We start from the raw sequence: 51,997 nt of genomic DNA, 5'->3' as shown, positions 1-51,997 counted from the left end.
ACCGTGGAGTCGGTCAGGTCGCGCTGCCAGCGTGAAATCGGCAGCTTGGCAGAAAGATGTCCCAGCACTGCGTTGGCAATGCCCAGGTTGCCTTCGGAGTTTTCAAAATCGATGGGGTTAACCTTGTGGGGCATGGTGGAGGAGCCCACTTCACCTTCAATGGTCTTTTGCTTGAAGTATCCCAGGGAGATATAGCCCCAGATATCCCGATCAAGATCGATTACAATCGTATTGAAGCGGGCAACGGCATCGTAAAGCTCAGCGATGTAATCGTGGGGTTCAATCTGTGTGGTATAAGGGTTGAAGTCGAGGCCCAGATTTTCAATAAAGCTTTTTGCGTTGGCAGCCCAGTCTATGGAGGGGTAGGCAGAAATGTGAGCGTTGTAGTTGCCTACGGCGCCGTTGATCTTGCCCAGGATCTCAACGCTGCGAACCTGCTTGATTTGTCGCTGCAACCGGTACACTACGTTCGCGAACTCTTTGCCAACGGTAGTGGGGGACGCAGTCTGGCCGTGGGTGCGGGACAGCATGGGCTGGCCAGCGTGTTCCTGTGCAAGTTCTCCCAGCTTATCGGCAGTCCGCTTCATTGCGGGCAACAGGCCGCTATCCAGGCCTTCACGAAGCATCAGTGCGTGGGATAGATTGTTTATGTCTTCAGACGTGCAGGCAAAGTGAACAAATTCGGTAACCGCGTGAAGCTCAGGCACGCCGGCAATTTTTTCTTTGATGAAATATTCAACAGCTTTTACGTCATGGTTTGTGGTGCGCTCAATGTCTTTAATGCGCTCCGCATCCTGCAAGCTGAATTCGCTGATCATTTGGCCGAGAAAGGTATTGGCCTCTGCACTGAAAGCTGGAACTTCGGTGATCCCGGGGTGCTGTGCCAACTGTTGCAGCCAACGGATTTCCACTGTTACGCGGTTCCTGATCAGGCCATACTCACTGAAAATGTCACGGAAAACGCTGACTTTGTTGCCGTAGCGTCCATCCACCGGCGAAATGGCGGTCAGGGCGTTAAGTTCCATCGAAAACCTCTCAAATGATCAAAGAATCGGGCCAGAAAAAAGATAGACAATGATACACCAGCAAGGGCGGTGTATCAGTTGCAATAGCTGGGAATTAAAGTGGACGGTTGGCTTTCTCCGCGAGTTCTTTGGCGTGTTGAATCACCTTGCGGCGCGAAAGCACTAAATGCCAGCGCCTGCCGCCGGTTTGTCGCCAGAGCACCGCCGAGCGAATGCCCGCCAGCAGGAGCGCTCGCACTTTTGCGGCATTCTCGTCCTGCTGGAGTAGTGTCGGGTTACCACTCACCTGAATGCGCAAACGAAAGGTGCTGATGGTGTCTGTGTAAATGGAGGCCAGATTGCTAATCAGGTTGCTGTGAACATAGCCGAAATGGCTGGCGGTATGCCGGGCCTGTTCGATTCGACTGCCAACCACCTCCAGCATGTCGCTTTGGCGGTTGAGCTTGGATTCCAGGTGGGCCAGGTTCAGCACGTAGCGAAGCACTTCAATGTCCTGCTGCTTGCTTTGTTCGCTCAATACAGTTGAGAGCGTGATCAACCCTTCCCGAACATCCATAAGCTCGCCACCGTAAACATCCAATGTGCTAGCCGGGTCTGTGGCGAACAGCGAGCGCAGGCAGGTTTCCAGGCTGGATTCGTTGCAGCTTCCGTTGTTGGCGATTTGCTGTACCAGGTTGGCAGCCTGGAACACGCCAGCCAGCGCCAGTGTCTGGTCGTGGAGTGACCGGCTCATTACGGTGTCTCCTCGTGTGCGGCTTGGGCGAGTCGATCCGGAAGGGTTTCGCCATCACGCCAGGTTTCCGTAATCACGCCGCCACCGAGGCAAATATCGCCATCGTAAAAAACCACAGACTGTCCAGGTGTTACCGCTCGTTGGGCGTCATCAAATACAACTTTCACGCCGCCCTCAATCAGGGTTACTTTGCAATCCTGATCCGGTTGGCGGTAGCGGGTTTTCGCTTTACAGCGGAAAGTTTGCCCAGGCGCTTCTGCCGACACCCAATCAACCGGCCCGGATAACAGCCCACGGGAAAACAACAGCGGGTGATGCTTGCCCTGAACGGCGGTGAGCACATTACGGTTTAAATCCTTTTCGGCTACGTACCAGGGATCATCCCCAAAGTCGCTGAGCCCACCAATGCCCAAACCCTGGCGTTGGCCAATGGTGTGATACATCAGCCCCTGGTGCTTGCCAATTTTTTGGCCATCAGGTGTTTCGATATCGCCTGGCTGGGCGGGCAGATACTGTTTCAGGAAGTCGCTGAATTTGCGTTCGCCAATGAAGCAGATGCCAGTGGAGTCTTTCTTGTCGTGGGTCACGAAGCCTTGTTGCTCCGCAATTTTTCGGACGTCGGGCTTTTCCAGCTCGCCCACCGGGAACAGGGTGCGGGCAATCCGGTCGCCAGACACCGCGTGCAGGAAGTAGCTCTGATCCTTGTTGCCATCCAGGCCTTTTAATAGCTGGGCTCTGCCCGACCCGCCTGCTAGCGGGCGCTGGCGGGTGTAGTGCCCGGTGGCAATATAATCGGCGCCTAGTGTGACGGCATAATCGAGAAAGGCTCGAAATTTCACTTCTTTGTTGCACAGAATATCCGGGTTGGGAGTGCGCCCCGCCTGGTATTCTGAAAGGAAATGCTCGAAAACGCGATCCCAGTATTCGGCCGCGAAGCTCGCAGTGTGAAGCTTGATGCCTATGGCATCCGCAACGGCCTGGGCATCTGCCAGGTCGGTCATTGCGGTGCAGTACTCGGTGCCGTCGTCTTCATCCCAGTTTTTCATGAACAGGCCTTCAACCTGATAACCCTGATCTTTCAGCAACCAGGCCGCGACGGAAGAGTCGACACCGCCAGACATGCCAACGATAACGTGAGAGTTTTCCTGAGAGTGCGCTTCGGATAATGGATTTGTCATGACAGCTCTGTGCACCGGTGCAAAACACAGGAGGTTACCATTTTGCGATAGTTACGTCTGCGGGTCTGAGATCACGTCCAGCGGATAACACCGGCCATTTCGGTAATCTTCTATGCTTTTGACAACCAGCGGGCTTCGCAATTGATTGCCCAGCTGTCGGATCTCTGCCAGCGTCAGCCAGTGGGCTGCGATTATGCCGGTGTCGAGCTTGTGGGTTATATGCTGCCGGGCCTTTCCTATGAAGCAGAAGCGATAGTAGGTTACGCCATTTGCGGGTGCCTTGTAGGTGTATAGTCCCAGAAAGTGTTCTGGCTCTATGTCCCAGCCGGTTTCTTCCAGGGCTTCGCGCTTTGCAGCATCCAGAATGGCTTCGTTTTCTTCAATGTGCCCGGCAGGCTGATTGAATACGATTCTGCCGCTGCTGTGTTCTTCCACCATCAGAAATCGGCCATGCTCATCTTCAACCACCACTGCTACCGTGGCATGAGGTGTCCAGGTCATGATTTTTTACTTCTCCGTGGCATGTACGCCCTCTTGGGGTGCGTTGATCGCTTTCCGGGGTTGGGCGCTGCGGGCAGATGGATGGAGATTTTCCGGTATTGTCCCGGTGCAAGCCCGCCCAGCGACCAGTCGCCAATACGATAGCGGATCAGCCTAAGCGTTGGAAACCCAACGGCAGCCGTCATACGACGAACCTGTCTGTTTCTTCCTTCGCTTATAGTCAGTTCCAGCCAGCTGGTTGGCACTGTTTCTCTGCGGCGCACAGGCGGAACCCTGGGCCATAGCTCGGGCTCGTTTATTTTACGAGCTTTTGCGGGCCGGGTGGGGCCGTCTTTGAGGGACACACCAGCGGCAAGCGCTGCTATGGCGCTTGCAGACACGGTACCTTCCACCTGAACCCAGTAGGTTTTTGTCATTTTCAGGGCGGGTGAGGCAATGCGGTGTTGCAACTGCCCGTCACTGGTTAGCAGCAAAAGGCCTTCGGAATCGTAATCCAGCCGCCCGGCAGGGTAGATGTGTGGCAGGTCAATCCAGTTGGCCAGGGTTGAGCGAGAGGGCTGCTCCTGGGCCGCGGTTTCATCTGTAAACTGGCTGAGCACATGAAACGGTTTGTTAAAAAGGATGAGTTCAGCCATGAAAACGGCCCGCAATCAGTGGGAGTTGGTTTGGCAGGCAGGGTACGTACAATCAGGCAGGTTTGGAAGTGCGTAGCAGACGGTGTGCTGAACACACGGCATGCACTGACTGTTGCCTGCCGGATTGATCAATCCGGCAGGGTGGTTCAAATAGTGTGCTAATCGCCTAAGGCGTCTCAGCCATTTGCAGCGCGGGGAGGGTAGTCTCTGTGGTCCGCATCGGCGGCTCCGGTCGCTTCTTCAGAACTGTCTGAAGCACCCTCTTTGGTTTTGGCTTGCCCGCTTGCCTGCACACCGGGAACTATATTTATGGCGTGCACACCCTTATCGCTGGGCTTTTTGTCAAAGTTAACTGCCTGACCTGCTTTCAGCGTTTTGTACCCGTCCATTTGGATTGATGAAAAGTGGGCGAACAGGTCGTCGCTGCAGCCATCCTCTATGATGAAGCCGTACCCCTTGGCGTTGTTAAACCACTTTACCTTGCCCGTTGGCATGATGAACTCCCCTGTTCTTTTGCTGTCACTTGTTGTTGTTCATTTCGCTGGCCGATCTTTACGGTTTTTTTTATCGGCCCTGGTTACAAAGATTACTCATGTATTTACATTATTTAACACTACAGGCTAACTGTCGACGAAAGCCGGAGTCGAGTCAATAGCTTCTATTGCTGTAATGTGTGGTTGAACGCAGTCTGGAAGCGGTATCATGTTCGTATTGGTAACTAATTCACCCCCCGGGACGCGATCTGGCTTGAAATCCCGGGGCCTGATAACCACATTAACCAGAGGCACCGATAACCGGTAAAGAATGATGCGGACTATCGAAAATTCTCTACTAGTATTAAGTCAGGGTGAGGATGAACAACCGGGTCGTCATGACGACCTCAGTGTTGCTCCCGAAAAACCTGCCCTGAAACGCCCGTCGCAGTTCCGGGTAATGCTGATGAATGATGATTACACACCCATGGACTTTGTTGTGGAGGTGTTGATGACATTTTTCGGAATGAATGAAGAAAAGGCGACACAGGTGATGCTGCTCGTCCATACCCAGGGTAAGGCGGTATGCGGGGTTTATACCCGGGACATCGCGGAAACAAAGGCGGCACAGGTGAACCAGTATTCTTCGGAATGCGAACATCCGCTCCTTTGCGAGATTGAATGTGCAGACTGATAGACGGCGGGGTGGCCCATGCTGAGCAAAGACCTTGAAATTACGCTGAATACGGCCTTCAAAAGTGCCCGCGACAAGCGCCATGAATTCATGACCGTGGAACATTTGCTGTTGGCTCTACTTGAAAACGAGTCTGCGGTAGGTGTTCTCAAAGCCTGCGGGGCAGATCTCAAACAACTCCATGATGAGTTGGTCGAGTTTGTTGACTCTACAACGCCACTGATTTCCAGTAGTGATGAAGAGCGTGAAACCCAACCAACCCTTGGCTTCCAGCGAGTGTTGCAGCGCGCTGTGTTCCATGTTCAGTCCTCCGGGAAGAAAGAGGTGACCGGTGCCAATGTGCTGGTGGCTATTTTCAGTGAACAGGAAAGCCAGGCCGTGTATGTGCTCAAAAAACAGAGCGTTGCACGTATCGATGTCGTTAACTTTGTATCTCACGGGATTTCCCGTGTTCAGGGCTCTGAGGATCAGGAGAGCGGCGAACAGGCATCGCAAGAGGAGGGTGGTGAAGAAGGCGGACAGTCCAAACCACTGGAAGCTTACGCAACCAATCTGAATGAGCAGGCCCGTCAGGGTCGGATTGACCCATTGATTGGCCGCGAGCACGAGGTTGAGCGCGTGGTGCAGATTCTGGCGCGCCGCCGCAAGAACAACCCTTTGTTGGTAGGTGAGGCCGGTGTTGGTAAAACTGCCATTGCGGAAGGGCTGGCCAAGCGCATTGTGGACGGCCAGGTACCGAACATTATTGCCGACGGCGTGGTGTACTCCCTTGATCTGGGAGCGCTTCTTGCCGGAACAAAATATCGTGGCGACTTCGAAAAGCGCCTGAAAGCGCTGCTTGCTGATCTGAAAAAAGAGCAGCATGCCATTTTGTTCATTGATGAGATTCACACCATTGTCGGTGCGGGATCCGCATCTGGTGGGGTAATGGATGCTTCAAACCTGCTTAAGCCAATGCTGGGTTCCGGCGAACTCCGTTGCATTGGGTCAACCACTTATCAGGAATTCCGGGGTATCTTTGAGAAGGACAGCGCGCTGGCCCGTCGCTTCCAGAAAATTGATGTGAACGAGCCCAGTGTTGAGGATACCTATCAAATCCTTAAAGGGCTTAAGCCCAATTTTGAGAAGCATCATGATCTGACATATACCGATCAGGCGCTGCGCGTGGCAGCGGAACTGGCAGAAAGGTACATTACAGATCGCCAGCTTCCGGACAAGGCCATTGACGTCATTGATGAAGCCGGAGCGCGGCAGCGTTTGATGCCGGAAGACAAACGCCTGGATACGGTAGACGTTTCTGAAATCGAGGATGTGGTGTCCAAGATCGCCCGCATTCCACCCAAGAACGTGTCCAGCAGCGACAAGGATCTGCTGCGCAATCTTGAGCGTGATCTCAAGATGGTGGTGTTCGGGCAGGATCCCGCAATTGAATCGCTGTCCACGGCGATCAAGCTGGCTCGCGCTGGCCTGAAGGCACCTGAAAAACCAGAGGGCTCCTTCCTGTTTTCCGGACCTACGGGCGTGGGTAAAACAGAGGTGACCAAGCAGTTGGCGAAGGCGCTCGGGGTTGAACTGGTTCGGTTCGATATGTCTGAGTACATGGAGCGCCATACCGTCTCCCGTCTGATTGGCGCACCGCCTGGCTATGTAGGATACGATCAGGGCGGCCTGCTCACCGAGTCGGTCAATAAACAGCCGCACTGTGTGCTGCTATTGGACGAAATCGAGAAGGCGCACCCGGAAGTGTTCAATTTGCTGCTTCAGGTGATGGATCACGGCACGCTAACGGATAACAACGGTCGCAAGGCCGATTTCCGGCATGTGATTCTGGTGATGACAACCAACGCGGGTGCCGAGAGCATGGCTCGCCGCTCCATTGGCTTCAGCGAGCAGGATCATAGCTCTGATGGTATGGAAATCATCAGTAAGACCTTTACGCCTGAATTCCGAAACCGGTTGGATAGCATTATCCAGTTTGGCGATCTGCAAATGGATACCATCACGTTTGTCGTGGACAAGTTCCTTACCGAGTTGCAGGCGCAACTGGATGAGAAGCATGTGGTGTTGCATGTGGATGATGCGGTTAAGTCCTGGCTGGCAGAAAAGGGTTACGATGTAACCATGGGCGCTCGCCCGATGGCACGTCTGATTCAGGACAAAATCAAGCGTCCGCTTGCGGAGCAGATTCTGTTCGGCCAGTTATCCGAGAAGGGTGGCGATGTGTTTATTCATCTTAAGGACGATGAGTTGGTATTTGATTATGAGGATGAACCTGCAGAAGCCGTTTAAAACGGCTCGTGGGCTTGGGCGCGCAGGGAATGCCGCCCACAAAAAAACCGCTACAGTGATGCAGCGGTTTTTTTGTGGGTATGCGGTGAGCCTTAGCGGGCGCGGTACACAATCCGCCCTTTGCTCAGATCGTAAGGCGTCAACTCAACCTTAACCTTGTCGCCGGTCAGTATGCGAATGTAGTTTTTGCGCATCTTGCCGGAGATGTGAGCCGTGACAACGTGGCCGTTACTCAGCTCAACTCGAAACATGGTGTTGGGAAGGGTGTCAAGAATAACGCCTTCCATTTCAATAGCATCTGTCTTCGCCATTCAGTAGAAACCTCTTTTGGAATACTTTCCGTCATTTTAAATTGCGCAATTTTGCCTGATTTGTCGGCGTTTGGCAAAGTGAGTTAGCAGGCAAGCAGGAAAAAAGCATTTAATTGCTTTCCATTGTTTGCCATAAACCGTCTTGAAGTGCTTCGATAGGCTTGAAGCGGGTTTTGTAATTCATCTTGCGGCATTGCTTTATCCAGTAGCCCAGATATAAATGGGGCAAGCCGCGCTTGCGGGCTTCTTCAATTTGCCAGAGCACAGCAAAGGTGCCCAGGCTTCTGTGCTCCAAATCCGGGTCAAATACGGTGTAAATGGCCGAGAGCCCATCGTCGAGAGAGTCTACGGCGGCCAGCGCAACCAGCACTCCGTCTTTGCGCATTTCCAGAAACAAAGAGTCTGTAGCGCCTTCTACGAGAAATGAGGTGAACTGCTCCCGCGAGGGTGGGTACATGTCACCATCCTTGTGCCTCAGTTCCACGTAATTTGCATAAAGCTGGTAGTAGCTTTCCCTGAATGCTGCGGGTACCAATGTGCAATCAAGATCGCTGTTCTTTTTCACAACCCTGCGCTGGCTGCGGTCCGGGCGAAAACGGTCTACGTTCAATCTGACCGGTATACAGGCATTGCACGCCTCGCAATGGGGGCGGTAGTAATGGGAACCGCTGCGCCGAAAGCCCAGCGTTGTCAGTTGGCTGTACAGTTTTTTGTCGATATTCGCGCGGGGGTCAACAAACATGGTTGTTGCCTCGCGATCCGGAAGGTAGCTGCAGTCGTGGGCAGGTGTTGCGAAGAATACCAGGGTTCTGAGACTACTCATTTATGCCTCCGGCCCGTGCCATTGCCAGTGGAGTGTCCAGTCGGGCTGGCTGGGTTTTCGGTCTGCGTATGTCCCAATTATAGATAAAAACTCGCTTCTGGGTAGGGTGTGTGCCCCCATGCTGATCAGATGGTCGCTTTTTACCTGGCAGTCCATGATTCGGTAGCCCCACTCCTGTAGCTGTCGAGCAAGGTGAACCATCAGTACTTTGGAGGCGTTGGTTTCCAGGGAGAACATGGATTCACCGAAGAAGCACTGGCCAATTGCCAGCCCATACATACCACCCGCCAGTTCGCCATGTTTGTTCCACACTTCGATGGAGTGGGCCACTCCCTGGCGATGCAGTTCGGAGTAACTGGCGATGATATCGTCGGTTATCCAGGTGCCTTCGCTACGGGTGGAAGCACATAGCCGGATGATGCGACCGAAGGCCTGGTCGGTGGTTACCCGAAAGCGTCGCTGGTTGAGGGTTTTGCGCAGGCTGCGGGATATGTGGATGTTTTCCGGCATTAATACGCATCTGGGGTCCGGGGACCACCAGAGTATGGGCTGGTCGTCGCTGTACCAGGGGAATATGCCGTTGCGGTAGGCGAGGATCAGGCGTTCTGTGGATAGATCGCCGCCCAGTGCGAGGAGGCCGTCGGGGTCATCGAGGGCTTCTTCGGCTGGGGGGAACCACAGTTGGTCAGGGTCTAGCCAGGGTAGTGAGGTCATTCTCTGTTACTTGGAGGTGTCGGCAGGTAAGGGCCGGTTTTCTGAAACACGCTGTGGATACGTCCGTGTACGCTTGGCTTCGCCATCCATGGCTACGCACAGTTTCAGAAAACCGGCCCTTACCTGCCTTATCGGCGAAGGAGTTATCCTGTTTGGTGTAGCGCAATCTGGTTTAGTGCTGTTGATCCAGAAATTTTTCCGCATCAAGCGCAGCCATGCAACCGAAACCTGCGGAGGTCACAGCCTGACGGTAAACGTGGTCGGCTACGTCGCCGGCGGCGAATACGCCTGGCACGCTGGCTTGTGTGGCCATGCCTTGCAAACCGGACTGGATCTGAATGTAGCCGTTTTCCATGTTCAGCTCGCCTTCGAACAGGTCGGTATTGGGTTTGTGGCCGATGGCGATGAAAACACCGGCCAGGTCAAGATCCTGCGTGGCTCCGTCTTTCGTGCTTTTGATGCGCATGCCGGTTACGCCGGTGCCGTCGCCCAGCACTTCATCCAGGGTGTGGTCCCAGACAATTTTGATGTTGCCGTTTTCGGCCTTTTCGAAGAGTTTGTCCTGCAGGATTTTCTCTGCGCGCAGGCTGTCACGGCGGTGAACCAGGGTCACTTCGTCTGCGATGTTGGAGAGGTACAGGGCCTCTTCAACGGCGGTGTTGCCGCCCCCGATCACGGCGACTTTCTGCTTTTTGTAGAAAAAGCCATCGCAGGTGGCGCAGGCAGACACGCCCTGGCCTTTGAATTTCTCTTCGGATTCAAGGCCCAGGTACATGGCGGTTGCGCCGGTGGCGATGATTAATGAATCACAGGTGTATTCACCGCCGTCGCCTTTGAGGCGAAAAGGGCGGTTTTGCAGGTCAGCTTCGTTGATAGTGTCGTAAACGATGCTGGTTTCAAAACGCTCGGCGTGTCTGAGCATGCGCTGCATAAGTTCCGGGCCCTGTACGCCGTCGTTGTCTCCGGGCCAGTTGTCTACGTCGGTGGTGGTTGTGAGCTGGCCGCCGACTTCAATGCCGGTTATAAGTGTCGGGTTCAGGTTTGCCCTGGCTGCGTAAACGGCAGCTGTGTACCCGGCGGGGCCAGAGCCTAGGATGATTAGCCGGGAATGTTTGCTTTCGCTCATGGGTGTCTCTCATTAAAACGGTACGTGTTGGGCTTTTTCAAAGCCGGCAATGCGAGGAAGATGGAAAGGCTACCACGAATAGGTCGGCCTTCCATTTGTTTTGGCCAATTCAACTGATAAAGCGTTGCTATTACGCCAGCACGGAAACAGTGGTTAGCAGCTGTCGCACCCGCTCTGCGCTTTTTCCGGATTCGCCTTGTTCCAGCCGGTGTTCGGCAATTGCCGGGAACACGGCTTGAATGTCGTCGGGCAGGGCGTGTTGGCGGCCGTGCATGAGGGCCCAGGCCTTGGTGGCGCGCAACAACCCAAGCCCGGCTCTCGGTGATAAGCCATATAGTAAGCCGGGCATGCGGCGGCTTTGTTCAAGCAGGCGCTGAATGTAATCCAGCAAGGCCGGGCTTGCGGTTACGCGGCTTACTTCATCTTGCAGCCTGGCCAGATCGGCTTCTGTGATCAGCGTGTTCAGCCTGTCTGTCATTGCCCGCCGCTCTTCGCCTTCCAGCAGCTCCCGTTCGGCTCTGGGATCAGGGTAGCCAAGCCGTATGCGCATCAAAAACCGGTCAAGCTGGGATTCTGGCAAGGGGTAGGTGCCGCCCTGTTCTGTCGGGTTTTGCGTCGCGATTACGAAGAACGGGTAGGGTAGCGGGCGGGTTTCGCCTTCTATGGATACCTGGCGTTCTTCCATGGCTTCAAGCAGTGCGCTTTGGGTTCGTGGTGACGCCCGGTTGATTTCATCCGCCAGTACAACCTGGGCGAAGATAGGCCCCTGGTGAAAGACCAGGCTGCCTGCCTGCCTGTCGTACATGGAATAGCCCAGTACATCTGCGGGCAGCAAGTCGTTGGTAAACTGAATACGTTGGTAGCTAAGGCCCATGGCTTTGGCCAGCGCGTGGGACAGGGTGGTTTTGCCCATGCCCGGAATATCTTCAATCAGCAAATGGCCCTTGGCGAGCAACCCGCAAAGGGCCAGGCGAACCTGGTGCTCTTTGCCAAGGAGGATTTGATTGAGTTCGGTAACAACAGTGTCCACCAGCGCTTTCATACCGGGTTTAGTCCCTCACTCTTTTGAGAATATCGCCATAGGCGTCTATCCGCCGGTCTCTGAAGTACGGCCAGATGCGTCGAACCGATTCGCTTTGGTGGCGATCCACTGTAACACTGAGGATGCACTCGGCGGTGTCGTCTGCGCGGGCCAGGAATTCACCCTGGGGGCCACAAATAAAACTGTTACCCCAAAACTGGATACCTTGGCTCTGTCCCGAAGGGTCTGGCTCGGTGCCCACCCGGTTGGGTGCGACCACTGGCAGATTGTTTGCTATGGCATGGCCACGTTGAACGGTTACCCAGGCGTCGAGTTGGCGCGCCTGTTCACTCGGTTCGTCGGTCGTGTCCCAACCAATCGCGGTGGGGTATATCAGTATTTCGGCACCGGCCAGCGCCATTAAGCGAGCCGCCTCCGGGTACCACTGATCCCAGCAGACAAGAACGCCCAGCCTGCCCACCGAAGTCTCGATGGGGGAAAAGCCATGCCTGCCGTCATTAAACTGTGCATCGCCCGGGGTGAAATAGAACTTTTCATAGAAACCCGGGTCGTCTGGAATGTGCATCTTTCGGTACAGACCGGCAATGGAACCGTCGCTTTCGATCACCACGGCGGTGTTGTGATAGACGCCGTTCATGCGTCGCTCAAAAATGGAGCCAACGATAACTATGTCCAACTCTCTGGCCAGATTGGACAGTCGTTCGCTGGTGGGGCCAGGGATGGGCTCGGCCAGATCGAAGGCGCTGGTGTCTTCAGTTTGGCAAAAGTATTGGGTGGCATGCAGTTCCTGCAGGATAATCAGTTGAGCCCCGCCTGCAGACGCTTCGCGAACCAGCATTTCCGTGGTTGCCAGGTTTGCCGCCTTATCCTTGCTGCAAGCTTGCTGAATAGCGGTGACCACGAGTTGGTCCAGAGCTTTTGAGTTACCTGAGAAGTTGCTCATAACGTCACGACTCCTTCCGGAACCTGCATGGTAACGCAGTGAAGGCTGCCATGCTGCTCTACCAGCGGACGGCAGTTGATGGGGATGATTTCCCTGGTGGGGAAAATGTCCCCGAGAGTTCGAATGGCTTCTTCATCCTGTGGCACGTCATAAACCGGCAAAAGAACTGCGCCGTTGATAATCAGAAAGTTGGCGTAGGTGGCGGGAAGCCGTTCGCCCTCTTCACTGAATACCGCATCTGGCCACGGCAGTGCAGTTAGTTTGTAGGGCGAGCCATCCCGTTGGCGGAATTCCTGAAGGTCCTCTTCCATAGCTGCCAGGGCGCTGTAGTGTTCGTCTGCCACATCCGGGCAGGCCACGTAGCAGATATGGTTCGGCGCGCAGAATCGGGCCAGCGTATCTATATGGCTATCGGTATCATCCCCTCTCAAATAGCCGTGGTTAAGCCAGAGTATGCGGTCTGTGCCCAGAGTTTCAGAAAGAAACTGTTCTATATCGCCGCGATCCATGGACGCATTGCGTGTTGGCGTTAAAAGGCATTCGCTGGTAGCCAGCAAGGTGCCTTCGCCGTCGGATTCAATGGAGCCGCCTTCCAGCACAAAGTCTACCGACTGCATTGGGTTGATGCCAAAAGCCCCGTGGTTGGCGAGGTGGCGGTTGAGTGCGTCGTCTTTTTCCCACGGAAATTTCTCGCCCCAGGCGTTAAAGCGAAAATCCAGCAAGGTGGGTTTGTTATCGTTGAATACGGTAATCGGGCCATGGTCGCGGGCCCAGGTGTCGTTGGCCGGTGCGGGCACGGCAAGCACCTTGCCGGTTAGCCCCTGGTGGATAGCCCAGTTATTCAGCTCACGCTCAAGATCTTGCAACCGAATGACGTGTTCACAGCTGATAATCAGATGTTCAAACCGAAGAATCGAGCGAGCGATTTCAAGAAATACAGGCTCGACCTCGTCAATATTGCCTGCCCAGTCGGTACCTGGGTGTGGCCAGGTGAGTATAACGGCACTTTGAGGTGCCCATTCGGCTGGCAGCTGGAATCCGGATATCACTTTGCAATCACCTTAAAATTACAAAAGCCGCCATACTAACCGAAGGGCGGCGTTTCGTCAGGGTATGCCCGGGGGCCCCGGGCGAAAAAGGGCGTGGCTTACGGGTTTCAACGCTGGTGCTTCAGAACTGAATGGAGAACCCGATCGCTTTCGAAATAAACGACAAACTTACCATAATGCCACTGACTGATAGGGGGCTGGCCAACGGCAGAATCTATGGTGTTCGGCTTTCCCCAGTTGGCCCGCACCGACTCTTGTGTCATGCCGGTTCTGGGCATGCTCTGCTGGCTTCTATCGGCCTGACTGCCTACAGGCACCTGAATATCTTCGGCAAACGCGCCAGAAGCCGGGGCCAGAGTAAGAAGCATTGCTGCTGCCAGTGTTCCAGCCAAGGCGTGTTTTGTTGTCATCGGTGGATCTCCATTAATACAGGGGACTCCGGCAGGCATACCGAAGATATGGATAAAACGTAATATCCGGGAATTATAGGCAAAAGTCACAGGTTTTTGACAGTCTACCCGGTTTGTCGCTGGCGTATTTGCCATCGCATCACATGTCGGGCGATTTGCTGGCGATCGCCATCCTGTATCCGGATAAAACCGGTATGAACCCTTACTCTGCCTGTTTCGTCAGCCTGTATATCCAGTACTTGGGCAATCGCCCGGGGCTGGAAAAGTTCGGGTGACAGGGTCATGCGAACAGCAAGCTTATCGCCATTCTGCCATGCTTGCGGGCTGGCGAAAAAGGCCAGCCCGCCTTCACTCAGGGTCACGTCTTGCCAATCGTCCGGTTGCAAGGGATTTTGTTGAAAGGCCATAATGCGCGCAAGTGAGTCCAGCTTGCCGTTCAATGACTTTATCACGCCTGTAACCAGGCGGTCCTGATCTGCAAGACTGGCGAGCTGGGATTTGATGTCTTGATCCAGGCGCCTGAATTCAGCTTTAAGGGCTTCCAGGTGGTTGTCACTGAACGGGTTTTTGTCGAGTTCGCCTGAATGCGACAGCTTACGGATATCCAGGGCAATCCTGTCTTCGATGCGGAAAAACTCCCGACGTTCTGGTAGACAATCTGCTGACTCGGGTGGTGTGTTTCGGGTGTGCATCCGGGGCTCCGAAAATAAGGATTTCAGCCAAAAGTGTTAGTAGTTCCATTAGTTAAAGTTTAGCAGTTTCCGCCAGTGCTGAAAGGCTGGCGGGAGTTCCAGACCACGACCGACTTGAAGGTAGCGACAGGCACCTCTCCATGTTCAGACCCTTATCGTTTTCTATCGGCTTGCGGTATACCGCAGCCAAAAGGCGCAACCATTTTATTTCGTTTATTTCTCTCACCTCCATGATCGGGCTGATGCTGGGCGTGGCCGTGTTGATTATCGTGCTGTCTGTGATGAACGGTTTCGACCGTGAGCTAAAACAGAGAATCCTGGGCATGGTGCCCCACGCCATCATTCAAGGCAGTGGGCCGCTGGATGACTGGCAAGCGGTGGACGCGCAAGTGCAAAAACACCCCAGAGTGTTGGCTGCGGCTCCCTTTATTCAAGGGCAAGGCATGGTTACCGGTGGCGGCGATGTGCGTGGGGTGATGCTCAACGGCATCCTGCCTGAGGAAGAGCGTTCTGTTTCGATCATTGAAAATCATATGATCGAAGGCAAGCTGGATGATTTGGTTTCTGGCGAGTTTGGTATCATCGTTGGCCGCACCATGGCCTCCAGTTTGCGGCTCCAGTTGGGCGACAAGGTAACCGTAGTGCTACCTGAAGCCTCCGTAACCCCGGCCGGTGTGTTACCACGTCTCAAGCGCTTTACCGTAAAAGGTATTTTCAGCGTCGGTGCCGAGTTGGATGGCAATTACACGCTTATTCACATGGATGATGCATCCAGGCTCATGCGCACCGGTGGTAAGGCTGAGGGCGTAAGGTTGCTTGTCGATGACTTGTTTGCCGCCCCGAAGGTTGCGGAAGAAGCCGCAAGCGGGTTACCCGGGCGGTATTATATTTCTGACTGGACCCGTACCCATGGCAATTTGTTCCAGGCAATTCGCATGGAAAAAACCATGATCGGACTGTTGTTGATGTTTATTGTAGCCGTTGCTGCTTTCAACATTGTGTCCACACTGGTGATGGTGGTAACGGATAAAACGGCGGACATTGCTATCCTGCGCACCATGGGTGCAACGCCGGGGCGCATTATGAGAATTTTCATTGTTCAGGGGGCAGTGATCGGGGTGTTCGGAACCCTGGTTGGCACAACCCTTGGCGTTGTGGGGGCGCTTAATATCAGTGCGTTCATTTCGTGGCTGGAAGCTGCGCTTGGGCATAAGTTTTTAAGTGCCGATGTATATTTTATCAGCTACCTACCTTCTCAACTGCAATGGCAGGATGTAGCCGTTATCAGCGGCGCGGGCCTTGCTATGAGTTTGCTGGCCACCATTTACCCGGCGTGGAGAGCGTCACGAGTGGATCCTGCGGAGGCTCTCAGGTATGAATAAGGAAAATGGTGCCATGAAGGACGTGCCCCTGGTTATTGACTGTCGTCAGGTCACCCGAACCTATACTCAGGGCCCGGAAAAGCTGACGATCTTCTCCGATATCTCGCTGGAAGTTACCCTTGGCGAAACCGTAGCTATTGTAGGTAGCAGTGGCGCCGGTAAAACAACGTTGCTGAACCTTCTGGGCGGGCTGGATAAGCCATCCACGGGGCAGATTTCTATTTGCGGCAAGGATATCCACCGTTTGTCTGAAGCGGGCCGTGCGCGGTTTCGCAATCGGCATCTGGGTTTTGTGTATCAGTTCCACCATTTGTTGCCAGAATTTACGGCGCTGGAGAATGTCATGATGCCGTGCGCCCTTGGGGGTGTGTCGATTCCCAAAGCCCGGGAGCGGGCCCAGGTGATTTTGCAGCGAGTTGGGCTTGGTGAGCGCTTGAGCCATAAGCCTGGCGAGCTCTCAGGTGGTGAGCGCCAGCGTGTTGCCATTGCCCGGGCGCTGGTTAATGAACCTGATTGTGTGTTGATGGATGAGCCCACAGGCAACCTGGACGAACATACGGGTGAGGGTGTCAGAGCGCTTATCGAGTCTTTGCGGGATCAGCTGGGAATTGCGTTTGTAATGGTGACCCATGATATGAAAATGGCGCGAAGCCTTGGTCGGGTGTTGCGATTAGAGCAAGGCCGGCTGGTTCAGGAAGCCTGATCCCGGGAGCCCCTATGCTCCCTCCGGGCCTGGCGACGGGTTTGCCATTCGGTTCGAATTTTCCGGCGCCATAAGAACTGAATAATCAAGTAGGCCAGGCAGGCGCAGAGAGTGGCGACGATCAGCGAGCCAAGATAAAGTGGGATACCTATGTCCAGCAGGCGCTCGCTGATCCAGGGTATCGAAAGCTGAAAGTCGAAGTCTAAAACCGGCCGATTCAGTATCCAGGCACCTACCTTGTAGTTGAAGTAAAACATGGGCGGCATGGTTACCGGGTTGCTGATCCAGACCAGCACCACTGATAGCGGCAAGTTGGCGTTAAACCAGATAGCAAAGAGCGCGGCGGCAACCATCTGAAAAGGCATGGGGATACAGCAAAAAAACACGCCAATGAGGAATGCCCTGGCAACACTGTGGCGGTTGATGTGCCATAGGTTCGGTTCATTTACGATATCGCCAAGAAACCTCAGCGATTGCATCGCTTGCACCTTCTCGGGTGATGGCAGATAGCGTTTCATGAACTTCTTTGGCATTAGGAAGCTCTGTCTTAAAGTAGGCTAAAACTCCGGCGTCAAGGATGTCGCCGGCGGATAAAATCACCGGGAGGACAAGGATTGTCCGGAAGCTCTCTCAATGGCCCGAGCCGCTCTGGTTGGCTCGGCCCGTTTGCGTTCTCTATCTTGCCCTGCTCGGTGCTGGGCATTTTTGCATTTTGCTGCGGCGCCATCTTACTTTATAGGCTGCCAGTGTTGCCAGCTTCAGTGTGGTTAGCCCTGGCCGGTCTTCCAGCTTTTTTGTGGTTTTTGCCGGTACGCCGACTAGTTCCTGCCCCTTTTTGTGCTCTGGCGATTGGCTTTGCCTTCGGTATGATCTGGGTAGGCCTGTGGGCCCAGGAACGTCTGGAGCAGCGGCTTCCGGAAGAACTTGAGGGTACCGGGGTTCAGGTTTCCGGATACGTTTGCGACCTTCCGGTGACTGGCAGTTTCAGCAGCATACGCTTCAGCTTTTGTGTCACCCGCTGGCAGGTACATTCCCTTACCCCGAAGGTCAGACGTTCCCTGCCGGGCAAGCTCCGCCTGGCTTGGTATAATCAGCCCGGCGGGGCTCTCCCGGACCATCGCTTGCGGCTTGAGGTTGTGCTCAAGCGGCCTCACGGCACATTGAATTCTGAAGGGTTTCGTTACGAGGACTGGCTGTTCAGGAAGGGCTATCGCGCAACAGGCAGCGTTCGCAGCGCCACCGTGGATGCCTCTGTATTTTGTGGCGTGGTCTGCCAATACCATCGTATTCATGCCAGGCTGGCATATTGGGTAGACGAGCAGTTTTCCGGTGCTCGCCATCACCCCCTGATTGCTTCACTGCTGATTGGCAATCGTGGGCATCTCTCCTCTGAGCATTGGGACGTTCTGAAAGCAACGGGAACCATTCATCTGGTGGCTATTTCGGGCCTCCATCTGGGTTTGGTGGCTTTGGCAGCAGGAGGCGTGGCCCGCCGCCTGTTGTTAATGGTGCCGTCATATTGGCTGGGTGAGCACTCTGTTCGTTTGGTCGTGTTTTTTGTGGTGCTTGTGTGCTGCCTGATTTATGCACTGGCGGCCGGGTTTTCCATACCCACTCAAAGAGCCCTGATTATGGTGGCGGTGGGCAGTTGGGTGCTCCTTAAGGCTCGGCAGGTTCCGGTGTGGCATTCACTTGTATTGGCTCTGGGGACGGTGCTCATGCTTGATCCCTTTGCGCCGCTGGATCAGGGGTTCTGGCTGTCATTTGGTGCGGTTTCTGTGCTGATTTTTGTGTTTGCGGGCCGCCTGGGGAGAGCCGGTTGGCTGGCGAGCCTGTGTGTTGCTCAAGGTGTCGTATTTGCCGGTCTTTGGCCGATTCTTGAGGTCGTGGGTCAGGGGCAGCCGGTTGCCGGCCTGCTTGCCAATGTTGTTGCCATTCCCTGGGTTTCTTTGGTTGTGATGCCGGCGATCATTATTGGCGGACTGTTGGTGGCTTTACTGCCGGGGTTGTCCGGCTTGGTCGTCCCGTTACTTGATACGGTGCTTGGGTGCATGTGGAGTGCTCTTGAGTGGGTTGCCGGTATCACCTGGCCAGACCTGAGCGGAGAGCCCGCAGAGCTTGCTTTGCTTGCTCTGTTGGTTCTGCTGATTGCGACGGTTCCATTTCGTGGGTTTCGTCTGACAGGGAGTTCGGTTTTGCTGATCTGGGCCGTTGTTACGATTTTGCCGCGAGGTGTCACTAACCCCCGAATCAGCGTGCCCGAGATCAGGGTGTGGGATGTTGGCCAGGGACTTTCAGCCATGATTCGTGCGGGAGACGAGGTTTGGCTCTACGACACAGGGCCGGAGGTGAAAGGCGTATTTTCCTCTGCGGAGTCAGTACTGCTTCCAAATCTGCGGGCATTGGGCATTCGTCGTATCGATACGCTGGTCGTCAGCCACGCGGACAATGACCACTCCGGCGGGTTAGGTCTGCTTGTAAACGAGTTGGATATTGGCCGGATTATCACGGGTGAACCTGATGCCATTCGCGACAAGCTGCAGCCGGGCCTCAAGGTGAATATACAAAGCTGTGCCGGGGAGGGAGTGCTGGCGGATGAGTTGTCGTTATCCCTTTGGCAAGCCACCGGAGATTTTGAAGGAAACGATGCATCTTGTGTGCTAACCGTTTGGCAGCCGGGGGTTGGGGTGGAGTGGGTTTTCCCGGGTGACATAAGCGCCCGCGTTGAAACTCTCTACCTGCAGGCACTTGGCGACGCAGTGCCGAACAATATGCCCCGTGAGCGAGTGGTTGTTGCACCGCACCATGGCAGTCAAACGTCCTCCTCTGAAGCTTGGGTAGACGGGCTGGGCCCGCAGTGGGTTATCTATACTGCCGGGTATCTGCACAGATATGGTCACCCCCACAAAATGGTAACGGGCCGGTATCGCGACGCTGGCGCTAAAGCTCTGAGCACGGCCTGTTCCGGCAGCCTGACCATGAAGGTAGTGGACGATACCCTGGAAATAAACGAGGCACGCCATAGTGCACCCTTCTGGGTCAGCGGCGCGGGCCTGGCCAGGGGGCAGTGCGAAATACCGTGACATTGCGGGTGTGGCCTCGACCTGCAGCTATGCTAAAGTAGCGCCGCTTGCAAACAATCAGGGAGATCAAGCGTGTTCGAGTTGTTGAAAGCCGGTGGCATTCTCATGGTGCCAATTGTTGCCTGTTCCATTCTGGCGCTTGCGATTATTCTGGAGCGTTTTTGGACCCTTCGCGCGTCCCGCGTGTCGCCACCACAAACCTTGAATGAGCTTTGGCGCTGGATCAAGAAAAAAGAGCTTAATGCCCGCAAGCTGAAAGCTTTACAAAACTCATCGCCAATGGGGCGTGTGCTTGCCGGCGGCCTTATGAATGCCAAGCATGGCCGTGAGATTATGAAAGAGAGCATTGAGCACGAGGCCAGCCAGGCTATCCATGAGCTTGAGCGCTTCCTGAACCCCCTGGGCACGGTGGCCACAATCACACCACTGCTGGGCCTTTTAGGCACAGTGATCGGCATGATTAAAGTGTTTGCTGAAATCCAGCTTGCGGGTGTAGGCGACGCGGGCAACCTTGCCGGTGGCATATCCGAGGCATTGATCACCACCGCCGCTGGCCTGAGTGTGGCTATTCCAGCGCTGATTTGTCACAGGTATTTTATCCGTCGGGTAGATGAGTTGGTGGTTGGCATGGAACAAGAGGCCATCAAGTTGGTTGAAGTTGTACACGGTGACCGCGAAATCGACGTGGAAGGGGCCTGACCGCCGTGAAGTTTACACGCCAGAGAAGCCAGGAAGTCGGTGTAGACCTGACACCGCTAATCGATGTGGTTTTCTTGCTGTTGATTTTCTTTATGGTCTCTACGACCTTTACCCGGGAAAGTCATTTGCAGGTGGAGTTGCCTGAGGCAAGTGGTGAGCCAGCGTCAGCGTCTGAAGTAAAGCAAATAGATGTTGTGATCAACGCACAAGGACAGTACATCCTTAATGATAAAGCGCTGGTAAACAACCGCCGCGAAACCCTCGAACGAGGTGTGAGCGAACTGGCTGAAGGCGATCACACCTTGCCGTTCGTGATTACGGCAGATGCCCGTACCCCCCATGAGTATGTGGTCAGAGCCATGGACGTTGCGGGTCGGCTGGGTTTTTCGGGTCTGAGTATTACTACAGAGCGTGAGGCCGAAAACCAGTGAGCCATGCAGCACCGCCTATAAAATCCAAGCAGGTTCAGCCCGGTGAGAGCTGGGCAACGTACAAGCGCTTGCTGGCTTACGTAAAACCCTTTTGGCTTGCTTTCTCTCTCGCGGTTCTGGGTAATATTATTTATGCGGCTGCTTCCACGGGTATGGCCGCGGCGATGGAGTATGTTATCGCCGCTATTGAGAACCCCACCCAACAAAACCGGGTTCTTCTAACAGGCTTGATTGTAGGTATGTTCACTTTCCGTGGTGCCGGAACATTTTTAAGCCAGTATTTTATCAGCTACGTGGGTCGGCAGGTGATCAACTCGCTCCGTACGGATGTGTTTGATCGTTTGATGTCACTCCCGTCCCGCTACTTTGATGACAACGCTTCCGGAAGGCTGGTTTCCAAACTGACCTTCAACGTAGAGCAGGTGGCGGAAGCCACTACCAATGCGGTCACCATTACTCTCAGGGAGGGCCTCACGATTGTCGGCCTGCTCGGGTTTATGCTGTACACCAACTGGAAGCTGACCCTGATTTTTCTCGCCGTCGGGCCGTTGATTGGTGCAGTCGTGAGCTATGCGAGCAAACGTTTTCGCAAAATAAGCCAGCGTATCCAGGGTTCTATGGGCGATATAACCCACGTTGCTTCTGAGTCTATTATTGGCTATCGGGTGGTACGAACGTTTGGCGGTGAAGAATATGAAAAAGCCCGTTTTCAAAGAGTTAACGATAGAAACTTAAAGCAAAGTCTCAAAATGGCCTCCACACAAGCCATCAGTGTTCCGGTGATTCAGACTCTGGTGGCCGTTGCCATTGCGGCACTTGTGTGGACCATGCTGGCCCCGGAGATACGGGGCGAGATGACCACCGGACAACTGGTTGCGTTTATTACAGCAGCCACCACCATGGCTAAACCCATCCGGCAGGTGACATCTGTTCACGCCAAAATCCAGAAGGGCGTGGCTGCGGCATACGACGTGTTTGAAACCATTGACGAAGCCCCGGAACAGGACCCCGGCTCTTTTGCCCCCGAGCGTGTAGAGGGCAATATTGAGTTTGATCGGGTAACATTTCGCTATCGGGATCAACTTGATGACGTGTTGAAGAGTATCTCTGTAGATGTTTCTGCAGGCCAAAGTGTGGCGTTGGTGGGGCGTTCTGGCAGCGGCAAATCAACCATGGTGAGTTTGTTGCCCAGGTTTTATGAGTTTACCGGCGGCGATATCCGGATAGATGGTCATTCGCTTAAGGATTTTTCCCTGAAAGCGCTGCGGGCGCAAATAGCACTGGTGACTCAAAACGTTGTGCTGTTTAACGACACCATTGCAGCCAATATAGCCTATGGTGCGCTTCGGGAATGCAGCCGGGATGAAATACGGGAAGCGGCGGCCAAAGCTCACGCGCTGGAGTTTATTGATCGCATGCCTGAGGGGCTGGACACCATGATCGGTGACAACGGCGTGATGCTTTCAGGTGGGCAACGGCAGCGATTAGCCATTGCCAGAGCATTGCTCAAAGATGCGCCCATATTGATACTTGATGAAGCAACCTCTGCGCTGGATACGGAGTCTGAGCGGCATATCCAGGAAGCCCTTGATGCTGTCATTCAAGGCAGAACCACTCTGGTGATTGCCCACAGGCTTTCTACAATCGAAAATGCCGACACAATTCTGGTTATGGACGATGGCCGTATTATTGAATCCGGGCGTCACGATGAGCTTCTCGCCAATAATGGCGCGTATGCCCAGTTGCACCAAATGCAGTTCAGTGAGCACTCATGACATCCCTGGTAGATCGCCTCTGGTACGGTAAAGGCCGGCCGTTGTTTTTGTTAACTCCGCTGTCCTGGCTATACCGGGCAATTGCGGAATCGCGGCGACGTAAAGCGGTAAAAGCGCACACACAAAAGCTATCAGTACCTGTGTTGGTGGTGGGTAACATCACCGCGGGCGGCACCGGTAAATCCCCGCTAACGGCTGCGCTTGTGAAAACCCTGCAGTCAGCGGGCTGGCGCCCGGTAGTGCTTAGTCGAGGCTATGGTGGTCACGCGTCGGACTACCCACTGTTAGTGACCGAGGATACTCTGCCGGCCCTTGCCGGTGACGAACCCGTTATGCTGTCCCAGGCAACGGGTGTGCCAGTGGTAGTTGATCCGGACAGACAGAGAGCCGCGACCTACGCACTTGATCATGCCCTGGGGGATGTTTTCATCAGCGACGATGGGCTTCAACACTATCGTTTGCCAAGAGATATTGAACTCTCGGTATTTGATGGCAGTCGTGGTGTAGGCAACGGCGCATTGATTCCTGTGGGGCCACTGCGCGAGCCTGTTGATAGGTTAAATACGGTTGATTTTGTAATTGTGAACGGTGCGACCGCAGCTGACGACGAGGGCAGAGTGCCGGCCGAGGCGTTATCCGGCATTGAGCACCCACATATGTACGCCATGGGGCTTCAGCCAACCCGCCTGGTAAACCTTAAAACCGGCGAAACCCGCTGGCCCGAAAGCCTTGAGGGCCAGAAAATCCGTTCAATAGCTGGCATAGGTAACCCCACACGTTTTTTCGATACACTTAAAGCGCTGGGCGCGAAACAAATCGCCGTGCCTTTCCCTGATCATCACAGGTTTCGCCCTGAAGATCTGGGCACTGAATCCGGCCACCTGCTGGTGATGACCGCAAAAGATGGCGTTAAATGCCGCAGTTTCGCACCAGATAATGCCTGGGTGTTGCATGTTGAAGCGCAGTTGCCAGAGGCGTTTTCCCGGGCTGTTGTTGAAAAATTGCAGGCAAACTCCAAGGTGCCTGATTCCTAACTGTCAGTGAGATTGAATTATGGATAAAAAACTGTTGGCCATGCTGGCTTGCCCCGTTTGCAAGGGTGAGCTGAAACTGAACCAGGCAAAAACAGAGCTCACCTGCTTTGTGGATGGCATGGCTTTCCCGGTTCGAGAGGGTATTCCCGTCATGCTGGCCACTGAGGCCCGCACACTCTCCACCGACGAACGTCTACACAAGAACTGAGCCAGTTCTCTGCAGGATCGAAACCCTATGTCTTTTACGGTTGTGATTCCGGCCCGCTATGCCTCCACCCGATTGCCTGGTAAACCGTTGCTGGATATTGCCGGCAAGCCGATGATCCAGCACGTTTGCGAACGTGCTTCTGAAAGTCAGGCTAGCCGCGTGGTGGTGGCTACCGACGATGCACGTATTCAGGCTGCCTGTGGGGCTTTCGGTGCGGAAGTGATCATGACTTCACCCAACCATGTCAGCGGTACCGACCGACTGGAAGAGGTTGTACGTCAACTTGAGCTTGATGAGGATCACCGGGTTGTAAATGTACAGGGCGATGAGCCATTAATTCCGGCAGAATTGATCGACCAGGTGGCAGACAACCTGGAGCGCTATCCCGAGGCTGCAATTTCCACACTCTGCGAACGCCTTCATGATTTAGAGCAGGTCCTCAACCCCAATGTAGTAAAGGTTGTGTTTGATGTGGAAGGAATGGCCCACTACTTCAGCCGTGCCCCTATTCCCTGGGCACGGGATCATTGGGCTGATATCAGCAAGAATGGTGTGACAGCCGCCAATGCCGGGGCTGCCCTTAAAAATGGCACCGGGTATTTTCGCCACATTGGCATTTACGGGTATCGCGCCAGTGTGTTGAGTCAGTTTGTTTCCTGGCCGCCGGCCCCCACGGAACAGGCTGAGTCGTTGGAGCAGCTTCGAGCCCTGTACAACGGTGCTCGTATCCATGTTGAAGTGGCCGCGGGAACCCCGCCGGCTGGCGTTGATACCGAAGCAGATTTACAACGTGTCAGAGCCTGGATGGCTAAATTGATTGAAACAGGAGAAAACGAGGCATGAGTGAGCGTGTTAGTGTGCTGTTTGTGTGTCTGGGCAATATCTGTCGTTCGCCGACCGCAGAGGGCGTATTTCGCAAACTGGTTGACCAGGCCGGGTTGCAGGATCAGGTTCACATCGACTCCTGTGGCACCAGTAATTGGCACATAGGTAAGGGGCCGGATTCGCGGTCGCAGGAAGCTGCAGGGAAACGTGGGGTGGATATCAGTGCGCTTCAGGCGCGCCAGTTTTCTGAAAAAGATCTCGATATCTTTGACTATGTGATTGTGATGGACCGTCAGAACCTCGCAGATGTCAAAGATATCTGGCATCAGAATGGCGGCACAGAACCCTCGTTGTTTCTCGAATATGGGCGCTCTGGCGTAGCCGAGGTGCCAGACCCTTACTTTGGTGGCGAAGACGGGTTCGAGCAGGTGCTCGACCTGATTGAAGAAGCTGGCGAAGGCCTGATCCGCACTATTCAGGGGCGTATGGCGTGAGCCAGAAAGACTGGCTACAGGCGAAACTGAAAGAGAACGTGGAGCTTTCCCGGCTCAATACTCTTCGCGTATCCGCTTCGGCACAGTTTTACGTGGATGTGACCAGCCTGGACGATTTGTGTGACGCTCTGGCGTGGGCACAGTTGAACGAACACAGTACGCTCGTGCTGGGTGGTGGCAGCAATCTGGTTTTTGCCGGCAAGTTCAGCGGCCTTGTGATGCGCATGCAGATAGCTGGGCGCTGTTGGGAGCAAGTAGACGAAACCGGCGCTACGCTCGTTTTAGGGGCAGGTGAAAACTGGCATGATTCGGTTTTGTATGCTGCCGGGGCAGGGTATCGGGGCATTGAAAACCTGGCCCTCATTCCCGGTACTGCCGGCGCCGCGCCGGTTCAGAATATTGGCGCTTACGGTGTCGAATTGTGCGATACCCTGGTGTCGGTAACGGCTCTGGATCGCGAATCAAACGAAGTGGTGTGTCTGGAGAATGCAGACTGCGATTTTGCCTACCGCAACAGCTTGTTCAAGCGCTGGCCGGGTCGATACATTATTACCGCCATTCGGCTTCGCTTGTCCCGACAAAAGCCATTGCAGCTTGGCTATCAGGATCTCAAGGAATACCTGGGCGATGCGGCCGCAAGAGATCTGGCTGCGCTCACGGTCGCCGAAGCTGTGATGGCCGTTCGTCACCGCAAGTTGCCAGACCCGGCTATCCTTCCCAACGTGGGCAGCTTTTTTAAGAATCCTGTGGTAACCCGTGAAAAATTTCAGGGGCTACAGGCTGAGTATCCCGACGTGGTTGGTTATCCCCACAGTGGTACCGTAAAACTGGCGGCCGCCTGGTTGATTGATCAAAGTGGGTGGAAAGGCTACCGAAATGCCCGTGTAGGCGTTCACAACCGACAAGCGCTGGTGCTCATCAATCATTCATGTGGGACAGGGCAAGATGTGCTTGAGCTGGCCTCGGATATTCGCCAGTCGGTACAGAAACGTTTTGGTGTAGAGTTAGAGGTGGAGCCGGGCATTGTCGGCGGCTGAATGTTCCTCGTGAACATCCAGCCGCTCATCTGCCGGTCAGGGTTTGGTGTTATAAACCTTATTTCGACGAAACGCTGGCAAGAACCTGCAATGCTTCTTCAACGGCAACATCCTGCTTATCGGCGTCTTTGCGCCCCTTGTACTCCAAGGTCCCTGCTGTAAGCCCGCGATCCGAAATCACAAAGCGGTGGGGGATGCCCATTAGTTCCATATCGGCAAACTTTACGCCCGGACGTTCTTTGCGATCGTCCAGCAGCACATCAAAGCCGGCCTGCTGCAATTGTTCGTAAAGTTTCTCACCTGCTTCAGCCACGGCCGGGGCTTTGTGGCCATTAAGCGTAACAATAGCCACCTGGAACGGCGCAATGGCATCTGGCCAGATAATCCCCTTGTCGTCGTGGTTTTGTTCGATAGAGGCAGCCACAATACGAGATACGCCGATTCCATAACAGCCCATATCCATGCTAACCATTTTGCCGTTCTCGTCGAGTACGGTGGCGTTCATGGCTGTGCTGTACTTGTTGCCCAATTTGAATATATGGCCAACTTCAATGCCTCTGCGTATTTCCAGAGTGCCTTTGCCATCCGGGCTGGCATCGCCTTCTACCACATTGCGAATGTCCTCAACACGGCCCAGAGGCAAATCCCGCCTCCAGTTTACACCGGTCAGATGAAAGCCGTCTTTGTTCGCGCCACAGACGAAATCCGCCAGGTGGGCCGCGCTGCGATCCACGATAACAGGCACATTCAGATTAACCGGGCCAATGGAGCCGGCTTTGCAGCCAATGATTGATTCAATCTCTTCGTCGGTTGCCATGGTCAGGGGTTCTGCAATGCCTGCCAGGTTTTCCGCTTTAATGTCGTTCAGCGTGTGGTCGCCACGCAGAATAAGTGCCGCCAGACCTGCCTTGCCTTCGTCGTCTGCTTCGGATTTAACCAGCAACGTTTTAACAGTACGAGTGGCATCAATGTTCAGGAACGTCGAGAGCGCCTCAATGGTTCGCTGGTCTGGCGTGGCAATTTCCTTCAGCTCTTCGCCAGGTGTTGCCGGCTCGCCTAATGGCGCGACCGCTTCGGCTTTTTCAATGTTAGCCGCGTAATCACTTTCGGTGCTGAATACTATGTCGTCTTCGCCGGATGAGGCCAGCACGTGGAACTCGTGAGACGCACTGCCGCCAATGGCGCCGGAATCTGCTTGTACCGGGCGGTAGTCCAGCCCCAGGCGATCAAAGATAGCGCAGTAGGTGCGGTGCATAACCTGATAGGTTTCATCGAGAGATTCGGCATTGGCATGGAAGGAATAGGCGTCCTTCATGGTGAACTCCCGGGCGCGCATCACCCCGAAACGCGGTCGGCGTTCATCCCGGAACTTGGTCTGAACCTGATAAAAGTTGGCCGGCAGTTCCTTGTAGCTTTTCAGTTCATTTCGAACCAGATCAGTAATTACTTCTTCATGGGTGGGGCCAAAGCAGAATTCACGGCCGTGGCGATCGTTCATTCGCAGCAGTTCGCCGCCATATTGCTCCCAGCGGCCGGATTCTTCCCAGAGTTCTGCGGGCTGAATCGCTGGCATCAGAATTTCCTGGGCGCCGCTCTTGTCCATTTCTTCGCGAACAATCCGCTCGACTTTGCGCAGGGTTCTCAGGCCCATGGGTAGCCAGGTATAAAGACCTGCCGCCAGTTTCCGGATCATGCCTGCGCGTAGCATCAACTGGTGGCTGATAATTTCCGCGTCAGAAGGCGTCTCTTTTTGGGTTGCAATCAGGTAACGGCTTGCTCGCATTATGGTTTCCGTTCTGTGGTGTTTCGTAGAATAAAGTGGTGTTTATTGTACGGAGCCAGCCGCACAAGGTACAGGTGGCGAAAGTGGATATCCGGCAAGAGGGTCGGTTGCCGGCTGGGAAGGGTTATGACAGATAGCCCAGAGGCAGGGCGGTACTGTCGATAACACGCTTTAAAACAAAGCTGGAATGGACACCGCTTACCCCCTGAATACGGGTGATCCGGTTAAGCAAGAAATGGTGATATTCGTCCATGTCTGGCACCACCACTTTCAGCATGTAATCTGCATCGTGGCCAGTTACCAAATAGCACTCCAGAACTTCAGAATATTCGCCTACCTGTGCCTCGAATGCTGCAAAGCGTTCCGGTGTATGCCTGTCCATGCCAATCAATATAATAACGGTTAAGGAAAGCCCCAGCTTTTTGTGATTAAGCACGGTTGCGGTGCGTACGATAACGCCGGCGTCTTCCAGTGCCCGCACCCGCCTCAGGCAGGGTGAGGGCGATAACCCAACTTTTTCCGCCAACTGCTGGTTCGTCAAAGAGGCGTCTTGCTGTATCTGAGTAAGAATGCGCCGGTCTATTTTGTCAATTTGTATGAGTGATTCGGGTTTAATAGCCATAAAATGTCGCCGCTGTTCGATTTTTTGAAATATATGATCATTAAAGTACTTTTTTGTCCTTTAATTAGCAATCGCCTGCTCCAGGAATCGCGTTATGCTGGATACCATTAAGACAAACATCCGAACCGCTACGGAGAACAACAGATATGGCTTTTGATTATCGCAAATATGTGGCCTTCCCGCCTGTCGCCAAAACCAATCGTCGCTGGCCAGACAGGGTCATCAAAAAAGCGCCCACATGGTGTGCGGTGGACCTTCGCGATGGCAATCAGGCCCTGGTGAAGCCCATGAATGTGGCCCAAAAGCAGCGAATGTTTGATTTGTTGGTAAAACTGGGTTTTAAGGAAATTGAAATCGGTTTTCCGGCCGCCAGCCAGCCGGACTTTGATTTTTGCCGCAAGCTGATTGAAGAAAACCGAATCCCTGACGATGTGAAAATCCAGGTGCTGACCCAGGCCCGGCCTGAATTGATCAAACGGACCTATGAGGCGCTGGAAGGTGCCCGGTGCGCCATTGTGCACGTGTACAACTCGACTTCCACGGTGCAGCGTGAGCAGGTGTTCGGCCTGGACCGAGCGGGGATTCGTGATATTGCGGTTAACGGGGCGCAAGTGGTCAAGGATTTAGCGGCACGCTATCCGGACACCGAATGGACCTTCCAGTATTCACCAGAGAGCTTTACCGGAACCGAGCTGGATTTCGCGGTGGACGTTCTGGACGCGGTAACGAATGTATGGCGCCCGGACCAGGGGCAGCCGGTTATCTTTAATCTGCCTGCTACTGTGGAAATGTCCACCCCGAACGTATTTGCAGATCAGATTGAATACGTGTGCGACAACATTCGCCACCGTGAACACATCAACATTAGCGTGCACACCCACAATGACAGGGGGTGTGGCGTGGCCGCTGCGGAGTTGGCGGTGATGGCCGGTGCGGATCGCGTAGAAGGCACCCTGATGGGCAACGGCGAGCGCACCGGCAACATGGATTTGGTAACCATGGCCATGAACCTGTATTCCCAGGGTATAGACCCGACGCTGGATTTATCTGGCATGGCGGAAATCACCGAAGTTGTGGAAGCCTGCACGGAAATCTCCACACACCCGCGGCACCCTTACGCGGGCGAACTGGTGTTCACGGCATTCTCCGGCAGCCACCAGGACGCCATACGTAAATGCCTGGCACGCAGGAAAGATGGCGATGTCTGGAACGTGGCTTACTTGCCCATCGACCCCTTCGATCTGGGGCGCAGGTATGAAGAAGTGGTGCGCATCAACAGCCAGTCTGGCAAGGGTGGCGTCGCCTACATTCTCGAGCGGGACTACAACATCAGCTTGCCTCGCTGGTTGCAGATCGAGTTCAGCAAAGTGGTTCAGACAGCAGCAGAAACCAATGGTGGCGAGATCGACTCCATGGCCATTCACAGCCTGTTTGAGCAGCGGTATTTGAAGGTGCATGAAAACTGGGCATTGCGAGCTTACGATTTGCACCGAGATGAGCAGGGCGTGTTTGCTGAGGTAACCTTTGGCGGTGAAGCCGCGCCATTGCGCCTTGAAGGTCGGGGCCTTGGTGCCGTTGAGGCCGTATCTGGCGCGCTGGAAAAGTGTTTTGGCTTTGCTATTGCCGTGGAAGCGTATGATGAGTTTTCCCTGGGTGAAGGTACCCGCGCCAATGCCCTGGCGTGTATACGGCTAACCGCAGGCGGTAAGCATTGCAGCGCCGCTGCTTTGGCAGAAGATACAACCTCTGCAACGCTACAGGCATTGTTTTCCGCAGTCGCCCAGGCGGTAGGTGAAAACAAAGCCAACGTCAGCAGCGAGGAGGGTGTGGTAAGCGCCTGATAAACAGGTTTTCAGATTCGCTAACCCGCTCAAAAGACAACAAGCCGGCATCTCTGCCGGCTTGTTGTCTTCTTTTATGCCCGTGAGGGGCAAAGGCCAGAAAGATAACTAGACTGCTGTTACATTTTCCGCCTGAGGGCCTTTGGGGCCTTGTGTAACGGTGAACTGCACTTGTTGGCCTTCTGTAAGGGTGCGGAACCCACCAGAATTGATGGCACTGTAGTGCACAAAGACATCATCACCGCCATCCTGAGCAATGAATCCAAACCCTTTGGATTCGTTAAACCACTTTACGCTGCCTGTTTTTGTATCGGACATTGATCTTTCCTGTATTTCCGAGATTTCCCCTCACGGGGCGCTGAAGGTCCTCCACAGCATTTTTAGTATAGATCGACTTCCGGGGCCGTCAACGTTGCCTGAGCAGCCCCTGAGCAGTTTCTGTCAGCGGTGGAATTGCTCACTGATTTCCTCAAGAATGGCGGGGTCGTCAATGGTGCTTGGCACCGCATATTTTTCGCCGTCGGCGATTTGCCGAATAACCCGTCTTAATATTTTGCCTGAACGGGTTTTGGGTAAGCGTTCCACCACAAGAGCCCGGCGGAAGCAGGCGACTGCGCCTATCTTGTCTCGCACCATTTCAACCAACTCTTCCTCCAACTCGTCGTGATCAATGGTGGCGCCGTCTTTAATCAGTACAAGCCCCAAGGGGACCTGGCCACGCATATCATCGTGAGCGCCCACGACACAGCACTCGGCAATGGCTGGATGAGAGGCAACGACTTCTTCCATTTCACCGGTGGATAAACGGTGGCCCGCCACGTTAATTACGTCATCGGTGCGCCCCATCACGAAGACATAGCCGTCTTCGTCGATAAAGCCGCCGTCGCCCGAGCTGTAGAAGCCGGGAATCGGGTTCAGGTAGCTGTCCAGGAATCGTTGGTCATCCTCCCAAACGGTCGTCAGGCAGCCAGGGGGTAAGGGTAGTTTAACCGCAATTTGGCCCTGTTCGCCGGCGGCTATCTGGCTGCCGTCGGGACTGACAACCTGAACATTATAGCCAGGTGAGGGTACTGTTGCAGAGCCGGGCTTGGTGGGCAGTGTTTCGATACCAACCGGGTTGCAGCAAATGGCCCAGCCGGTTTCGGTTTGCCACCAGTGATCCAGTATAGGTAGCTGCGTGTGCTCCCGTAGCCACTCATAAGTTGGGGGGTCCAGGCGTTCACCTGCCAGGAAAATCTTTCGCAGTGAGTCGGTGTTGTAACGTAAATGCTCATCTGCCTCCGGGTCTTCTTTGCGTACGGCACGGAAAGCGGTAGGAGCGGTGAACAGGATGTTTACTTTATGATCCTGCACCACGCGCCAAAAAGCCCCGGCATCTGGTGTTCTGACAGGTTTGCCCTCATAGAGTATGGTTGTACAACCTGCAAACAGTGGGGCGTACACTATATAGCTGTGGCCTACCACCCAGCCTACGTCCGACGCGGCCCAAAATACGTCACCCGGATTGGCGTCGTACACTAATTTCATGCTGTATTTGAGTGCCACGGCATGCCCGCCGTTGTCTCTGACTACCCCCTTTGGTTTGCCTGTGGTGCCAGATGTATAAAGCACGTAAAGGGGGTCAGTTGCTTTAACCGGAACCGGGCCGGCAGGCTCTGCACTGGCCATTAGCTCGCCCCAATCGTGGTCACGACCCGCTTGCATGAGCGCTTTTGCTTGCGGGCGCTGATACACAACGCAGAAATCAGGTTTGTGTGAGGCCTGTTCAATAGCTTGATCTACCAAAGGCTTATATTCAATCACTTTAGCGACTTCGATCCCGCAGGATGCAGTGATAACCGCCTTTGGTTTTGCGCCGTCAATTCGAACAGCCAGTTCGTGGGACGCAAAGCCGCCAAATACTACTGAGTGAACAGCGCCAATACGGGCGCAGGCCAGCATCGCAACAGGTGCCTCGGGAATCATTGGCATATAAATGATGACCCGGTCGCCCTTGGCGACTCCTTTTGCCTTCAAGGCACCTGCGAAACGGGCAACTTCGTCGGTCAGTTCGTTAAAGGTGTATGAGCGCTTTGAGCCAGTTACCGGGGAGTCGTAAATAAGCGCTATCTGGTCGCCTCGACCGGCACGTACGTTGGCATCCAGAGCCACATCAGATGTATTCAGCGTACCGTCAGGAAACCACTGGCCGTGGCCGTTGTCGGTGGCCTGCCAGATGGTTTGCGGTGGTTTGATCCAATCGATATCAGCCGCTTTTTCACGCCAGAAGTCTTCCGGCTTATCAATGGATCTCCGGAATTCTGAGTGATAATCCATACAGTCTACCTCGTTGCGCCCGTTGTTATTGTGTTGGTAATAACATCAACTTTAGGCGCTTTGAGATAGTGATCCAGTAGACAATAGGCTTAGTTATCAGGGGGTGTGGGCCAGCTGTTATCGGCGCTGACAGAGGTTACTTCGCTTGTAACCATGCCCTCGGCTACGTGGGTGAACATCGGATCGCCAACTGAAACATCTTTTGCATTGCGAACAATGTTTCCCTGTTTATCACGGGCGATGGCGTACCCGCGCCCGAGCGTTGCCAACGGGCTTACCACGTTGAGGGCGCTGGCGGTGTGCTCCAGTTTATCCTGCTGCTGTGCCAGGATTCGCTGCATGGCTTTATTCAGTTGCAAGTCTGAGCGGTCAAGAACTTCGCGACTGTTTGCGAGTTGTTTGCGGGGGGACTGCATGGCAAGGCGCTGAGCCAGGTGCGTGCTGCGTGTTTGTAAGCGCTCCACCCGCTGTTCGATTGCCTTGCCCAGTCGCTGTTCCAGTTCGTCCAGGCGCTGGGCTTTCTCCAGTAATTCGCGGCGAGGATCCCGAAGGCGGGCCGATAAATGGTCCAGCTTTGTATTCAACTGCTGGAACGCTCTTTTGGCGGCGCTGATAAGTCGAAACTCGCGGTCATTGATTTGCCTCAGCATCTCCCGCTGGTCTGGCGAGACCTTCTCGGCCGCTGCTGAGGGGGTAGGTGCCCGCAGGTCGGCCACAAAATCAGCAATAGTTACGTCCGTTTCATGACCGACTGCGCTGACTGTCGGAATGGGGCAGGCCGCTATGGCTCGAGCAACAGATTCCTCGTTGAAACACCAAAGATCTTCCAGCGAGCCGCCGCCGCGCCCGATAATAAGTACATCGGCCACGCCGTGGGTCTGCGACAATGCTATTGCGCGCACGATTTCTGCGGTCGCCGGCTGACCCTGAACGGTTGTTGGGTAGAGGGTAACCGGGATGCCGGGGCAGCGCCGGGCGAGCACCGTAAGAATATCGTGTATGGCCGCGCCTGTTGGTGAGGTAACCACGCCAATGTGTGCCGGCAGGGCGGGAATCGGTTTTTTCAGGCCTGCATCGAACAGGCCCTCTGCCTGCAGCTTGCGCTTAAGCTCCTCAAAAGCCTGCTGCAATGCGCCCAGCCCTGCAGGCTCAATGTGCTCAACAATAATCTGGAAATCGCCGCGGGTTTCATAAAGGGTAACCTTGCCGCGAATCCGTACCTTGTCGCCTTCCTTCGGTATGGTGCGAATGCGCTGATTCATGCCCCGGAACATGGCGCAGCGAATTTGGCACTTGCGATCTTTCAGAGAAAAGTACCAGTGGCCGGACGAAGGGCGGGAAAAGCCCGACAGCTCACCCTCAACCCACACCTGCATAAAGCTGGATTCCAGCAGGTGTCTCGCCTGATGATTCAGTTCACTGACTGTCAGTGCCCTGGGCCGGGAATCCTGTAGCGGGTCGTTCACCAAACATCTCCTGACCGGCATATACGCAGTAGCCGAAAAATAAGCGTGTAATAAGGGTGCAATTTCAATTGCATGGGGCTCATAGTGGTAAATCACACAGTTTACTGACCTGCGACACCCCTTTATAATAGCGCGATTAAGCATTTTACTTTGCGGCTGCACCCTTTTCACCTACAGGTGCCGCACGAAAGGTTCAAATTTAGCACGTTCAAAAGGCCTGTCCCAATGCTGCGAATTGCCGAAGAAGCCCTCACATTCGATGACGTTCTGCTGGTACCCGGTTATTCCGAGGTTTTGCCCCACGAGGCGGATCTGCGTACCAGATTAACCCGGACTATAACGTTGAATACACCGCTGGTGTCGGCGGCCATGGACACGGTTACTGACGCAGAGTTGGCGATTGCCATGGCCCAGGAAGGCGGTATTGGCATTATGCATAAGAACATGAGCCCGGATCAGCAAGCCGCTGAAGTGCGCAGGGTGAAAAAGTTCGAAAGCGGCGTGGTAAAAGACCCGATAACTGTTAAACCGGAAAACACCGTACGCGAACTGGTTGAAATCACCATGGCCAATAATATTTCAGGCCTGCCGGTAGTTGATGGTAGCGAATTGATTGGCATTGTAACTGGTCGGGATATCCGCTTTGAGAGTAGTTTGGATACCCTGGTGCGTGAAATCATGACGCCCAAAGAAAAACTGGTTACTGTAAAAGAAGGCGCCGACCTGGCCTCTGTAAAAGAGCTTCTGCATCGGAACCGGATCGAAAAAGTGCTGGTGGTGAATGACAATTTTCAGCTTCGGGGCCTGGTGACCGCAAAAGATATTCAAAAATCCAAAGACTACCCGCTGGCCTGTAAAGATAGCCAGGGCCGCCTGCGTGTCGGCGCTGCTGTTGGCACCGGCGGCGATACCGAGCAGCGCATCATTGCCCTGGCCGGTGCCGGGGTGGATGTGATTGTGGTGGATACTGCCCACGGCCATTCTCGTGGGGTGATTGATCGTGTTAAGTGGATCAAGAAGCACTACCCGGATCTGCAGGTGATTGGTGGAAACATCGCCACGGGCGAAGCTGCAATCGCGTTGGCTGATGCCGGAGTAGACGCGGTAAAAGTGGGTATTGGCCCAGGTTCTATCTGCACCACCCGTATAGTGGCGGGCGTTGGCGTGCCGCAGATTTCAGCTGTGTCGAATGTTGCTGAAGCGTTGAAAGACCGTGATATACCACTAATTGCAGATGGCGGGATTCGCTTCTCCGGCGATATTTCCAAGGCCATCGTTGCCGGTGCACACTGTGTCATGATCGGTAGCCTGCTGGCAGGTACAGATGAGTCTCCTGGCGAAATTGAATTGTATCAGGGGCGTAGTTATAAGGCTTACCGTGGTATGGGCTCCCTGGGTGCCATGGGGCAGGGGTCAAGCGATCGCTACTTCCAGGATGCCAGTAAAGGCATTGAGAAACTGGTGCCGGAAGGTATTGAAGGTCGCGTTGCCTGTAAAGGGCCGATGCGTAATATTATCCACCAGCTAATAGGTGGCCTGCGGGCGTCTATGGGCTACACGGGTAGCGCAACCATGACTGAAATGCGCACCAGGCCCCAGTTTGTTCGCATCACTGGCGCTGGTATGCGTGAAAGCCATGTGCACGACGTAACAATTACTAAAGAAGCGCCAAATTATCGCGTAAGCTGAGAACAAACAGTCAGGTTGCGGCTCTGACCGGAGTCGCACAGCTTATTTGCCTCGAGGATTTCATGGCTCACAATATTCACGATCACCGTATCCTGATTTTAGATTTTGGTTCCCAGTACACCCAGCTGATTGCACGCCGTGTGCGTGATATTGGCGTGTACTGTGAAGTCCGCGCGTTCGACATTACAGATGAAGAGCTGCAGGCGTTCAATCCCAAAGGTATTTTGCTGGCGGGTGGTCCGGAATCCGTGACAGAGCTGGGTGGTCCCCGTGCTCCTAAAAATTTGTTTGACCATGGCATTCCTGTGCTGGGAATCTGTTACGGCATGCAAACCATGGCCGAGCAATTGGGCGGGCGAGTAGCCAGTTCCGAGAAGCGTGAATTTGGCTATGCCCAGGTGAAGGTTCGTGCCAAAGGCCCGCTGCTGGAAGACATTACCGATCACCTGACCGCAACTGGCGAATCCTTGCTGGATGTATGGATGAGCCACGGTGACAAGGTGGTAGCAATGCCCGAAGGCTTCGAGCTGCTAGCGTCTACCGAAAGCGCGCCCATCGCAGCCATGCAGGATTTGTCCCGCAACCTGTACGGCCTGCAATTTCATCCGGAGGTAACTCACACTCTGCAGGGCAAGCGCATTCTGGAGCATTTTGTTCTGTCGATTTGCGGCTGCGAAGCCCTGTGGACACCGGCCAAGATTGTTAATGATGCGGTACAAAAAATCCGCCAGCAGGTAGGCACCGACAAGGTCCTGCTGGGCTTGTCTGGCGGTGTGGATTCATCTGTCACAGCAGCACTGCTGCACAAGGCCATTGGTGACCAGTTAACCTGCGTATTTGTAGATAACGGCTTGTTGCGCCTGAACGAAGGCGATCAGGTAATGGATATGTTTGGCAGCAGCATGGGTGTGAAAGTCATTCGCGCCGACGCGGAAGAGCGTTTCCTGAATAATCTCAAAGGTGTTAGCGATCCAGAGCAAAAGCGAAAGGTTATTGGCAACACCTTTATTGACGTATTTGATGAAGAAGCCACCCGCATTAAAGATGTGAACTGGCTCGGTCAGGGCACCATCTACCCCGATGTGATCGAGTCGGCTGCCTCGAAAACCGGCAACTCTCACGTGATCAAATCCCACCACAATGTGGGGGGGCTTCCAGAAACCATGAAGCTGAAGCTGGTAGAACCGCTTCGCGAATTATTCAAAGACGAAGTTCGCCGTATTGGCCTGGAGCTTGGCCTGCCCTACGACATGGTGTACCGCCACCCGTTCCCGGGGCCGGGTCTTGGTGTACGTATTCTGGGCGAAGTGAAAAAAGAGTACGCAGACATCTTGCGCCGTGCCGATGCCATCTTCCTGGAAGAGTTGCACCGGGCCGACTTTTACCACAAAACCAGCCAGGCTTTTGCGGTATTCCTGCCTGTGAAATCTGTGGGTGTTGTTGGCGATGCCCGCCGTTACGAGTGGGTAGTTGCCCTTCGTGCTGTTGAAACCATCGATTTCATGACCGCTCGCTGGGCACACCTGCCATATGATCTGCTTGAAACAGTCTCTAATCGAATTATCAATGAGATATCTGGCATATCCCGTGTGACCTATGACGTGTCATCGAAACCGCCGGCCACAATTGAGTGGGAGTGATAGCTAACATTCCTGCCTGCTTGTTGGTAGAGCGGCTGCTATGGAGAAGCTAGGCGATAGCGACGAATACTGGATGTCCCGAGCGTTGGAGCTGGCGGCCCAGGGCGCTGCCATAAATGAGGTGCCTGTCGGTGCGGTTGTGGTTCGTGACGGCGAAGAGCTTGGCGCTGGCTTTAACACGCCTATCACTGGTTGTGATCCCACAGCCCATGCCGAGATTAACGCGCTGCGCGATGCGTCTGTGAAAGCAGAGAACTATCGCCTGAGCGGAGCGACTCTTTACGTTACTCTGGAGCCTTGCACCATGTGCGTGGGCGCCATTATTCACGCTCGTATCAGTCGGGTTGTTTACGGAGCCTGCGAACCCAAGGCAGGTGCGGTAGAATCGGCACGGCGAACCCTGGATGAGCCTAATCTGAACTGGCAGGTGGAGGCAGTGGGTGGCATTTTGCAGGATGATTGCAGCCAGATAATCAGCGATTTTTTTAGCCGCCGGCGGGCCGAAATCCGGCAGCGGCGCAAACAGGATTCAAGGAAGGAGTAGTTCCGCATGAAAGTACTCGTTACCGGCGGCGCCGGTTACATCGGCAGCCATGTTGTGCGCCAGTTGGCCGAGGCCGGCCATGATATTGTGGTGTTTGATAACCTTTCAACCGGGTACCGCTGGGCCGTCACGGCAGGCGAACTGGTAATAGGGGATCTGGCGAACGAAAACGAAATCGACGAGGTTTTTGCCAGGTATGATTTTGAAGCGGTTTTGCACTTTGCCGCCAATATTGTGGTTCCGGAGTCTGTCAGTAATCCGCTTAAGTACTATGGCAACAACACCCGTAACACCCTGAACCTGCTTAAAGCGGTCGAAAAATACAAAGTACCGTATATGGTATTTTCCTCGACAGCGGCTGTGTATGGTACGCCACAAGAGACGGTGCTGACTGAAGACCTCCCGCTTGCCCCGATCAACCCTTACGGCGCATCCAAAATGATGAGTGAGCGGATGATCATGGATCTTGCGGCCGCGTCTGATCTCAACTATGTGGTGCTGCGATACTTTAATGTGGCCGGCGCTAACCCTGACGGCCTGTTGGGTCAGGCAACGCCCGAGGCGACCCACCTCATTAAAGTAGCCTGTGAGTGCGTTACCGGGCAGCGCGAGGGCATGAGCGTGTTTGGCACCGATTATGAAACCCGCGATGGCACCTGCGTGCGTGATTACATCCACGTAGAAGATCTTGCCAGTGCTCATGTTATGGCCTTGGACTATATGGCCAGAGGTGGCGAATCAAAGGTGATGAACTGTGGCTATGGTCGCGGGTTCACTGTGCAGGAAGTGATTGATGTGGTGCACAAACAATCCGGTTCCGATTTTCCGGTAGAGAAAGCGGGGCGCAGAGCCGGTGATCCTGGTGCGCTGATGGCGGATAATACGTTGATTAAGAAAACCCTGGGCTGGCAGCCTGTCTATGACAATCTGGATACGATTGTTGGCACTGCTCTGGCTTGGGAGGCAATCTGGCAGAAGAAAAAAGCGACATCTGGCCAATAGCCATCTACTTCTAGCATTTACTGTATCGGGATTTAACGGATGAAAATTACGATTTTTGGAACCGGTTATGTTGGGCTTGTTACCGGCGCTTGCCTTGCCGACGTTGGTCATCACGTTCTGTGCATGGATGTTGATCAGGCAAAGATTGACAAGCTGAGGAATGGCCAGATCCCCATTTATGAGCCTGGGCTCGACAATATCGTGAATCATACGGTGGAAGCAGGGCGCCTTGCGTTTACAACCGATGTAAAAGAGGCAGTGCAGCATGGCACTCTCCAATTCATCGCGGTTGGCACTCCCCCGGACGAAGATGGCTCAGCCGATCTGCAATATGTAACAGCGGTAGCCAAGTCCATCGGCCAGCACATGGATGATTATAAGGTTATCGTAGACAAGTCCACTGTCCCGGTTGGTACCGGTGACAAGGTGAAAGCTGCGGTTCGCACGCAAATTGAAAGCCGTGGTTTGGAACTTGAATTTGATGTGGTTTCAAACCCTGAGTTCCTGAAAGAAGGGGCGGCGATTAACGACTTCATGAAGCCGGACCGCATTATTATTGGTACCGACAGCGATAGAGCGTCGGACGTGCTTCGGGAAGTATACTACCCATTCAACCGTAGCCATGACCGTATGATCTTTATGGATATCCGGTCTGCAGAGCTGACCAAGTACGCTGCCAACTCCCTGCTGGCAACCAAAATCAGCTTCATGAATGAGGTTGCGAACCTGGCCGAGCGCCTGGGTGCCGATATCGAATCGGTTCGCCGGGGTATAGGCTCAGACCCGCGTATTGGCTACCATTTTATTTACCCGGGTTGTGGTTACGGCGGCTCCTGCTTCCCTAAGGACGTTCAGGCGCTGGCACGCACTGCCAGCGAGTTTGGTTATGATGCCCGCATTCTCAATGCGGTAGAGGCGGTCAATTACGCCCAGAAACACGTGCTTTTCGACAAGATCAGCCACTACTTTGGCGGTGATCTGCAAGGCAAGGTTGTTGCTATCTGGGGGTTGGCGTTTAAGCCAAACACTGACGATATGCGTGAAGCTTCCGCCCGCACGTTGATGGAAAAACTATGGAAAGCCGGTGCAAAAGTACAGGCGTTCGATCCGGAATCCATGGAAGAGACTCAGCGCATTTATGGCGACCAGGAAGGTTTAGTGTTGTGCGGTACCAAGGAGCAGGCACTAAAAGGCGCCGATGTGCTGACCATCTGTACCGAGTGGAAGGAGTTCCGTTCGCCGGATTTTGCAGCTATTGCGTCGGCTTTGCGTGAGCCAGTAGTATTCGATGGCCGCAATCTTTATGATCCGGAAATCCTGGCCCGCCACGAACTGATTTACTATGCCATTGGTCGCGGCCGTAACCAGTTCCAATCGTAAGGGGGCGGCGATGACTCAGAGCCAGAATCAGAATCAGAATTATCAGCTTCACGAACGGCTGGCGGCCGATACTATTAGCCTTGGCCGTAGTAGATTATGTGAAATCCGGCTGATGAATGATCAAACCTGGCCCTGGGTGTTGCTGGTGCCGGCGCTTGCCGGCATTCGCGAAATCTACGAGTTGAGCCCGGACCAGCAGCAAGTGCTGCTGCAGGAATCTTCTGCCTTGAGTCGGGGCATGATGGACGCTTTCGGGGGCGATAAAATGAACGTGGCAGCACTCGGGAACATGGTTCCCCAGCTGCATTTGCATCACATTGTGCGTTTTGAAGGTGACCCGGCCTGGCCAGGCCCTGTATGGGGTAAACAGCCACCTGCTCCATACGATGAGAGCGGCCTTGCCGACATTAAACTGGCTCTTGCACCTGTGTTGGCTGAGTTAGGCGCCGCCTGAGCGTAATAGGCTTTCGCTCATTACCGGGTTGTCGCATGCTTGGCTAGGCGTTGAGACCCTATCAAAATCATTCTGAGCTCGGTTTTCAGCTTGGCTTTTAATTCTTCCCGCTCTTTCGGCGTTCCATCCAGAGCATCCGCCCCTTGGTTGAACACGAGTGTAACCATGGATTCGGCAACGAGCCTGGCTTCAAATAATGGTTTGCGCTGTTCATCCGCAAAGCGTCGCAAATCATCTGCAAGCTCTGTTACAAAGTGATCAATCTCGGCTTTAATGGCTGTTCGAAATGGCTTTGAGCCACCGGTGCGTTCCCGCAGCATTAGTCGGAACAGGTTGGCGTTGTTGCCAAGGTATTCCATAAAGGTTTCCACAGACGTTGAGATGGCACTGCCATCCCGGGCAATTCGTTTGCGCGCCTGGCGCATAAGCTGTCGCAGTGCCACGCCCCCTTCGTCGACCAGTACCAGCCCTAGCTCATCAAGGTCTGCAAAATGGCGATAAAAGGACGTTGGCGCGATTCCGGCTTCCCGTGCCACTTCCCGCAGGCTCAAGCTCCCGAATCCTCGATCCACGCTCAGCTGGGCGAGGGCGGAATCCATCAGGGCGCGCCGGGTAAGGAGTTTTTGTTCGGCTCTTGTTGACAAGATTGCGGCTCCAATAACACTTGAACGCTGCATTCTAGCGATCTGCTTTCCAGTAGTCACCAGAACCCTTTCAATCTGCGGCAAACACGACTGATTTCCGGCGCCAAACTGTTTATAATAGCCGGCCTTTACAGTATGGTTCTTGGCTATTTTGCTTGCCAGACTTCAATATTCATCTTAAACACCAGACACTACGGGAACCGGTATGCGCAGTCATTATTGCGGTGGGATCAACGAATCCCACATTGATCAGGAAGTTACACTCTGCGGATGGGTACACCGTCGCCGTGACCATGGTGGGGTTATCTTCCTGGACCTGCGAGACCGGGATGGCATTTCCCAAGTCGTGATCGATCCGGATACCCCCGAAAGCTTTGCGCTGGCCGAAAAAGTACGCAGCGAGTTTGTGGTGAAGGTTACAGGCCTTGTGCGCCGCCGTCCTGCTGGCACTGAAAACAGCAACATGCCCACGGGCCAGGTTGAGATGCTGGGTAAAGACGTGACCATTTTGAACACAGCGGCCACACCTCCGTTCCCACTGGATGAGCATGTGGATGTGGGCGAAGACGTTCGTCTGCGTTATCGCTTCATCGACTTGCGCCGCCCGGAAATGCTGAATCGTCTGCGCTTCCGCTCGCGCGTCACCAGCTATATCCGTAACTATCTGGACAGCAACGGTTTTATGGATGTGGAAACCCCCATTCTGACCCGCGCCACCCCTGAAGGTGCCCGTGATTACCTGGTGCCGAGCCGCACTCATGAAGGGTCATTTTTCGCACTTCCTCAGTCACCTCAGCTATTTAAGCAAATGCTGATGGTGTCTGGCGTGGATCGCTACTACCAGATCGCCAAGTGCTTCCGTGACGAAGACCTGCGTGCCGATCGCCAGCCCGAGTTTACCCAGGTGGATATCGAAGCCTCGTTCGTTGACGAAGAAGACCTGATGAGCCTGAACGAGGGCATGATTCGCGCTCTGTTCAAAGACGTTATGGATGTGGAGTTGCCAGAATTTCCGCGTATGTCGCACAACGAAGCCATGGACCGGTTCGGCAGTGACAAGCCGGATTTACGTATTCCGCTGGAGCTTCAGGATGTGGGCGATCTGGTGGCCAGTGTTGATTTCAAGGTATTCGCTGGTCCGGCCAAAGATCCAAAAGGTCGCGTGGCTGCTTTGCGTGTACCTAAAGGCGGTGAGCTGAGTCGCAAGAAAATCGATGAGTACACCAGGTTTGTTGGCATATACGGTGCGAAAGGCTTAGCGTATATCAAGGTTAACGAGCTGGCCAAGGGCCTCGAAGGCCTGCAGTCACCCATCGTCAAGTTCCTGGGCGAAGACGTTGCCATGGCCATTATCGAGCGCACGGGTGCCGAAGATGGCGATATCGTGTTCTTTGGGGCCGACAAGACCACGGTTGTCAATGAGGCGCTTGGGGCATTGCGTATCCGTATTGGCCATGATCTGGAGTTGCTGACGTCAGAGTGGGCGCCCATGTGGGTTGTAGACTTTCCGATGTTTGAAGAATTACCAGAGGGCGGATTTACGGCCATTCATCACCCATTCACTGCGCCTAGCTGCAGCCCGGAAGAGCTGGTGTCGAATCCCGCAACGGCATTGTCTCGCGCCTACGACATGGTACTCAATGGTACTGAGTTGGGTGGTGGCTCGATTCGTATCCACAACGAACAGATGCAACAGGAAGTGCTTCGTATTTTGGGCATTGGTGAGGACGAGGCCCGTGCCAAGTTCGGGTTCCTGCTTGACGCCTTGAAATACGGGTGCCCACCCCATGGCGGTCTGGCTCTGGGCCTGGATCGCCTGATTATGTTGCTGACGGGAGCGGGCTCTATCCGTGATGTGATTGCCTTCCCGAAAACCCAGAGTGCAACCTGCCTGATGACTCAGGCCCCGGGTGAAGTAGACGAGAAACAATTGCGTGAGCTCAACATTCGCCTGCGTAAAAAGCCGGCAAAAACGGCTGATGTACAATCTTCTGAAGCTGAAGAAAAGTAAACAGGCATTGATGTGGCGATTATTCTAGGTGTTGACCCTGGTTCCAGGATAACCGGTTACGGGATTATCCGTACCGAAGGTCGCCACATAGAATATATCGACAGCGGCTGTATCCGCATGGGTGAGAAGCCCATGCCGGAGCGCCTGAAAATTATTTTTCAGAGCCTGGTAAGTTTGATTGGCGAATACCGGCCTCAGGAATTTGCCATTGAGCAGGTATTCATGGCCCGCAACCCTGATTCCGCACTCAAACTTGGCCAGGCCCGCGGTGCTGCTATAGTTGGTGCTGCCACTAGCGGACTGGTGGTTCATGAGTACTCCGCACGGCAGGTTAAACAGGCCGTGGTAGGCAAGGGCGGTGCCGACAAAACCCAGGTGCAGCATATGGTTCAAGCATTGCTGTCACTCTCGCGCAAGCCCCAGGAAGATGCCGCTGACGCGTTGGCAATAGCCCTTTGTCATGCACATATGAATCAAAGCATCATGAAAGTGGCAGGCGCTTCAGGTAAGGCGCGCAGTGGGCGTGTGCGACAATAATAAATTGCTCCAGGGAGCGACAGGAGGCTTTCCTTGATAGGTCGTATCCGAGGTATTTTAGTTGAAAAGTCACCCGGGCAGGCGCTGGTTGAATGTGGCGGCCTAAGCTACGAGGTTGATATTCCTTACACCACCTTTTTTCATCTGCCAGAAGCCGGTCAGGAAGTTACCCTTCATACACATTTTGCGGTTCGCGAAGACGCTCAAAGTCTGTTCGGTTTTGCGTCACGTCTTGATCGTGACCTGTTCAGGTTGCTGATTAAGGTAAACGGAGTGGGGCCAAAAATGGCCACCGGCATTTTGTCTGGCCTGGATGCACAGCAATTTATCCACTGCGTTGAAGGGCGTGATATCAACTCTCTGGTAAAACTTCCAGGGGTCGGAAAGAAAACCGCAGAGCGCCTGTTGATCGAGATGACAGACCGTATCAAACAGCTGGAAGGCCAGTTTGTACCTGCATCTGTCAGCATCGGAGGCTCCGCAACAAGCTTTTCCCCATCGGTGCCCGCCTCACAAAATCCCGCCGACGAAGCCGAAGCAGCACTCGTTGCACTTGGTTATAAACCTCAGGAGGCAGCACGTGCCATTTCCCGGGTTTCGGAAGAAGGCCTGTCTAGCGAGGCCTTGATTCGTTTGGCCCTGCGCAACATGATCCCTGCTTGATGACGCGACTTTAATATGTCGCCTGTGTAGCACCAAACCTGTAGAGAGCGTAACGTGACACACGGTGGGCTGTTTGTACAATTGGGGCACTTCAGCGCTGAGCGATTGTCTATTGGATCCCGAAAAAAAACGGAAGTATAAATGATTGAGTCTGATCGCCTGATCTCAGCTCGAGCTGGTGACAACGAAGAGGTTCAGGATCGCGCGATCCGGCCAACGCTGCTGTCCGAGTATGTAGGGCAGCCCGCAGTGCGGGAACAAATGGACATCTTTATCTCGGCCGCTCGTGGTCGCCAGGAAGCGCTTGACCATGTTCTGATTTTTGGGCCGCCCGGGCTGGGCAAAACCACGCTGGCCAACATTATTGCCAATGAAATGGGTGTGGCCATAAAAACCACCTCCGGGCCGGTGCTCGAAAAAGCCGGGGACTTGGCAGCCATGCTGACCAACCTTGAGGAGGGCGATGTTCTCTTTATTGATGAGATACATCGCCTCAGTGCTGTGGTAGAGGAAATACTGTACCCGGCAATGGAAGATTATCAGCTGGATATCATGATCGGCGAGGGGCCTGCAGCACGCTCGATCAAGCTGGACTTGCCGCCCTTTACCCTGGTTGGCGCAACTACCCGGGCCGGTCTGCTGACATCGCCCCTGCGAGACAGGTTCGGCATTGTGCAGCGTTTGGAGTTTTATAACACGGCGGATCTCACGCATATTATTGTGCGGTCTGCCCATTTGTCGGGCGTTGATATTGATAACGAAGGCGCACACGAAATAGCCCGCCGCTCCCGTGGCACGCCCCGTATAGCTAATCGGCTGTTGCGGCGGGTCAGGGATTATGCGGAAGTGCGGGCAAATGGCCACATAGATGCAAGTATTGCAGATCAGGCCCTGAATATGCTGAAAGTGGATGGTCAAGGGTTTGATCATATGGACCGTCGATTGCTGCTGGCTATGATCGAAAAGTTTGATGGCGGGCCGGTCGGCGTTGAAAGTCTGGCTGCTGCGATTAGCGAGGAGCGGGGTACGATTGAGGATGTACTTGAGCCGTTTCTTATCCAGCAAGGCTTCATGATACGCACTCCGCGGGGGCGTATGGTGACATCCCACGCGTACCAGCACTTTGGAATCGTCAGGGCACAACCGGATTCTGCAGGGGGTTCCCTTGAGTGACGCGCAGGCACCAGCCGTGTTCGTGTGGCCAGTCCGGGTTTATATTGAAGACACAGATGCTGGTGGAATTGTTTTTCATGCCCGCTATCTTCATTACATGGAGCGTGCCCGAACAGAGTGGGTTCGCAGTTGTGGGGTAGGGCTTCGGGCCGGAATGGCCGACAACATCAGCTATGTGGTGCAGCGGCTGTCGATTCACTATGCCGTCCCGGCCGTGCTTGATGACGAACTTACCGTAACCGCCGAACCGGTCGCATTTGGTCGGGTCTGGATGGAGTTTCGGCAGCGAGTTGCGCGGGTGCAGGATGGAAAGCAGTTGTGTGAAGCAACGGTAAGAGTGGCCTGTATTGCGTTGGATAGCGGGCGGCCGAAGCGGTTACCGGAAAATATGCGGGAGTTGCTTGAACAAAACAGGCAGTACCCGGAAACAAAACATGAGCTAAGCCAGGAGTAAGCGGTGGATTCGGAACTGTCAGTATGGAATCTGATTTCTAATGCCGGTGTATTGGTGCAACTGGTTATGTTGCTACTTGCACTCGCATCGGTGATGTCCTGGGCGCTGATCTTTCAGCGCATACAGGTGTTTCGCAAGGCTCGTCAGGCGCAACTCGCGTTTGAAGAGCGTTTTTGGTCGGGTATGGATCTGGGTCAGCTTTATCGTGAGGTAAACGAAGAGCCAACACCTTTCTCCGGAATGGAATCACTGTTTCGAGCCGGCTTTAAAGAGTTTTCCCGGTTGCGCCAGCAAAGCCGCGATGCTGACGCCGTTATGGAAGGCACCCAACGTGCTATGCGAGTGGCGTTTTCCCGCGAGCAAGAGCGCCTTGAAGCCCATTTGCCGTTTCTTGCCACCGTAGGGTCCACCAGCCCCTATATCGGTTTGTTCGGTACGGTCTGGGGCATTATGAACTCGTTTCGTGGCTTGGCTCAGGTTCAGCAAGCGACGTTGGCAACCGTGGCACCAGGTATTTCCGAGGCGTTGATTGCGACGGCTATGGGTTTGTTTGCAGCGATTCCGGCGGTTATTGCGTACAACCGCTTCTCTGCCAAATCAGACGCGCTGCTGAAAAATTACGAAACGTTCGCCGACGAGTTTTCGAGCATTTTACACCGTCGGGTCCACAGTGCGGAAAAAGGCGCAGCCTGATGGCTGATACGTATAACAATCGGAGAACAGCGCTATGAAAGGCATGGGAATGATGCCCCAAAATCAGCGTAAGCCGATGGCAGAAATCAACGTGGTTCCTTACATCGATGTGATGCTGGTGCTATTGATTATTTTCATGGTGACCGCCCCGATGCTCACCCAGGGTGTAAAGGTGGATTTGCCCGAGACCACGTCCGATCCCATTCAGGCAGACAAGGATGTGGAATCCATTGTCGTGTCGGTAGATTCCAACGGAGCCTATTACGTAGAGGTTGGCGATGAAGGCAGTGATCCCATGTCTCTTGAAGATGTGCGTGGGCAGGTAGGCAAAATCCTGTCGCAAAGAACATCCAGCGACATACTTGTGCGTGGAGATGAAAATGTGGATTACGGCACGGTGGTCCGTTTGATGGCCGCTCTTCAGGGGGCAGGGGCAACCAGCATTGGTCTGATTACCGATACGCTTCCGGACGAAACGTGAGACTAGGGCAGGCAGAATTGTTGTGAAAGGTCACGAACGGGAATTTAACAGCACCGGAGAGCCGGCCTGGAAGTCGCCAGTGGCGCTTTCGATTGCGTTACATCTGCTGATAGTCGGTGTCGCGCTTACAGGTTGGTCGTGGTCCTCTTCTATCCAGGAGCCCCCGCCCAACAGCGTATCTGCACGCCTTATCACACAGCAGAAGCCCAAGCCGAGCCCGGTAGTTGAGCCGGAAGACCAGCCAGACCGGGAGCAAGAGCGGAAAGAGCGAGAAAAAAGCAAAGAAGCGGAAGTGCAAAAGCGTCAGGAAGAAGAGGCGCGCAAGGCCGCCCAGCAGAAGAAGCGCGAAGAAGCCAAACGCAAAGCGGAAGCTGAGGCACGCAAGCGCGAACAGGCCGAAGCCGAAAAACGTAAAGCCCAAAAAGCACGTGAGGCAGAAGCCGCGCGTCAGAAGGCTGAAGCCGAAGCGAAAGAACGAGAGCGTCGGAAGGCAGAGGCGGAAGCCGAAAAGCAGAGACAAGAAGCCAAACGTAAAGCTGAAGAAGAAAAGCGTCGTAAAGAAGAGCAGCGAAAGCGTGAAGAAGCCGAGCGCAAGAAAAAGGAAGAACAAGCCCGAAAGGAAGCCGAGCGTAAGCGGCTAGAGGCTGAGCGCAAGTTGCAGGAGCAACAGCTGGAAGCCCAGGCTGACCAGGCAAGAAAAGCCAGGGCGGAAGAGGCGCAGCGTAAAAAACAGGCAGCTGCAGCCAAGGCCAAAGAGGCACAAATGCTGTCGGAAAGCCAAAAATATCAAGCCATGATTCGTGAGAAGCTGACTCAGGCTTGGTTTCCACCGCAATCGGCAACAGAGCAGATGACCGTGCGTTTGCAAATTACACTGCTACCAACCGGAGAGCTGGTCAGTGTTAAAGTAATGGCTAGTAGCGGAAATACAGCCTTTGATAACTCGGCAAAGGGCGCGGTGAGATCTTTAAGCCGGTATCCGGTGCCGTCAGACCGAAGCACCTTTGAAGCCTATTTTCGTCAGTTTACGATCGAATTCAATCCTCGCAGATTGAGATAAGGAAGCGGGTAACGCCATGATACAGAAGGTTTCACTCAAACTATTGAAGGCATTTTATGCGACGCTGGCCCTGATGCTTCTGACAGCGACCACTGCCCAAGGTGAATTGCTGATCCGTGTTACCGAAGGGGCTGATTCAGCTATTCCGTTGTCAGTGGTGCCATTTTCAGAGAGCGGCAGCATGCCTCCAGGGGACAAGTTAAGCAGCATTGTCCAGGCGGATTTGGCCATGAGTGGTGAGTTCCGCACCTTACCTCCCGAAAAGATGCTGAGCCTGCCGTCAACGCGTTCAGATGTCTATTTTCGTGACTGGCGCATGCTTGGCCAGCGTTACGTGCTGGTCGGCGAGCTTACCCGAAACGGGGACCGTGTGCAGGCTCGTTATGAACTGTTTGATGTTAACCGCGAAGAGCGAATTCTTGGCGAAACGGCTGCAGCGCCCGCCTCAAATATGCGCTCACTCGCACACCATATTAGCGACAAAGTGTATGAGGCGATTACCGGTGTTCCCGGCGCGTTCTCTACCAAGCTTGCCTACGTAACGCTTGAAAGAACAAACGGAAACGCCCGCTACCGGTTGCAGGTGAGCGATGTAGACGGAAAACGAGCCAAAGTCCGGCTTGAGAGCAAAGAGCCTATTTTATCGCCAGCCTGGTCACCGGATGGGAAGAAGCTGGCTTATGTATCGTTTGAAACCGGCAAGCCAGCCATATTTGTTCACCAGCTTAATTCCGGGCAACGCAAAAAAGTGGCCGACTTTCCTGGGCTGAACTCGGCGCCTAGCTGGTCTCCAGACGGGCAATCGCTGCTTATGACCTTGTCGAAAGACGGCAACGCCGAGGTGTATCAAATGAACCTTCAGACCGGGAACACCACAAAACTGACCAACCACTGGGCGATTGATACCGAGGCGGTTTGGGATAGCTCCGGTAAAGGGGTGTTCTTTACGTCAGACCGATCCGGTGGGCCACAGGTTTACTACATGGCAACGCCCGGTGCCGAGCCGCGGCGCATCACCTTCGGTAGCCGTTATAATGCTCGCCCACGGCCAGACAATAAAGGCGAATACGTGTATTACGTGCATCAGCGGGAAGGGAACTTCCTTATTGCCCGCACCAACCTTGAAAACGATGAGGAAACGGTTCTGACTCGTACCAGATCTGATGAATCACCCAGCGTGTCGCCCAACGGCCGCATGTTGATTTATGCCACTAAAAACAGTGGCAAGAGCGTGCTGACCGTTATCTCCTCGGATGGCGGTGCTGCGTATAGTCTCCCAGCGGCAGAAGGTAACGTTCGGGATCCGGCCTGGGGGCCTATTGTTCAGTAATGAATGATTGCCTAAGCAATCACCGAAAAGGCAAAGATTGAATTTAATCAACGGAAAGGAATGAACCATGAAGTTGTCAGCCCAAACCAAATTAGTTGCTCTTTTGTTCTCCGCAGGTCTTTTTGCCGGTTGTAGCACCACCGGTGAAAATATGGATGAAGGTGCCTACGATTCCGATGTCGCGCCTATCGATCAGGATCAGGGATCGACCGTTTATGGCGGTGGTGATCAGGATGGTATTTCCTCGTCTTCAATGACCGACGAAGAACGCATGCAAGCTCAACAGCAAGCTGAGCAAGAAGCTCTGCGCGACATCACTACATTCTATTTTGATTTTGATACCTCTGAAATCAAGCCAGAAGCTCGCGATGTGCTGATTGCTCACGCCCGCTATCTTTCCAACAACCCTGGCCAAAACGTACGTCTTGAGGGCCATGGTGATGAGCGCGGCTCCAAGGAATACAACCTGGCTATAGGCGAGCGTCGTGCTGACGCCGTTGAGCGCTTCCTGATTGTAAATGGAGCTTCACGGGGCCAGATGGAAACCATAAGCTATGGTGAAGAGAAGCCGGCGGTTATGGGCTCAACCGAGAGTGCATGGGCACAGAATCGCCGTGTGGAACTCGTGTTCGAGTAAACGCATAAACAACATCAGGTTAAACCCATGAGAAAACAGCTCATGGCGGCAGTGATTTTCCCGCTTGCCTTGGGGCAAGCGGGAATAACTCTGGCGCAATCATCTACGTCTGAATACAAGAGCAGTGCCTCAGAGACTCGGCGCAAGGCCAATACCAGTCAGGCTACGTCAGAGCTTTTTTACATGATCCAGCAGCTACAGAGCGAAGTCCGGCGGCTTCAGGGCGAATCTGAAGAGCAGCAGCATCTCATAAGGCGCCTGCAAGAGCAGAGCAGGGATCGCTATATAGATCTGGATCAGCGCATTCTCGAGCTTTCCGAAAAAGTGTCGGCGCGACCTCAGGCTGCCGATAACACTGGCGGTGAGGCAGGCAAGAATGAGAATGCGGCTGAAATACGCGAGTACCGTCAGCCAAAGCCTGAAGAGCGCAAAGCGTATAACGCTATCCAGGACCTTATTCATAAAGAGAAAAAATACGATCAGGCTATCAGTCGCCTTTATGAGTTTATCGATAAGTATCCGGAAGGGGATTTAACGGTAAATGCTTATTACTGGCTGGGCGAAGTGTACCTTGTTAAACCGCAGCTGGAACAGGCTCGCCAAGCGTTCTCTATTGTAGGAACCCGTTTCGGGGATCACCGTAAAGCGCCAGACGCTGTATACAAGCTGGGCGTAACGCTGGACCGACTCGATAAAAAAACCGAGGCCCGCCGCCAGATGGAGCAGGTTGTTAACGACTACCCTGAAAGCGATGCAGCCAGGCTAGCCAGGAAATTTCTGGCCTCTGACCAAGGCTGAAAACCGGGTTTTACAGAAATTTTAAAAAACATGGCGCGAAAGGGTTGATCGTCGGGGAAAAATCATTACTATATGCGCCTCGCTTGGGTCGTTAGCTCAGTTGGTAGAGCAGTTGGCTTTTAACCAATTGGTCGATGGTTCGAATCCATCACGACCCACCATATCGATATTTCGGGGCAGTTGCTGAGCCGCCACGAAATCGATCAGGGTCTCCGGGCACTGGTCACAAGTTTTGGGTCGTTAGCTCAGTTGGTAGAGCAGTTGGCTTTTAACCAATTGGTCGATGGTTCGAATCCATCACGACCCACCATATTACAGTGTAATGATTTGACAAATTACAACGTTGAACCTTATAAGGGCTGCAGAGATGCGGTCCTTTTTTTTTGTGCGCCAGGCATGGCGCGTAGCGCCTTGACGGGCGCTGTTCCGGTACAGGTGGTGCTGGCCGGATGACTTGGGGGTGTAAGTCC

General features: G+C 54.1%; 52 protein-coding genes, 2 tRNA genes and 1 pseudogene. 33 read left to right on the top strand and 22 right to left on the bottom strand.

Annotated elements, in window-relative coordinates:
- The 6 genes from purB to cspD all read right to left on the bottom strand — a co-directional run.
- Positions 1 to 1,025: adenylosuccinate lyase (purB, locus tag ACTHYN_RS09605; RefSeq protein WP_441812225.1), on the bottom strand; the 1,025-nt coding region annotated here is incomplete at its 3' end.
- 94 nt (positions 1,026 to 1,119) lie between these two features.
- Positions 1,120 to 1,758, bottom strand: a complete 639-nt coding sequence (hflD, locus tag ACTHYN_RS09600; RefSeq protein ID WP_441812224.1) for a high frequency lysogenization protein HflD — start codon at positions 1,756 to 1,758, stop codon at positions 1,120 to 1,122.
- Positions 1,758 to 2,936, bottom strand: coding sequence for a tRNA 2-thiouridine(34) synthase MnmA (mnmA, locus tag ACTHYN_RS09595; protein ID WP_441812223.1), 1,179 nt, complete (start codon positions 2,934 to 2,936; stop codon positions 1,758 to 1,760). The genes hflD and mnmA overlap by 1 nt, the downstream gene beginning before the upstream one ends.
- Before the next feature lie 51 nt (positions 2,937 to 2,987).
- Complete coding sequence (locus ACTHYN_RS09590) at positions 2,988 to 3,437, bottom strand: NUDIX hydrolase (protein WP_441812222.1); 450 nt, start codon at positions 3,435 to 3,437, stop codon at positions 2,988 to 2,990.
- A complete protein-coding gene (locus ACTHYN_RS09585; protein WP_441812221.1) occupies positions 3,434 to 4,072 on the bottom strand; it encodes a pseudouridine synthase in 639 nt (212 codons plus the stop codon). The genes ACTHYN_RS09590 and ACTHYN_RS09585 overlap by 4 nt, the downstream gene beginning before the upstream one ends.
- Before the next feature lie 176 nt (positions 4,073 to 4,248).
- Entirely contained in the window at positions 4,249 to 4,566 is a 318-nt protein-coding gene (gene cspD, locus ACTHYN_RS09580) for a cold shock domain-containing protein CspD (protein WP_441812220.1), read from the bottom strand.
- A gap of 313 nt (positions 4,567 to 4,879) precedes the next feature.
- On the opposite strand from cspD, the gene clpS reads away from it, so the two are divergent.
- A complete protein-coding gene (gene clpS, locus ACTHYN_RS09575; protein ID WP_441812230.1) occupies positions 4,880 to 5,239 on the top strand; it encodes an ATP-dependent Clp protease adapter ClpS in 360 nt (119 codons plus the stop codon).
- 18 nt (positions 5,240 to 5,257) lie between these two features.
- On the top strand, positions 5,258 to 7,528 hold the full coding sequence (clpA, locus tag ACTHYN_RS09570) for an ATP-dependent Clp protease ATP-binding subunit ClpA (protein WP_441812219.1): 2,271 nt from the start codon (positions 5,258 to 5,260) through the stop codon (positions 7,526 to 7,528).
- Positions 7,529 to 7,620: 92 nt separating this feature from the next.
- On the opposite strand, the gene infA is transcribed toward clpA, so the two are convergent.
- From infA to ACTHYN_RS09525, 9 genes are all read right to left on the bottom strand, one after another.
- Positions 7,621 to 7,839, bottom strand: a complete 219-nt coding sequence (infA, locus tag ACTHYN_RS09565) for a translation initiation factor IF-1 (protein WP_071263575.1) — start codon at positions 7,837 to 7,839, stop codon at positions 7,621 to 7,623.
- 109 nt (positions 7,840 to 7,948) lie between these two features.
- The gene (locus ACTHYN_RS09560) at positions 7,949 to 8,662 is read right to left on the bottom strand and encodes an arginyltransferase (protein ID WP_441812218.1); all 714 of its coding nucleotides are present in this window, start codon (positions 8,660 to 8,662) and stop codon (positions 7,949 to 7,951) included.
- Complete coding sequence (gene aat, locus ACTHYN_RS09555; protein WP_441812217.1) at positions 8,663 to 9,376, bottom strand: leucyl/phenylalanyl-tRNA--protein transferase; 714 nt, start codon at positions 9,374 to 9,376, stop codon at positions 8,663 to 8,665. It abuts the gene before it with no gap.
- Between the two features lie 172 nt (positions 9,377 to 9,548).
- On the bottom strand, positions 9,549 to 10,502 hold the full coding sequence (gene trxB / locus ACTHYN_RS09550; protein ID WP_441812216.1) for a thioredoxin-disulfide reductase: 954 nt from the start codon (positions 10,500 to 10,502) through the stop codon (positions 9,549 to 9,551).
- Between the two features lie 130 nt (positions 10,503 to 10,632).
- The gene (locus tag ACTHYN_RS09545) at positions 10,633 to 11,544 is read right to left on the bottom strand and encodes an AAA family ATPase (RefSeq protein ID WP_441812215.1); all 912 of its coding nucleotides are present in this window, start codon (positions 11,542 to 11,544) and stop codon (positions 10,633 to 10,635) included.
- A 7-nt stretch (positions 11,545 to 11,551) separates the two neighbouring features.
- Positions 11,552 to 12,487 carry a carbon-nitrogen hydrolase gene (locus ACTHYN_RS09540; protein WP_441812214.1) on the bottom strand — a complete coding sequence of 312 codons (936 nt, stop codon included), beginning with the start codon at positions 12,485 to 12,487 and terminating at the stop codon, positions 11,552 to 11,554.
- On the bottom strand, positions 12,484 to 13,536 hold the full coding sequence (locus ACTHYN_RS09535) for an agmatine deiminase family protein (RefSeq protein ID WP_441812213.1): 1,053 nt from the start codon (positions 13,534 to 13,536) through the stop codon (positions 12,484 to 12,486). The genes ACTHYN_RS09540 and ACTHYN_RS09535 overlap by 4 nt, the downstream gene beginning before the upstream one ends.
- Before the next feature lie 107 nt (positions 13,537 to 13,643).
- On the bottom strand, positions 13,644 to 13,946 hold the full coding sequence (locus tag ACTHYN_RS09530) for a hypothetical protein (protein WP_441812212.1): 303 nt from the start codon (positions 13,944 to 13,946) through the stop codon (positions 13,644 to 13,646).
- A gap of 104 nt (positions 13,947 to 14,050) precedes the next feature.
- Positions 14,051 to 14,638, bottom strand: a complete 588-nt coding sequence (locus ACTHYN_RS09525) for a PilZ domain-containing protein (RefSeq protein ID WP_441812211.1) — start codon at positions 14,636 to 14,638, stop codon at positions 14,051 to 14,053.
- 140 nt (positions 14,639 to 14,778) lie between these two features.
- Here ACTHYN_RS09525 and ACTHYN_RS09520 point away from each other — a divergent pair, with 140 nt between their 5' ends.
- Both ACTHYN_RS09520 and ACTHYN_RS09515 read left to right on the top strand, forming a co-directional pair.
- On the top strand, positions 14,779 to 16,020 hold the full coding sequence (locus ACTHYN_RS09520) for a lipoprotein-releasing ABC transporter permease subunit (RefSeq protein WP_441812210.1): 1,242 nt from the start codon (positions 14,779 to 14,781) through the stop codon (positions 16,018 to 16,020).
- Positions 16,021 to 16,033: 13 nt separating this feature from the next.
- Positions 16,034 to 16,723, top strand: coding sequence for an ABC transporter ATP-binding protein (locus tag ACTHYN_RS09515; RefSeq protein ID WP_441812229.1), 690 nt, complete (start codon positions 16,034 to 16,036; stop codon positions 16,721 to 16,723).
- On the opposite strand, the gene ACTHYN_RS09510 is transcribed toward ACTHYN_RS09515, so the two are convergent.
- Positions 16,711 to 17,256, bottom strand: coding sequence for a DUF2062 domain-containing protein (locus tag ACTHYN_RS09510; RefSeq protein WP_441812209.1), 546 nt, complete (start codon positions 17,254 to 17,256; stop codon positions 16,711 to 16,713). The two genes, ACTHYN_RS09515 and ACTHYN_RS09510, sit on opposite strands and share 13 nt — an antisense overlap.
- Before the next feature lie 159 nt (positions 17,257 to 17,415).
- Here ACTHYN_RS09510 and ACTHYN_RS09505 point away from each other — a divergent pair, with 159 nt between their 5' ends.
- The 9 genes from ACTHYN_RS09505 (at position 17,416) to murB (ending at position 26,309) form a co-directional block, all read left to right on the top strand.
- The gene (locus ACTHYN_RS09505; RefSeq protein ID WP_441812228.1) at positions 17,416 to 19,806 is read left to right on the top strand and encodes a DNA internalization-related competence protein ComEC/Rec2; all 2,391 of its coding nucleotides are present in this window, start codon (positions 17,416 to 17,418) and stop codon (positions 19,804 to 19,806) included.
- A gap of 72 nt (positions 19,807 to 19,878) precedes the next feature.
- Positions 19,879 to 20,505: a MotA/TolQ/ExbB proton channel family protein gene (locus tag ACTHYN_RS09500; RefSeq protein ID WP_441812208.1), complete on the top strand. Its 627-nt coding sequence runs from the start codon at positions 19,879 to 19,881 to the stop codon at positions 20,503 to 20,505.
- Between the two features lie 5 nt (positions 20,506 to 20,510).
- Positions 20,511 to 20,936 carry an ExbD/TolR family protein gene (locus ACTHYN_RS09495; protein ID WP_441812207.1) on the top strand — a complete coding sequence of 142 codons (426 nt, stop codon included), beginning with the start codon at positions 20,511 to 20,513 and terminating at the stop codon, positions 20,934 to 20,936.
- A complete protein-coding gene (gene msbA / locus ACTHYN_RS09490; protein WP_441812206.1) occupies positions 20,933 to 22,711 on the top strand; it encodes a lipid A export permease/ATP-binding protein MsbA in 1,779 nt (592 codons plus the stop codon). The genes ACTHYN_RS09495 and msbA overlap by 4 nt, the downstream gene beginning before the upstream one ends.
- On the top strand, positions 22,708 to 23,745 hold the full coding sequence (gene lpxK, locus ACTHYN_RS09485; RefSeq protein ID WP_441812205.1) for a tetraacyldisaccharide 4'-kinase: 1,038 nt from the start codon (positions 22,708 to 22,710) through the stop codon (positions 23,743 to 23,745). Before msbA ends, lpxK begins: the two co-directional genes overlap by 4 nt.
- 19 nt (positions 23,746 to 23,764) lie before the next feature.
- Positions 23,765 to 23,953, top strand: a complete 189-nt coding sequence (locus ACTHYN_RS09480; protein WP_441812204.1) for a Trm112 family protein — start codon at positions 23,765 to 23,767, stop codon at positions 23,951 to 23,953.
- 27 nt (positions 23,954 to 23,980) lie between these two features.
- Complete coding sequence (gene kdsB / locus ACTHYN_RS09475) at positions 23,981 to 24,796, top strand: 3-deoxy-manno-octulosonate cytidylyltransferase (protein WP_441812203.1); 816 nt, start codon at positions 23,981 to 23,983, stop codon at positions 24,794 to 24,796.
- Positions 24,793 to 25,272 carry a low molecular weight protein-tyrosine-phosphatase gene (locus tag ACTHYN_RS09470; RefSeq protein ID WP_441812202.1) on the top strand — a complete coding sequence of 160 codons (480 nt, stop codon included), beginning with the start codon at positions 24,793 to 24,795 and terminating at the stop codon, positions 25,270 to 25,272. The genes kdsB and ACTHYN_RS09470 overlap by 4 nt, the downstream gene beginning before the upstream one ends.
- The gene (gene murB, locus ACTHYN_RS09465) at positions 25,269 to 26,309 is read left to right on the top strand and encodes a UDP-N-acetylmuramate dehydrogenase (RefSeq protein ID WP_441812201.1); all 1,041 of its coding nucleotides are present in this window, start codon (positions 25,269 to 25,271) and stop codon (positions 26,307 to 26,309) included. Before ACTHYN_RS09470 ends, murB begins: the two co-directional genes overlap by 4 nt.
- Before the next feature lie 58 nt (positions 26,310 to 26,367).
- Here the strand turns inward: murB and ACTHYN_RS09460 are convergent, their stop codons facing one another.
- Together ACTHYN_RS09460 and ACTHYN_RS09455 are read right to left on the bottom strand one after the other, a co-directional pair.
- A complete protein-coding gene (locus tag ACTHYN_RS09460) occupies positions 26,368 to 28,092 on the bottom strand; it encodes a proline--tRNA ligase (RefSeq protein WP_441812200.1) in 1,725 nt (574 codons plus the stop codon).
- A gap of 124 nt (positions 28,093 to 28,216) precedes the next feature.
- Positions 28,217 to 28,714, bottom strand: coding sequence for an Lrp/AsnC family transcriptional regulator (locus ACTHYN_RS09455; RefSeq protein ID WP_441812199.1), 498 nt, complete (start codon positions 28,712 to 28,714; stop codon positions 28,217 to 28,219).
- Between the two features lie 146 nt (positions 28,715 to 28,860).
- On the opposite strand from ACTHYN_RS09455, the gene leuA reads away from it, so the two are divergent.
- Positions 28,861 to 30,555, top strand: a complete 1,695-nt coding sequence (gene leuA, locus ACTHYN_RS09450; protein ID WP_441812198.1) for a 2-isopropylmalate synthase — start codon at positions 28,861 to 28,863, stop codon at positions 30,553 to 30,555.
- Positions 30,556 to 30,663: 108 nt separating this feature from the next.
- On the opposite strand, the gene ACTHYN_RS09445 is transcribed toward leuA, so the two are convergent.
- From ACTHYN_RS09445 to xseA, 3 genes and pseudogenes are all read right to left on the bottom strand, one after another.
- On the bottom strand, positions 30,664 to 30,873 hold the full coding sequence (locus ACTHYN_RS09445) for a cold-shock protein (protein WP_441812197.1): 210 nt from the start codon (positions 30,871 to 30,873) through the stop codon (positions 30,664 to 30,666).
- Between the two features lie 123 nt (positions 30,874 to 30,996).
- Positions 30,997 to 32,877: pseudogene (locus ACTHYN_RS09440) on the bottom strand (propionyl-CoA synthetase); the annotation flags it as partial.
- An 83-nt stretch (positions 32,878 to 32,960) separates the two neighbouring features.
- A complete protein-coding gene (xseA, locus tag ACTHYN_RS09435) occupies positions 32,961 to 34,340 on the bottom strand; it encodes an exodeoxyribonuclease VII large subunit (RefSeq protein WP_441812196.1) in 1,380 nt (459 codons plus the stop codon).
- A 222-nt stretch (positions 34,341 to 34,562) separates the two neighbouring features.
- Here xseA and guaB point away from each other — a divergent pair, with 222 nt between their 5' ends.
- From guaB to ACTHYN_RS09405, 6 genes are all read left to right on the top strand, one after another.
- The gene (gene guaB / locus ACTHYN_RS09430; RefSeq protein WP_441812195.1) at positions 34,563 to 36,026 is read left to right on the top strand and encodes an IMP dehydrogenase; all 1,464 of its coding nucleotides are present in this window, start codon (positions 34,563 to 34,565) and stop codon (positions 36,024 to 36,026) included.
- Between the two features lie 62 nt (positions 36,027 to 36,088).
- The gene (guaA, locus tag ACTHYN_RS09425; RefSeq protein WP_441812194.1) at positions 36,089 to 37,666 is read left to right on the top strand and encodes a glutamine-hydrolyzing GMP synthase; all 1,578 of its coding nucleotides are present in this window, start codon (positions 36,089 to 36,091) and stop codon (positions 37,664 to 37,666) included.
- Between the two features lie 40 nt (positions 37,667 to 37,706).
- Positions 37,707 to 38,210: a tRNA adenosine(34) deaminase TadA gene (gene tadA, locus ACTHYN_RS09420; RefSeq protein WP_441812193.1), complete on the top strand. Its 504-nt coding sequence runs from the start codon at positions 37,707 to 37,709 to the stop codon at positions 38,208 to 38,210.
- 6 nt (positions 38,211 to 38,216) lie between these two features.
- On the top strand, positions 38,217 to 39,212 hold the full coding sequence (galE, locus tag ACTHYN_RS09415) for a UDP-glucose 4-epimerase GalE (protein WP_441812192.1): 996 nt from the start codon (positions 38,217 to 38,219) through the stop codon (positions 39,210 to 39,212).
- 39 nt (positions 39,213 to 39,251) lie between these two features.
- The gene (locus ACTHYN_RS09410; protein ID WP_441812191.1) at positions 39,252 to 40,592 is read left to right on the top strand and encodes a UDP-glucose dehydrogenase family protein; all 1,341 of its coding nucleotides are present in this window, start codon (positions 39,252 to 39,254) and stop codon (positions 40,590 to 40,592) included.
- A gap of 10 nt (positions 40,593 to 40,602) precedes the next feature.
- A complete protein-coding gene (locus ACTHYN_RS09405; RefSeq protein WP_441812190.1) occupies positions 40,603 to 41,046 on the top strand; it encodes an HIT domain-containing protein in 444 nt (147 codons plus the stop codon).
- A gap of 20 nt (positions 41,047 to 41,066) precedes the next feature.
- On the opposite strand, the gene fabR is transcribed toward ACTHYN_RS09405, so the two are convergent.
- A complete protein-coding gene (fabR, locus tag ACTHYN_RS09400) occupies positions 41,067 to 41,690 on the bottom strand; it encodes an HTH-type transcriptional repressor FabR (RefSeq protein ID WP_441812189.1) in 624 nt (207 codons plus the stop codon).
- A gap of 205 nt (positions 41,691 to 41,895) precedes the next feature.
- On the opposite strand from fabR, the gene aspS reads away from it, so the two are divergent.
- The 13 genes from aspS (at position 41,896) to ACTHYN_RS09335 (ending at position 51,837) form a co-directional block, all read left to right on the top strand.
- The gene (aspS, locus tag ACTHYN_RS09395; protein ID WP_441812188.1) at positions 41,896 to 43,701 is read left to right on the top strand and encodes an aspartate--tRNA ligase; all 1,806 of its coding nucleotides are present in this window, start codon (positions 41,896 to 41,898) and stop codon (positions 43,699 to 43,701) included.
- Positions 43,702 to 43,713: 12 nt separating this feature from the next.
- On the top strand, positions 43,714 to 44,238 hold the full coding sequence (gene ruvC, locus ACTHYN_RS09390; RefSeq protein ID WP_441812187.1) for a crossover junction endodeoxyribonuclease RuvC: 525 nt from the start codon (positions 43,714 to 43,716) through the stop codon (positions 44,236 to 44,238).
- 33 nt (positions 44,239 to 44,271) lie between these two features.
- A complete protein-coding gene (gene ruvA / locus ACTHYN_RS09385) occupies positions 44,272 to 44,901 on the top strand; it encodes a Holliday junction branch migration protein RuvA (protein WP_441812186.1) in 630 nt (209 codons plus the stop codon).
- A gap of 141 nt (positions 44,902 to 45,042) precedes the next feature.
- Positions 45,043 to 46,074: a Holliday junction branch migration DNA helicase RuvB gene (gene ruvB / locus ACTHYN_RS09380; protein WP_441812185.1), complete on the top strand. Its 1,032-nt coding sequence runs from the start codon at positions 45,043 to 45,045 to the stop codon at positions 46,072 to 46,074.
- Positions 46,067 to 46,528, top strand: a complete 462-nt coding sequence (gene ybgC, locus ACTHYN_RS09375) for a tol-pal system-associated acyl-CoA thioesterase (protein ID WP_441812184.1) — start codon at positions 46,067 to 46,069, stop codon at positions 46,526 to 46,528. Before ruvB ends, ybgC begins: the two co-directional genes overlap by 8 nt.
- Positions 46,529 to 46,531: 3 nt before the next feature.
- A complete protein-coding gene (gene tolQ, locus ACTHYN_RS09370; protein WP_441812183.1) occupies positions 46,532 to 47,221 on the top strand; it encodes a protein TolQ in 690 nt (229 codons plus the stop codon).
- 34 nt (positions 47,222 to 47,255) lie between these two features.
- Positions 47,256 to 47,702, top strand: a complete 447-nt coding sequence (gene tolR, locus ACTHYN_RS09365) for a protein TolR (RefSeq protein ID WP_441812182.1) — start codon at positions 47,256 to 47,258, stop codon at positions 47,700 to 47,702.
- A gap of 79 nt (positions 47,703 to 47,781) precedes the next feature.
- Complete coding sequence (gene tolA / locus ACTHYN_RS09360; protein WP_441812227.1) at positions 47,782 to 48,762, top strand: cell envelope integrity protein TolA; 981 nt, start codon at positions 47,782 to 47,784, stop codon at positions 48,760 to 48,762.
- Positions 48,763 to 48,835: 73 nt separating this feature from the next.
- Positions 48,836 to 50,092, top strand: coding sequence for a Tol-Pal system beta propeller repeat protein TolB (tolB, locus tag ACTHYN_RS09355; protein ID WP_441812226.1), 1,257 nt, complete (start codon positions 48,836 to 48,838; stop codon positions 50,090 to 50,092).
- A gap of 67 nt (positions 50,093 to 50,159) precedes the next feature.
- Positions 50,160 to 50,729: a peptidoglycan-associated lipoprotein Pal gene (gene pal, locus ACTHYN_RS09350; protein ID WP_441812181.1), complete on the top strand. Its 570-nt coding sequence runs from the start codon at positions 50,160 to 50,162 to the stop codon at positions 50,727 to 50,729.
- A gap of 27 nt (positions 50,730 to 50,756) precedes the next feature.
- Entirely contained in the window at positions 50,757 to 51,527 is a 771-nt protein-coding gene (ybgF, locus tag ACTHYN_RS09345) for a tol-pal system protein YbgF (RefSeq protein ID WP_441812180.1), read from the top strand.
- An 85-nt stretch (positions 51,528 to 51,612) separates the two neighbouring features.
- A tRNA-Lys gene (locus tag ACTHYN_RS09340) sits at positions 51,613 to 51,688 on the top strand.
- Positions 51,689 to 51,761: 73 nt separating this feature from the next.
- Positions 51,762 to 51,837 (top strand) — tRNA-Lys (locus ACTHYN_RS09335).
- Positions 51,838 to 51,997 lie beyond the last annotated feature (160 nt).

This window comes from Marinobacter sp. (genome assembly GCF_052091845.1).
GTDB lineage: Bacteria > Pseudomonadota > Gammaproteobacteria > Pseudomonadales > Oleiphilaceae > Marinobacter.
Note: the sequence above shows the minus strand (reverse complement) of the source record. Positions and strands in the feature narration are given on the sequence as shown.

Excerpts from the sequence above, each read along its gene's own strand:
- hflD (WP_441812224.1), bottom strand. The coding sequence starts at position 1,758 with ATGAGCCGGTCACTCCACGACCAGACACTGGCGCTGGCTGGCGTGTTC.
- mnmA (WP_441812223.1), bottom strand. The coding sequence starts at position 2,936 with ATGACAAATCCATTATCCGAAGCGCACTCTCAGGAAAACTCTCACGTT.
- ACTHYN_RS09590 (WP_441812222.1), bottom strand. The coding sequence starts at position 3,437 with ATGACCTGGACACCTCATGCCACGGTAGCAGTGGTGGTTGAAGATGAG.
- ACTHYN_RS09585 (WP_441812221.1), bottom strand. The coding sequence starts at position 4,072 with ATGGCTGAACTCATCCTTTTTAACAAACCGTTTCATGTGCTCAGCCAG.
- cspD (WP_441812220.1), bottom strand. The coding sequence starts at position 4,566 with ATGCCAACGGGCAAGGTAAAGTGGTTTAACAACGCCAAGGGGTACGGC.
- clpS (WP_441812230.1), top strand. The coding sequence starts at position 4,880 with ATGCGGACTATCGAAAATTCTCTACTAGTATTAAGTCAGGGTGAGGAT.
- clpA (WP_441812219.1), top strand. The coding sequence starts at position 5,258 with ATGCTGAGCAAAGACCTTGAAATTACGCTGAATACGGCCTTCAAAAGT.
- infA (WP_071263575.1), bottom strand. The coding sequence starts at position 7,839 with ATGGCGAAGACAGATGCTATTGAAATGGAAGGCGTTATTCTTGACACC.
- ACTHYN_RS09560 (WP_441812218.1), bottom strand. The coding sequence starts at position 8,662 with ATGAGTAGTCTCAGAACCCTGGTATTCTTCGCAACACCTGCCCACGAC.
- aat (WP_441812217.1), bottom strand. The coding sequence starts at position 9,376 with ATGACCTCACTACCCTGGCTAGACCCTGACCAACTGTGGTTCCCCCCA.
- trxB (WP_441812216.1), bottom strand. The coding sequence starts at position 10,502 with ATGAGCGAAAGCAAACATTCCCGGCTAATCATCCTAGGCTCTGGCCCC.
- ACTHYN_RS09545 (WP_441812215.1), bottom strand. The coding sequence starts at position 11,544 with ATGAAAGCGCTGGTGGACACTGTTGTTACCGAACTCAATCAAATCCTC.
- ACTHYN_RS09540 (WP_441812214.1), bottom strand. The coding sequence starts at position 12,487 with ATGAGCAACTTCTCAGGTAACTCAAAAGCTCTGGACCAACTCGTGGTC.
- ACTHYN_RS09530 (WP_441812212.1), bottom strand. The coding sequence starts at position 13,946 with ATGACAACAAAACACGCCTTGGCTGGAACACTGGCAGCAGCAATGCTT.
- ACTHYN_RS09525 (WP_441812211.1), bottom strand. The coding sequence starts at position 14,638 with ATGCACACCCGAAACACACCACCCGAGTCAGCAGATTGTCTACCAGAA.
- ACTHYN_RS09520 (WP_441812210.1), top strand. The coding sequence starts at position 14,779 with ATGTTCAGACCCTTATCGTTTTCTATCGGCTTGCGGTATACCGCAGCC.
- ACTHYN_RS09515 (WP_441812229.1), top strand. The coding sequence starts at position 16,034 with ATGAAGGACGTGCCCCTGGTTATTGACTGTCGTCAGGTCACCCGAACC.
- ACTHYN_RS09510 (WP_441812209.1), bottom strand. The coding sequence starts at position 17,256 with ATGCCAAAGAAGTTCATGAAACGCTATCTGCCATCACCCGAGAAGGTG.
- lpxK (WP_441812205.1), top strand. The coding sequence starts at position 22,708 with ATGACATCCCTGGTAGATCGCCTCTGGTACGGTAAAGGCCGGCCGTTG.
- ACTHYN_RS09480 (WP_441812204.1), top strand. The coding sequence starts at position 23,765 with ATGGATAAAAAACTGTTGGCCATGCTGGCTTGCCCCGTTTGCAAGGGT.
- kdsB (WP_441812203.1), top strand. The coding sequence starts at position 23,981 with ATGTCTTTTACGGTTGTGATTCCGGCCCGCTATGCCTCCACCCGATTG.
- ACTHYN_RS09470 (WP_441812202.1), top strand. The coding sequence starts at position 24,793 with ATGAGTGAGCGTGTTAGTGTGCTGTTTGTGTGTCTGGGCAATATCTGT.
- ACTHYN_RS09460 (WP_441812200.1), bottom strand. The coding sequence starts at position 28,092 with ATGCGAGCAAGCCGTTACCTGATTGCAACCCAAAAAGAGACGCCTTCT.
- ACTHYN_RS09455 (WP_441812199.1), bottom strand. The coding sequence starts at position 28,714 with ATGGCTATTAAACCCGAATCACTCATACAAATTGACAAAATAGACCGG.
- leuA (WP_441812198.1), top strand. The coding sequence starts at position 28,861 with ATGGCTTTTGATTATCGCAAATATGTGGCCTTCCCGCCTGTCGCCAAA.
- ACTHYN_RS09445 (WP_441812197.1), bottom strand. The coding sequence starts at position 30,873 with ATGTCCGATACAAAAACAGGCAGCGTAAAGTGGTTTAACGAATCCAAA.
- guaB (WP_441812195.1), top strand. The coding sequence starts at position 34,563 with ATGCTGCGAATTGCCGAAGAAGCCCTCACATTCGATGACGTTCTGCTG.
- guaA (WP_441812194.1), top strand. The coding sequence starts at position 36,089 with ATGGCTCACAATATTCACGATCACCGTATCCTGATTTTAGATTTTGGT.
- tadA (WP_441812193.1), top strand. The coding sequence starts at position 37,707 with ATGGAGAAGCTAGGCGATAGCGACGAATACTGGATGTCCCGAGCGTTG.
- galE (WP_441812192.1), top strand. The coding sequence starts at position 38,217 with ATGAAAGTACTCGTTACCGGCGGCGCCGGTTACATCGGCAGCCATGTT.
- ACTHYN_RS09410 (WP_441812191.1), top strand. The coding sequence starts at position 39,252 with ATGAAAATTACGATTTTTGGAACCGGTTATGTTGGGCTTGTTACCGGC.
- ACTHYN_RS09405 (WP_441812190.1), top strand. The coding sequence starts at position 40,603 with ATGACTCAGAGCCAGAATCAGAATCAGAATTATCAGCTTCACGAACGG.
- aspS (WP_441812188.1), top strand. The coding sequence starts at position 41,896 with ATGCGCAGTCATTATTGCGGTGGGATCAACGAATCCCACATTGATCAG.
- ruvB (WP_441812185.1), top strand. The coding sequence starts at position 45,043 with ATGATTGAGTCTGATCGCCTGATCTCAGCTCGAGCTGGTGACAACGAA.
- tolR (WP_441812182.1), top strand. The coding sequence starts at position 47,256 with ATGAAAGGCATGGGAATGATGCCCCAAAATCAGCGTAAGCCGATGGCA.
- tolB (WP_441812226.1), top strand. The coding sequence starts at position 48,836 with ATGCTTCTGACAGCGACCACTGCCCAAGGTGAATTGCTGATCCGTGTT.
- pal (WP_441812181.1), top strand. The coding sequence starts at position 50,160 with ATGAAGTTGTCAGCCCAAACCAAATTAGTTGCTCTTTTGTTCTCCGCA.
- ybgF (WP_441812180.1), top strand. The coding sequence starts at position 50,757 with ATGAGAAAACAGCTCATGGCGGCAGTGATTTTCCCGCTTGCCTTGGGG.